60 protein-coding genes and 2 pseudogenes (1 of these 62 running past the window's edge) are annotated in these 55,277 nt (G+C 75.4%); 27 read left to right on the forward strand and 35 right to left on the reverse strand.

Going from position 1 to position 55,277, the window contains the following annotated elements; all coding sequences use genetic code 11:
- From ACI8AA_RS06270 to ACI8AA_RS06310, 9 genes are all read right to left on the reverse strand, one after another.
- Positions 1-815, reverse strand: an 815-nt coding sequence (locus ACI8AA_RS06270) for a PIG-L deacetylase family protein (protein ID WP_457043639.1), incomplete at its 3' end; no start/stop codon positions are given.
- 11 nt (positions 816-826) lie between these two features.
- Complete coding sequence (locus ACI8AA_RS06275) at positions 827-2,035, reverse strand: glycosyltransferase family 4 protein (protein ID WP_457043640.1); 1,209 nt, start codon at positions 2,033-2,035, stop codon at positions 827-829.
- Positions 2,032-2,865, reverse strand: coding sequence for a sugar phosphate isomerase/epimerase family protein (locus ACI8AA_RS06280; protein WP_457043641.1), 834 nt, complete (start codon positions 2,863-2,865; stop codon positions 2,032-2,034). Before ACI8AA_RS06280 ends, ACI8AA_RS06275 begins: the two co-directional genes overlap by 4 nt.
- Positions 2,862-4,325 carry a YcaO-like family protein gene (locus ACI8AA_RS06285; RefSeq protein WP_457043642.1) on the reverse strand — a complete coding sequence of 488 codons (1,464 nt, stop codon included), beginning with the start codon at positions 4,323-4,325 and terminating at the stop codon, positions 2,862-2,864. The genes ACI8AA_RS06280 and ACI8AA_RS06285 overlap by 4 nt, the downstream gene beginning before the upstream one ends.
- Positions 4,322-5,281 (reverse strand): MBL fold metallo-hydrolase, encoded by a 960-nt coding sequence (locus ACI8AA_RS06290; protein WP_457043643.1) that lies wholly within the window; start codon positions 5,279-5,281, stop codon positions 4,322-4,324. The genes ACI8AA_RS06285 and ACI8AA_RS06290 overlap by 4 nt, the downstream gene beginning before the upstream one ends.
- The gene (locus tag ACI8AA_RS06295) at positions 5,278-6,279 is read right to left on the reverse strand and encodes a Gfo/Idh/MocA family protein (RefSeq protein ID WP_457043644.1); all 1,002 of its coding nucleotides are present in this window, start codon (positions 6,277-6,279) and stop codon (positions 5,278-5,280) included. Before ACI8AA_RS06295 ends, ACI8AA_RS06290 begins: the two co-directional genes overlap by 4 nt.
- 91 nt (positions 6,280-6,370) lie before the next feature.
- Entirely contained in the window at positions 6,371-7,393 is a 1,023-nt protein-coding gene (locus ACI8AA_RS06300) for a methyltransferase domain-containing protein (protein WP_457043645.1), read from the reverse strand.
- On the reverse strand, positions 7,390-8,304 hold the full coding sequence (locus tag ACI8AA_RS06305) for a hypothetical protein (RefSeq protein ID WP_457043646.1): 915 nt from the start codon (positions 8,302-8,304) through the stop codon (positions 7,390-7,392). Before ACI8AA_RS06305 ends, ACI8AA_RS06300 begins: the two co-directional genes overlap by 4 nt.
- On the reverse strand, positions 8,301-9,491 hold the full coding sequence (locus tag ACI8AA_RS06310; protein ID WP_457043647.1) for an inositol-3-phosphate synthase: 1,191 nt from the start codon (positions 9,489-9,491) through the stop codon (positions 8,301-8,303). Before ACI8AA_RS06310 ends, ACI8AA_RS06305 begins: the two co-directional genes overlap by 4 nt.
- A gap of 206 nt (positions 9,492-9,697) precedes the next feature.
- On the opposite strand from ACI8AA_RS06310, the gene ACI8AA_RS06315 reads away from it, so the two are divergent.
- Both ACI8AA_RS06315 and ACI8AA_RS06320 read left to right on the forward strand, forming a co-directional pair.
- Positions 9,698-10,318: a hypothetical protein gene (locus ACI8AA_RS06315; RefSeq protein WP_457043648.1), complete on the forward strand. Its 621-nt coding sequence runs from the start codon at positions 9,698-9,700 to the stop codon at positions 10,316-10,318.
- On the forward strand, positions 10,315-11,085 hold the full coding sequence (locus tag ACI8AA_RS06320; protein ID WP_457043649.1) for a glycoside hydrolase family 16 protein: 771 nt from the start codon (positions 10,315-10,317) through the stop codon (positions 11,083-11,085). Before ACI8AA_RS06315 ends, ACI8AA_RS06320 begins: the two co-directional genes overlap by 4 nt.
- Before the next feature lie 95 nt (positions 11,086-11,180).
- Here ACI8AA_RS06320 and ACI8AA_RS06325 read toward each other — a convergent pair whose 3' ends face one another.
- The 5 genes from ACI8AA_RS06325 to ACI8AA_RS06345 form a co-directional block, all read right to left on the reverse strand.
- Positions 11,181-11,720, reverse strand: coding sequence for a PaaI family thioesterase (locus ACI8AA_RS06325; protein WP_457043650.1), 540 nt, complete (start codon positions 11,718-11,720; stop codon positions 11,181-11,183).
- Positions 11,710-12,216, reverse strand: coding sequence for a winged helix-turn-helix transcriptional regulator (locus ACI8AA_RS06330; RefSeq protein WP_457043651.1), 507 nt, complete (start codon positions 12,214-12,216; stop codon positions 11,710-11,712). Before ACI8AA_RS06330 ends, ACI8AA_RS06325 begins: the two co-directional genes overlap by 11 nt.
- 168 nt (positions 12,217-12,384) lie before the next feature.
- A complete protein-coding gene (locus tag ACI8AA_RS06335; RefSeq protein WP_457043652.1) occupies positions 12,385-13,158 on the reverse strand; it encodes a succinate dehydrogenase/fumarate reductase iron-sulfur subunit in 774 nt (257 codons plus the stop codon).
- Positions 13,158-15,104, reverse strand: coding sequence for a fumarate reductase/succinate dehydrogenase flavoprotein subunit (locus ACI8AA_RS06340; protein WP_457043653.1), 1,947 nt, complete (start codon positions 15,102-15,104; stop codon positions 13,158-13,160). Before ACI8AA_RS06340 ends, ACI8AA_RS06335 begins: the two co-directional genes overlap by 1 nt.
- Positions 15,105-15,115: 11 nt before the next feature.
- Entirely contained in the window at positions 15,116-15,820 is a 705-nt protein-coding gene (locus tag ACI8AA_RS06345; protein ID WP_457043654.1) for a succinate dehydrogenase cytochrome b subunit, read from the reverse strand.
- Between the two features lie 157 nt (positions 15,821-15,977).
- On the opposite strand from ACI8AA_RS06345, the gene ACI8AA_RS06350 reads away from it, so the two are divergent.
- Positions 15,978-16,589, forward strand: a complete 612-nt coding sequence (locus tag ACI8AA_RS06350; protein ID WP_456926303.1) for a sulfite oxidase-like oxidoreductase — start codon at positions 15,978-15,980, stop codon at positions 16,587-16,589.
- Positions 16,582-17,457: an FAD-binding oxidoreductase gene (locus tag ACI8AA_RS06355; protein ID WP_457043655.1), complete on the forward strand. Its 876-nt coding sequence runs from the start codon at positions 16,582-16,584 to the stop codon at positions 17,455-17,457. Before ACI8AA_RS06350 ends, ACI8AA_RS06355 begins: the two co-directional genes overlap by 8 nt.
- Before the next feature lie 16 nt (positions 17,458-17,473).
- Here the strand turns inward: ACI8AA_RS06355 and ACI8AA_RS06360 are convergent, their stop codons facing one another.
- Positions 17,474-17,626, reverse strand: a complete 153-nt coding sequence (locus ACI8AA_RS06360) for a hypothetical protein (protein WP_456926302.1) — start codon at positions 17,624-17,626, stop codon at positions 17,474-17,476.
- Between the two features lie 82 nt (positions 17,627-17,708).
- Between ACI8AA_RS06360 and ACI8AA_RS06365 the strand changes: the two genes are divergently transcribed.
- A complete protein-coding gene (locus ACI8AA_RS06365; protein ID WP_457043656.1) occupies positions 17,709-18,239 on the forward strand; it encodes an N-acetyltransferase family protein in 531 nt (176 codons plus the stop codon).
- On the opposite strand, the gene ACI8AA_RS06370 is transcribed toward ACI8AA_RS06365, so the two are convergent.
- On the reverse strand, positions 18,236-18,958 hold the full coding sequence (locus tag ACI8AA_RS06370) for a monooxygenase (RefSeq protein ID WP_457043657.1): 723 nt from the start codon (positions 18,956-18,958) through the stop codon (positions 18,236-18,238). The genes ACI8AA_RS06365 and ACI8AA_RS06370 overlap by 4 nt on opposite strands.
- A gap of 23 nt (positions 18,959-18,981) precedes the next feature.
- On the opposite strand from ACI8AA_RS06370, the gene ACI8AA_RS06375 reads away from it, so the two are divergent.
- From ACI8AA_RS06375 to ACI8AA_RS06390, 4 genes are all read left to right on the forward strand, one after another.
- Positions 18,982-19,800 (forward strand): formate/nitrite transporter family protein, encoded by an 819-nt coding sequence (locus tag ACI8AA_RS06375; RefSeq protein WP_457043658.1) that lies wholly within the window; start codon positions 18,982-18,984, stop codon positions 19,798-19,800.
- Between the two features lie 126 nt (positions 19,801-19,926).
- Positions 19,927-20,829 carry an ATP-binding cassette domain-containing protein gene (locus tag ACI8AA_RS06380; protein WP_457043659.1) on the forward strand — a complete coding sequence of 301 codons (903 nt, stop codon included), beginning with the start codon at positions 19,927-19,929 and terminating at the stop codon, positions 20,827-20,829.
- The gene (locus ACI8AA_RS06385) at positions 20,826-21,569 is read left to right on the forward strand and encodes an ABC transporter permease (RefSeq protein ID WP_457043660.1); all 744 of its coding nucleotides are present in this window, start codon (positions 20,826-20,828) and stop codon (positions 21,567-21,569) included. The genes ACI8AA_RS06380 and ACI8AA_RS06385 overlap by 4 nt, the downstream gene beginning before the upstream one ends.
- Positions 21,570-21,642: 73 nt before the next feature.
- Positions 21,643-21,990 carry an iron chaperone gene (locus ACI8AA_RS06390; RefSeq protein ID WP_456937407.1) on the forward strand — a complete coding sequence of 116 codons (348 nt, stop codon included), beginning with the start codon at positions 21,643-21,645 and terminating at the stop codon, positions 21,988-21,990.
- On the opposite strand, the gene ACI8AA_RS06395 is transcribed toward ACI8AA_RS06390, so the two are convergent.
- From ACI8AA_RS06395 to ACI8AA_RS06405, 3 genes are all read right to left on the reverse strand, one after another.
- Positions 21,987-23,126 (reverse strand): serine hydrolase domain-containing protein, encoded by a 1,140-nt coding sequence (locus tag ACI8AA_RS06395; protein ID WP_457043661.1) that lies wholly within the window; start codon positions 23,124-23,126, stop codon positions 21,987-21,989. The two genes, ACI8AA_RS06390 and ACI8AA_RS06395, sit on opposite strands and share 4 nt — an antisense overlap.
- 29 nt (positions 23,127-23,155) lie before the next feature.
- Positions 23,156-23,704 carry a DUF1990 family protein gene (locus ACI8AA_RS06400; protein ID WP_457043662.1) on the reverse strand — a complete coding sequence of 183 codons (549 nt, stop codon included), beginning with the start codon at positions 23,702-23,704 and terminating at the stop codon, positions 23,156-23,158.
- Between the two features lie 61 nt (positions 23,705-23,765).
- Positions 23,766-25,958: an MMPL family transporter gene (locus ACI8AA_RS06405; protein WP_457043663.1), complete on the reverse strand. Its 2,193-nt coding sequence runs from the start codon at positions 25,956-25,958 to the stop codon at positions 23,766-23,768.
- Positions 25,959-26,411: 453 nt separating this feature from the next.
- Between ACI8AA_RS06405 and ACI8AA_RS06410 the strand changes: the two genes are divergently transcribed.
- Entirely contained in the window at positions 26,412-27,281 is an 870-nt protein-coding gene (locus ACI8AA_RS06410; RefSeq protein WP_457043664.1) for a HipA family kinase, read from the forward strand.
- Positions 27,278-27,670, forward strand: a complete 393-nt coding sequence (locus ACI8AA_RS06415; protein ID WP_456926291.1) for a DUF3037 domain-containing protein — start codon at positions 27,278-27,280, stop codon at positions 27,668-27,670. The genes ACI8AA_RS06410 and ACI8AA_RS06415 overlap by 4 nt, the downstream gene beginning before the upstream one ends.
- Before the next feature lie 74 nt (positions 27,671-27,744).
- Here the strand turns inward: ACI8AA_RS06415 and ACI8AA_RS06420 are convergent, their stop codons facing one another.
- The 6 genes from ACI8AA_RS06420 to ACI8AA_RS06445 form a co-directional block, all read right to left on the reverse strand.
- Entirely contained in the window at positions 27,745-28,212 is a 468-nt protein-coding gene (locus ACI8AA_RS06420; RefSeq protein WP_457043665.1) for an SRPBCC family protein, read from the reverse strand.
- 55 nt (positions 28,213-28,267) lie between these two features.
- Positions 28,268-28,561, reverse strand: a complete 294-nt coding sequence (locus ACI8AA_RS06425) for a 4a-hydroxytetrahydrobiopterin dehydratase (RefSeq protein ID WP_457043666.1) — start codon at positions 28,559-28,561, stop codon at positions 28,268-28,270.
- Positions 28,562-28,573: 12 nt separating this feature from the next.
- Positions 28,574-29,284, reverse strand: a complete 711-nt coding sequence (locus ACI8AA_RS06430) for a phosphoadenylyl-sulfate reductase (RefSeq protein WP_457043667.1) — start codon at positions 29,282-29,284, stop codon at positions 28,574-28,576.
- Positions 29,281-29,463 (reverse strand): hypothetical protein, encoded by a 183-nt coding sequence (locus ACI8AA_RS06435; RefSeq protein ID WP_456937400.1) that lies wholly within the window; start codon positions 29,461-29,463, stop codon positions 29,281-29,283. The genes ACI8AA_RS06430 and ACI8AA_RS06435 overlap by 4 nt, the downstream gene beginning before the upstream one ends.
- Positions 29,460-31,151 carry a nitrite/sulfite reductase gene (locus ACI8AA_RS06440; protein WP_457043668.1) on the reverse strand — a complete coding sequence of 564 codons (1,692 nt, stop codon included), beginning with the start codon at positions 31,149-31,151 and terminating at the stop codon, positions 29,460-29,462. Before ACI8AA_RS06440 ends, ACI8AA_RS06435 begins: the two co-directional genes overlap by 4 nt.
- Before the next feature lie 256 nt (positions 31,152-31,407).
- On the reverse strand, positions 31,408-31,878 hold the full coding sequence (locus ACI8AA_RS06445; RefSeq protein ID WP_457043669.1) for an RrF2 family transcriptional regulator: 471 nt from the start codon (positions 31,876-31,878) through the stop codon (positions 31,408-31,410).
- Between the two features lie 71 nt (positions 31,879-31,949).
- On the opposite strand from ACI8AA_RS06445, the gene ACI8AA_RS06450 reads away from it, so the two are divergent.
- Positions 31,950-32,711 (forward strand): (deoxy)nucleoside triphosphate pyrophosphohydrolase, encoded by a 762-nt coding sequence (locus ACI8AA_RS06450; RefSeq protein ID WP_457043670.1) that lies wholly within the window; start codon positions 31,950-31,952, stop codon positions 32,709-32,711.
- Between the two features lie 59 nt (positions 32,712-32,770).
- Here ACI8AA_RS06450 and ACI8AA_RS06455 read toward each other — a convergent pair whose 3' ends face one another.
- Complete coding sequence (locus tag ACI8AA_RS06455; RefSeq protein WP_457043671.1) at positions 32,771-32,941, reverse strand: CsbD family protein; 171 nt, start codon at positions 32,939-32,941, stop codon at positions 32,771-32,773.
- Between the two features lie 352 nt (positions 32,942-33,293).
- Between ACI8AA_RS06455 and ACI8AA_RS06460 the strand changes: the two genes are divergently transcribed.
- The 5 genes from ACI8AA_RS06460 (at position 33,294) to ACI8AA_RS06480 (ending at position 39,172) form a co-directional block, all read left to right on the forward strand.
- Positions 33,294-34,961 (forward strand): peptide ABC transporter substrate-binding protein, encoded by a 1,668-nt coding sequence (locus ACI8AA_RS06460; RefSeq protein WP_457043672.1) that lies wholly within the window; start codon positions 33,294-33,296, stop codon positions 34,959-34,961.
- 145 nt (positions 34,962-35,106) lie between these two features.
- Complete coding sequence (locus tag ACI8AA_RS06465; protein WP_457043673.1) at positions 35,107-36,030, forward strand: ABC transporter permease; 924 nt, start codon at positions 35,107-35,109, stop codon at positions 36,028-36,030.
- The gene (locus ACI8AA_RS06470; protein WP_457043674.1) at positions 36,023-36,994 is read left to right on the forward strand and encodes an ABC transporter permease; all 972 of its coding nucleotides are present in this window, start codon (positions 36,023-36,025) and stop codon (positions 36,992-36,994) included. The genes ACI8AA_RS06465 and ACI8AA_RS06470 overlap by 8 nt, the downstream gene beginning before the upstream one ends.
- On the forward strand, positions 36,991-38,052 hold the full coding sequence (locus ACI8AA_RS06475) for an ABC transporter ATP-binding protein (protein WP_457043675.1): 1,062 nt from the start codon (positions 36,991-36,993) through the stop codon (positions 38,050-38,052). The genes ACI8AA_RS06470 and ACI8AA_RS06475 overlap by 4 nt, the downstream gene beginning before the upstream one ends.
- A complete protein-coding gene (locus ACI8AA_RS06480; protein ID WP_457043676.1) occupies positions 38,036-39,172 on the forward strand; it encodes an ABC transporter ATP-binding protein in 1,137 nt (378 codons plus the stop codon). Before ACI8AA_RS06475 ends, ACI8AA_RS06480 begins: the two co-directional genes overlap by 17 nt.
- Positions 39,173-39,236: 64 nt before the next feature.
- On the opposite strand, the gene ACI8AA_RS06485 is transcribed toward ACI8AA_RS06480, so the two are convergent.
- Positions 39,237-39,389 (reverse strand): hypothetical protein, encoded by a 153-nt coding sequence (locus ACI8AA_RS06485; protein ID WP_457043677.1) that lies wholly within the window; start codon positions 39,387-39,389, stop codon positions 39,237-39,239.
- Positions 39,390-39,464: 75 nt separating this feature from the next.
- Between ACI8AA_RS06485 and mshB the strand changes: the two genes are divergently transcribed.
- Complete coding sequence (gene mshB / locus ACI8AA_RS06490) at positions 39,465-40,361, forward strand: N-acetyl-1-D-myo-inositol-2-amino-2-deoxy-alpha-D-glucopyranoside deacetylase (RefSeq protein ID WP_457043678.1); 897 nt, start codon at positions 39,465-39,467, stop codon at positions 40,359-40,361.
- Positions 40,358-40,753: a hypothetical protein gene (locus ACI8AA_RS06495; protein WP_457043679.1), complete on the forward strand. Its 396-nt coding sequence runs from the start codon at positions 40,358-40,360 to the stop codon at positions 40,751-40,753. The genes mshB and ACI8AA_RS06495 overlap by 4 nt, the downstream gene beginning before the upstream one ends.
- Before the next feature lie 3 nt (positions 40,754-40,756).
- Here ACI8AA_RS06495 and ACI8AA_RS06500 read toward each other — a convergent pair whose 3' ends face one another.
- Together ACI8AA_RS06500 and ACI8AA_RS06505 are read right to left on the reverse strand one after the other, a co-directional pair.
- Positions 40,757-43,612: an EAL domain-containing protein gene (locus ACI8AA_RS06500; RefSeq protein WP_457043680.1), complete on the reverse strand. Its 2,856-nt coding sequence runs from the start codon at positions 43,610-43,612 to the stop codon at positions 40,757-40,759.
- 74 nt (positions 43,613-43,686) lie between these two features.
- Positions 43,687-44,436, reverse strand: a complete 750-nt coding sequence (locus ACI8AA_RS06505) for a GNAT family N-acetyltransferase (RefSeq protein ID WP_457043681.1) — start codon at positions 44,434-44,436, stop codon at positions 43,687-43,689.
- Between the two features lie 162 nt (positions 44,437-44,598).
- Here ACI8AA_RS06505 and fdxA point away from each other — a divergent pair, with 162 nt between their 5' ends.
- A complete protein-coding gene (fdxA, locus tag ACI8AA_RS06510; RefSeq protein ID WP_012947287.1) occupies positions 44,599-44,925 on the forward strand; it encodes a ferredoxin in 327 nt (108 codons plus the stop codon).
- 32 nt (positions 44,926-44,957) lie between these two features.
- Positions 44,958-46,058 carry a succinyldiaminopimelate transaminase gene (gene dapC, locus ACI8AA_RS06515; protein WP_457043855.1) on the forward strand — a complete coding sequence of 367 codons (1,101 nt, stop codon included), beginning with the start codon at positions 44,958-44,960 and terminating at the stop codon, positions 46,056-46,058.
- A gap of 67 nt (positions 46,059-46,125) precedes the next feature.
- On the opposite strand, the gene ACI8AA_RS06520 is transcribed toward dapC, so the two are convergent.
- From ACI8AA_RS06520 to ACI8AA_RS06530, 3 genes and pseudogenes are all read right to left on the reverse strand, one after another.
- Complete coding sequence (locus ACI8AA_RS06520; protein WP_457043856.1) at positions 46,126-47,499, reverse strand: zinc-ribbon domain-containing protein; 1,374 nt, start codon at positions 47,497-47,499, stop codon at positions 46,126-46,128.
- A 69-nt stretch (positions 47,500-47,568) separates the two neighbouring features.
- A pseudogene (locus tag ACI8AA_RS06525) lies at positions 47,569-47,946 on the reverse strand (zinc-ribbon domain-containing protein); the annotation flags it as partial.
- Positions 47,947-48,026: 80 nt separating this feature from the next.
- Complete coding sequence (locus tag ACI8AA_RS06530) at positions 48,027-48,710, reverse strand: hypothetical protein (protein ID WP_457043682.1); 684 nt, start codon at positions 48,708-48,710, stop codon at positions 48,027-48,029.
- Between the two features lie 137 nt (positions 48,711-48,847).
- Here ACI8AA_RS06530 and ACI8AA_RS06535 point away from each other — a divergent pair, with 137 nt between their 5' ends.
- Positions 48,848-49,954 carry an alpha/beta fold hydrolase gene (locus tag ACI8AA_RS06535; RefSeq protein ID WP_457043683.1) on the forward strand — a complete coding sequence of 369 codons (1,107 nt, stop codon included), beginning with the start codon at positions 48,848-48,850 and terminating at the stop codon, positions 49,952-49,954.
- Between the two features lie 66 nt (positions 49,955-50,020).
- Here ACI8AA_RS06535 and dapD read toward each other — a convergent pair whose 3' ends face one another.
- The gene (gene dapD / locus ACI8AA_RS06540) at positions 50,021-50,998 is read right to left on the reverse strand and encodes a 2,3,4,5-tetrahydropyridine-2,6-dicarboxylate N-succinyltransferase (protein WP_457043684.1); all 978 of its coding nucleotides are present in this window, start codon (positions 50,996-50,998) and stop codon (positions 50,021-50,023) included.
- 53 nt (positions 50,999-51,051) lie between these two features.
- Here dapD and dapE point away from each other — a divergent pair, with 53 nt between their 5' ends.
- Genes dapE through ACI8AA_RS06560 form a run of 4 tightly spaced genes read left to right on the forward strand, consistent with a single transcriptional unit; the run spans position 51,052 to position 53,884 of the window.
- Positions 51,052-52,158, forward strand: a complete 1,107-nt coding sequence (gene dapE, locus ACI8AA_RS06545; RefSeq protein WP_457043685.1) for a succinyl-diaminopimelate desuccinylase — start codon at positions 51,052-51,054, stop codon at positions 52,156-52,158.
- Positions 52,155-53,024, forward strand: a complete 870-nt coding sequence (locus ACI8AA_RS06550; RefSeq protein ID WP_457043686.1) for an LOG family protein — start codon at positions 52,155-52,157, stop codon at positions 53,022-53,024. The genes dapE and ACI8AA_RS06550 overlap by 4 nt, the downstream gene beginning before the upstream one ends.
- Before the next feature lie 7 nt (positions 53,025-53,031).
- Entirely contained in the window at positions 53,032-53,427 is a 396-nt protein-coding gene (locus tag ACI8AA_RS06555; protein WP_457043687.1) for a DivIVA domain-containing protein, read from the forward strand.
- Entirely contained in the window at positions 53,420-53,884 is a 465-nt protein-coding gene (locus tag ACI8AA_RS06560; protein WP_457043688.1) for an SRPBCC family protein, read from the forward strand. Before ACI8AA_RS06555 ends, ACI8AA_RS06560 begins: the two co-directional genes overlap by 8 nt.
- Here ACI8AA_RS06560 and ACI8AA_RS06565 read toward each other — a convergent pair.
- On the reverse strand, positions 53,872-54,597 hold the full coding sequence (locus ACI8AA_RS06565; RefSeq protein WP_457043689.1) for a cytochrome c oxidase assembly protein: 726 nt from the start codon (positions 54,595-54,597) through the stop codon (positions 53,872-53,874). The genes ACI8AA_RS06560 and ACI8AA_RS06565 overlap by 13 nt on opposite strands.
- Positions 54,594-55,061: a DUF2243 domain-containing protein gene (locus ACI8AA_RS06570; protein WP_457043690.1), complete on the reverse strand. Its 468-nt coding sequence runs from the start codon at positions 55,059-55,061 to the stop codon at positions 54,594-54,596. The genes ACI8AA_RS06565 and ACI8AA_RS06570 overlap by 4 nt, the downstream gene beginning before the upstream one ends.
- 129 nt (positions 55,062-55,190) lie before the next feature.
- Here ACI8AA_RS06570 and ACI8AA_RS06575 point away from each other — a divergent pair.
- Positions 55,191-55,277: pseudogene (locus ACI8AA_RS06575) on the forward strand (MerR family transcriptional regulator) (its annotated part continues 96 nt past the right edge of the window); the annotation flags it as partial.

The raw sequence follows: 55,277 nt of genomic DNA on the forward strand, positions 1-55,277 counted from the left end.
GTCGGGGGGATTGGGAAGGTACGCGGCGGGCGTGGTGGTGTGGGTGCACCTGGAGGTGGGGTTGACGTTAGGGGGGGCGTGCACGGCCCAGTGGGGGGCCCAGAGCACGAGCGGGCGCCGGACAGCACCCGGCGGCTGAGCTCCCGGGCCCCGGCGTCGGCGAGCAGCACCTCGGGCAGGCCGGCCAGCGCGGTGCGCATCGCGTCCGCGCCGCCGAACTGGAAGCCGAGCTGGGTGGCGTAGCAGGCGCAGGCGCCGGCCCGCCGGCCGAGGTCCCGGGGCAGCTCCAGCGGGGTCAGCCCGCCGGGCAGGTCGGGGCCGGGGACGGCGTCGGGCGCGCGCAGCACGTAGGGCGAGTCGCGCCACCACAGCACCGGCCGGCCCGTCCCGGCGACGGCGCGCTGCACCTGCAGGTGGTCGACGTGCCCGCCCAGCGCCTGCGGGGCCAGCCACAGGTCGCCGGGCAGGCCGGCCAGCGCGGCGCGCACGTCCAGCCACGCGTCGTCGTCCTCGTGCACGCCGGCGAACAGGTCCGCCGCGCTGTCGTACCCGCGGTGCGGCGCCTCGGCGAGGTCCAGGTGCAGCGGTGCCGCGCCGAGCACGGCCATCGCGGCGGCGTCCTCGTCGCGGCGCAGGGCCATGTAGTCGACGTCGGCCGGCAGGCCCTTGTCCAGCTGGCAGGCCAGGGCGAAGCCCACGGGGTCGGGCACGCTGCGGGTGAAGCAGGTGACCACGGTGACCTCGTGCCCGGCGTCGGCCAGCGCGGCGAGCGTGCCGCCCACGGAGAACGCGGCGTCGTCGAGGTGCGGGCTCACCGCGGTCACCCTCACAGCAGGTGCGCCGCGCCGCGGAACCGGCAGGAGAGGTCGACCGTCGGCGGCATCGTCCAGGCGGGGTCGGGCGTGGACCCGGCCACGGACCGGTAGACGTCGTCGATCGAGCGGGCGAGCACCGGCCACGAGTACAGCCGGCGCACCTCCTCCAGGGCCGTCGCCGCCAGCTGCTGCCGGAGCGCGCCGTCGGACAGCAGCCGGTCCAGCGCGGCCCGCAGCCCGGCGACGTCGCCCGGCTCGTGCAGCAGCCCGTTCTCGCCGTCGCGCAGGCAGTCGACGACGCCGACCGAGTCGGTGCTCACGATCGGCAGCCCGCCGGCCATCGCCTCGAGCAGCGTGTTGGAGAACCCCTCGCTGTAGGTCGGGCTGACGAAGACGTCGGCCGAGCGGTACACCGCGGGCGCCTCGTCGGGCGGGACGTAGCCGAGGAACGTGGTCCGCCCGTCGGCGCGGGCCCTCGCCTCGTCGAGGTCGGGGCCGATGCCGGAGACGACCAGCCGGACGCCGTCGGGCAGCGCCTCCAGCAGGTCGAGCACGCCCTTGCGGCGGTCGACGCGGCCGTGGAACAGCAGCACCGGCGGGTCCTGCAGCGCGCCCGGCGGCCGCTCGGCGGGGGAGAACCGGCGGGTGTCGGTGGCGCCCGGGACGATCGTGAACCGCGCCGGGTCGCTGCCGAGGTTGCCGACCACCTCGTCGCGGAAGCTGGCGCTGCCGATGAGCACCGCGCTCGAGGAGTCGACGACGGCGCGCATCGCGTGCGCATGGGTGGCGCAGCAGGTGCCCACCCAGTGCCCGTCGCCGCCCTGGATGCTCACCACGGCCGGCAGCCCGGTCTCCCGCGCGGCCGCCAGCACCGCCAGCCCCGGCGGGTAGCCGTACTGGGCGTGCAGCACGTCGAACGGACGCTGCGCGTGCAGGTCGAGGACGGTGCGGACGATCTCGTCGACGTCCCCCTCCCAGTCGGCCGGGACGACGGTCTCGCCGCGGCTGGGCAGCGCGTGCACCTCGACGCCGGCGGGCACCCGGTCGGCCGGGGGCGGGCCACCGCCGTAGACGCGGGTGCCGGCCTCGTCGTCGCGGTACTGGCTGACCAGCACCACCTCGTGGCCGAGCGCGACCAGCTCCCGCAGCAGGTTCTCCGCGTAGACGCTCATCCCGCTGACCGCGGGCCAGTAGCGGCGGCTGACGAAGCAGATCCTCATGCCCCTTCGGCCTCCCGGAGCGTGGCGATCGAGCGCGGCACCATCTCGTGGGCGCGGTGCCCGTCGCGGGACAGCTCCAGCGTGACCAGCCGGTCGAACGACGCCTCCCGCAGCGCCCGCAGCACCGCCGGCAGGTCGACGTCGCCCTCGTCGAGCGGCAGGTGGTCGTGCACGCCGCGGCGCATCCCCTCGACAGCGACCGTGCCCAGGTGCGGCGCGAACCGGGTCACCGCCTCCTCCGGCGCGTACGCGCCGGCGACGACGCAGTGCCCGGTGTCCAGCGCCAGCGTGATCCCGGACGCCTCGGCGGCCAGCCGCGCCCAGCCGTCGCAGTCCTCGACGAGCATCCCGGGCTCGGGCTCGACGGCGAGGGCGTAGGAGCGGCCGCCGTGGCTGTCCACCAGCGCCCGCACGCCGTCGGTGAACCAGCCCCAGGCCTCGTCGCGGTCGACGCCCGGCTTCGGCACGCCGGCCCAGAAGCTCACCGCCTCGGCGCCCAGCACCTCGGCCAGGTCGCAGGCCAGCCGCAGGTAGGCCAGCCGCCGCGCGCGCCCCTCGGCGGAGGCGGTGACCAGCGTCGGCTCGTGCTTGGCCCGCGGGTCGAGCAGGAACCGGGCGCCGGTCTCCACCACCACGCCCAGCCCGAGCTCGTCGCAGCGCGCCCGCGCCTTCTCCGCCTGGGCGAACGCGTCCGGGGCGAACGGGTCGAGGTGGACGACGTCGAGGGTGAGCGCCACCCCGGCGTAGCCGCAGTCGGCGAGGAAGGACAGCGCGTCCGACAGCCGGTGCGAGGTCAGCCCGTTGGTGTTGTACGCGTACCGCAGGCTCACTGCGCCAGCACCTCGGCCACCACGTGCCGGCCCGGCTCCCGGTACAGCGCGTAGAGGGCGCCCACCCGCCGGTCGGCGCCGGCGCGGTCGAACCAGGCCGGCCCGCCCAGGCGCTCCTCGGCGTCGGCGGTCAGGTGCACCCGCGCCCAGCCGCCCGGGTCGGTCCCGACGGCCACCAGGGGGTCGCCCCGGTCCAGCAGCCGGCGCACGCCGCGCTCGCCGATCCGCCCGTAGGACATCGTCTCGACCTCCAGGCCGGTCACCAGCACCTTCGCCGCGACCGCGTCCCCGGCCGAGGGCTGCAGCTCCACCAGCACGTCGTGCCCGGCGGCCTGCACCGCGCCGGTGACGTGCGCGTGCAGGTCGTCGCCACGCCAGGTGGGCAGGTCGGCCAGCGCCACGGTGGACCGGCGGGACAGCACGGTGTCCTGCAGCAGGTCGACCAGCGCGGCCGTGCCCATCCGGGTCCAGGCCAGCATCGCCTGCAGCGCGCGGTCCTCCTCGACCAGCCGCTCCGGCGGGTGCCCGGTGCGCCAGTGCTCCAGGTAGCCCGGCGGCGTCGCCGGCAGGACGACGTCGAACGGCCCGTGCATGAACGCCTTCCGCGCGCGGGCCGAGGCGAACTCGTGCAGCGCCTTGCGGATCGCGGTGTCGCGGTCGGGGTGCGCGGCCTCCCCGCACGCCGTCGCCATCACCGGCACCGGCTCCGACCCGTCCCGCGAGCCGCCGACGGCGTACACGTCGACGACGCCGAAGTCGGTCGAGGCGAGCTTGACCGACACGTCGATGCCCGCGGCGTCGAGCCGGTCGAGCAGCGCCCGCGCGTCGGGGTCGGCGATCCCGTCGAGGTCGACGACGACGCCGCGGTCCATCGCGCGGAACGCCGTCGCGTTGCCGTCGCGCTGCAGCACCTCCAGCAGCGCGTGGGTGACCGCGCGGTCGGCGTCGAAGGCCGCGCCCTGCCCGTTGGTGATCACCGTGGTCAGCCAGCCGCCGGGCGGCGGGGCGCCGGGCAGGTCGTCGGGCGCCGACGCCACCAGCTCGGCCGGCACCAGCACCCGCTCGCCGTCGCGCAGCCGGGCCATCGGCAGCCACTGCAGCGGGCGGTCGTCGTCGTAGGGGCTGCCCGCCTCCAGGCAGAGGGTGCGCGGGTCGGCGACCCGGTCGCGGCCGTGCCGGCGGGTCATCTCCGCCCAGGAGCCCTCCTCGCGGGGGACGCCCCGGTGCGCGCGCAGCGACAGCGCCATCTCGGCCATCTCGCCCATCGCGCCGGTGCGGGCCTCCTCGCGGGTGGCGCCGTAGCCGAGCCCGCTGCCGCCCGGGTGCAGCTCCGAGGGCGGCAGCACCGCGGAGTGCAGCGGCACGTCGAGGACGTCGATGCCCTCGATCGCGAAGTCCTCGACCGGGACCGGGAAGCTGTCGCGGTACCGCTGCGACGGCGTCGTCCCCACCGCCGTCACAGCTCGTCCAGCGGGACGGGCGCGGCGTCCGGCGGCCCCGACAGCAGCCGCTGCACCAGGTGGACGACGTGGTCGGTCGTGACCCCGGGGACCATCTCGAACGGCGTCGCGACGACCCCGAAGTCCAGCTCCGCGACGACGGCGAGCATCTCCCGCAGCTCGCCGTGCGACAGCGGGATCTGCGCGTGGAACGCCTTGTGCGCCGACAGGGCCACCGGGTCGCCGTCGGGGGAGAGGTCGACCTTGAGCGAGTCGCCGCAGAAGAGGACCCCGCGGCGGGAGTCGTGCAGCACCGAGTGCCCGGGGAAGTGCCCGCCGGTGCGGTGCAGCGTCAGGTCGGGCGCGAGGACCGTGACGTCGTCGGCCGGCCAGGTGACGCGGAAGGCCTTGGTCCACACCAGGTCGTGCACGTTGACGCAGACCACCCGCGGCTCGAGCTCCTGCTGCAGCTGCCACAGCGCGCCGTAGCCGTGCACGTGCGAGGACGCCAGCACCGGGAACCCGCCCTTCTCGGCGGCCATCCGGCGCAGCTCGGCGAGCATGTCGGCGGTGTACCAGGGCGCGCACTCGAAGCCGACCAGCCCGATGTCGGTCTCGATCACCCAGCCGCGGCTGTCCAGCCCGAAGCGCGGCTCGGTGCCGAACTCGGTGACGCCGTCGACCGGCGCCGGCCGCCAGGAGCCGGTGACCAGCTCGTCGGCCTGCTTGGCGGTGACGAACTCGAAGCCGTGCTCGGGCAGCGCGTTGCGGACGTCGGCGCAGACCGGGCACACGAGCGGCCCGGGCGCCGGCCAGCGCTGCCAGTGCCCGCAGTTGGTGCAGGCGTAGGCGGGCAGGTCGGGCAGCAGGCCGCGGTAGGGGTTGGTGTCGACCTGGCTGGTGCCGTGCCGCGCGCCGTCGTCGGCGGCGGGGTCGGTGGCCCGGTCGATGGCGCCGGGGACGTCGGGCGAGCTCACGGTTTCCCTCCGGACAGGGCGGACTCGTACAGGGCGGCGAGGAGCAGGCGGTGCAGGGCGAGGTCGCGGGCGGGGGCGTACGGCCACCGAGCGCGGCCCGCGACGGCGGCGGTGAAGGCGGCGAACTGGGCCTGGAACGGCGGCGTGTCGGCGAACGGCACGTCCACCGGGTCGGGGCGGTACAGCGTGAGCGAGCCTCCCGCCGTCTGGCCCATCGTGTCGACGGCGACCGCCATGCCGCGGGTGCCGACCACCTCCAGGCGGCGGCGGGGGAGCGCGTCGGGGGTGTTGAACGCGACGTGCAGGCTGACCAGCACGCCGGCGCCGGTCGTGCCGGTGAGCAGCGCGCCGTCGTCGACGCCGTAGTCGTGCACGCGGGTCTGCAGCAGCGCCGACAGCGAGGTGACGTCCTCACCGAGCAGGGTGCCGGTGAGGTCGAGGCCGTGCGGGGCCAGGTCGATCGCGGCGCCGCCGCCGGCGCGGGCCGGGTCGACCCGCCAGTTGTCGTGCGGCCGGCCGTCGGGTGTCCAGTCCCCGGGCAGCCAGCAGCAGTAGACGATCCGCACCGCGGTGACCGTGCCGAGCTCGGGCACCAGCTCGCGCAGCCGCACGTGCGCGGGGTGCCACCGCTGGTCGTAGGCGGTGCCCAGCAGCACGCCGGCCCGGGCGCACGCGTCGACCAGCGCCCGCGCGTCGTCGGCGTCGGCGGCCAGCGGCTTCTCGCACAGCACGGCCTTCCCGGCCGCGGCCGCCGCCTCGACCAGCGGCCGGTGCCCGGCGTTCGGCACCGCGACGTAGACGGCGTCCAGGCCGGGCGTGGCGAGGAACCCCGCGAGGTCGGTCGTCCGGACGGCGCCCTCGACCGGCATCCGGTCCATCGCCGCCGGGTCGAGGTCGTGCAGGGCCACCACCCGGGCGCCGTCGACGGCGAGCAGCCCGGGCAGCGCGTGGTCGCGGGCCACCCAGCCGCACCCGGCGACGCCCCACCCGACGCTCACCCCGTGCCCCCGCCGCACGAGATCGGCGGTCTCGTGGCCATCAGCGCCCGATCGCCACGAGATCGCCGATCTCGCGGGGCGGGCCGGGCGCTCACCACGCCTCCGGCAGGTCCACCAGCAGCCGGCGGCGGGCGGCGTCGGCGGGCAGCGGGTCCGGCCAGCGCGGCGGCAGGTAGCCCGAGCGCGGCCCGTACTCGACGGCGTAGCGCTCGTTCGGCCAGGTCAGCCAGCCGTCGCGGTAGAGCGGGTTGGGCGCCAGCGGCGGCAGCGGCTCGCCGAGGTCGGCCGGCGCGGGGGACCGGGGGTCCCCGGCCACCAGCGCCACCGCCTCGCTGGCGCGCAGGTCCGCGGGCGGCGCCGGCCGTGGCGGGCGGCCCTCGAGCAGCGAGCGGGTCAGCTCGTCGTCGTCGTAGAGCAGGTCGGTGCCGAGCACCGCCGCGTAGCCCTCCGGCGGCAGCGGCTCCCCGTGCGGGTCGGCGACGTGCGCGTGCCCGACGACGACGGTGCCGCCGTCCCCGGCCAGCGCGCGCATCGCGTCCGCGGCGGCCGGCTTGTCGCGGAGGAAGTAGAAGGCGTCGTGGCACATGACGTACGCGGGGGAGCCGACGGCGAGCGACGGCGCGGCGGTGAGGTCGGCGCACAGGTAGCGCGCCGACGGGCAGACGAACCGCCGCGCCAGCCAGAGCTTCGCCCAGACGACGTCGACGCCGAGCAGGTGGCGCACCCCGCGGCGGGCCAGCTCGCGCAGGTGCGCGCCGATCCCGCAGGCGACGTCGACCACCGGCCGGTCCCCGGGCCAGTGCGCCTGCAGCAGCGCCAGGCCGGCCAGGTGGGTCGGGTCCGACCAGCGGTGCGCGAAGTAGTCGGCGACCCGGCCCATGCCGAGCAGGGCCATCGCCTCGCGCAGCGTGCGCGCGAAGGGGACCAGCGCCAGCTGCTCCGGCGGGGGCGGCGGCGCGGTCCACCAGTCGTCGGCGTCGGCGAGCAGCAGCACCCGCGCCCGGTCGGTCTCCCCGGCGGCCACCAGCCCGGCGACCTCGGCGCGCAGGTCGTCCCGGCCGGCGCGGGCGAACGGGATCCCGTCGACGACGGGCACCTCGAGGGCGAGGCTCACAGCCCGGCCGCCGCCAGGACGTCGAGGTGGTAGGCCTGCACCGGCCCGGCGTGCACCAGCTCGAGGTCGTCGAGCGCCTGCGCCGCGGTGAACGCCGCGGCCCGCGCGTGGTGGTGCACCTGCAGCACCCGGTCCAGGACGTCGGCGGCGTGGAAGGCCCGCGCCTCGGGCACCTCGGCGTCCGGCCGCAGCGCGAGCACCCCGCGCACCCGGCCGGCCAGCGCGTCCGGCAGCGCTGCCAGCTCCCGCTCCTCCAGCGTGGCCACCACCCGGTCCAGCGCGTCGCCGAGCAGCACCTCGCCGGCGAACCCGGCGTCGGGCAGGACGACGTTGTGCAGGTGGTGGGCCATGCCCAGCAGGAACGGCGCGACCGGGTCGGCGCCGACCACCGGCGCCACCAGCGCCCCGTAGACGGCGACGGTGAGGCAGTGGTCGCCGTGGCTCTCCGGCGGCTCCACCAGGATCCGCGGCTTCCCGGGCGCGGTCGCGCCCGCGCGCGGCTGGGCGTTGAGCGCCGGGGCCAGGCCCGGCGGGGAGCCGGGGGAGGGCAGCGGGCCGAGCGCGGCCCGCAGCCGGTCCCGCAGCCCGGCGTCGAGCGGGCCGGCCACCTCGTCGAAACCGCGGCGCAGCACCGCGAGCGCCTCGTCGGCGGAGAGCCCGGCGGCGGTCAGCACGCCGGCGTCGATGCCGGCCAGCCGGGCGCGGGCGACCGCGGCCGCCGTCTCCGACAACGCGACGTCGGCGACGTCCTCACCCGCCGCCAGCCGCGCCCAGGCCCGGGCGAAGGCCTGCTCGGCGAGCGAGCCGGGCGTGCCGGCGACGCGCACCCGCTTGGCGTCGCCGATCTCGGCCAGCAGCGGCCGCAGGCCGGCCAGCGCGGTGAGCGTCCCCCGGGAGTCGAGGGCGGTCACCGCGCGGGGGCGCCGGCGGCCAGCCAGTCCAGCAGCGTCGCCTCCTGCGTGTGGAACGCGTGCTCGGGGACGCTGCCGTCGGCGGTCATCGGGGCCTTGAAGAACCAGCCCAGCTGCCGCTGGATCCCGCCCTCGCCACGCTGCTGCGCCAGGTCGGTGAGCCGGGCGAGCTCCAGCGCCAGCGGGGCGGCGAGGATCGAGTCTCGGCACTGGAAGTCGACCTTGACCTGCATGCGCCGGCCGAGGAAGCCGACCAGGTCGATGGCGTCCCAGGCCTCCTTCTGGTCCCCGCGCGGCCGGTAGTAGTCGATCCGGACGACGTGGTCCTCGACCGGGTAGCCGAGGATCGAGTCCAGCACGCTGCCCTTGGTCTGCAGCTTGCTGTTGAGCGAGTCGGGGTCGTCGAGGGCCAGCCCGTCGCGGTTGCCGAGGATGTTGGTGGAGTACCAGCCCTCGACGGTGAGCGAGCGGGCGCGGAACGCTGGCGCGAGGACGGTCTTCATCATCGTCTGGCCGGTCTTGCCGTCCTTGCCGGCGACCGGGACGCCGCGGGCCTCGGCGAGGGCGACCAGCGCCGGGACGTCGGCGGCCAGCGACGGCGTGAAGTTGACGTAGCCGACGCCCTCGGCGATCGCGGCGTAGGCGTAGACCATCGCCGGGGTGATCGCGCGGTCGTCGGCGTCCAGCCCGGCCTCGAACGCCTCGACCGTCTGCAGCGCGGGCGCCGACGGGTCGGGCCAGCGCTCGGTCGAGGCGAGGTTGACCAGCACCAGGCCGTCGAGGGACTCCTCCTCGCGGAACCGCCGCAGGTCGGCGCGGACGGCGTCGACCTGGTCGCGGCGGGTCTCGGCGAGCACCACGTTGCCGCCGGTGACGTTGCGGCAGAAGTCGGCGTCACCGGCCGCGGGCCACGGGGTCAGCGCGGACAGCGCCGGCCCGACCTGCTCCAGCTGCCGGGAGTCGAGGACCGCGTGCTGCTCGGCGGCCTTGCGCAGGTCCGAGCCGTCGAGGTCCCAGCCGCGGACGACGAGGGCGTCGTAGCCGGCCAGACCCGTCGTCTCCTCGACCGGCCCGCCGGCCACCTCCAGCCCGGCGAGCGGCAGCCCGTCGGTGCCCGCGGCCCCGATCCGGAGCAGCTCCAGCCCGGCGACGGCGGTCGTGGCGACCGCGCCCCCGAGTCCGACCACAGCGACGCCGACGCGACGGGATCCTTGCGACACCACGACCTCCGCACATGTGTGAGGGGACACACTCCCCCTGGGCCGACCCTGGCACAGCGGTTGTGCACTCGCTTGGTGAGGACGAGATTCTCGCGTTCTACCTGGTTGCGCACGGCGTGTCTCTGGACGCGGGGGCCACGATGGGGCCAGGACCCGAGCCCGGAGGTGCCGCCGTGACCGTGCCGTACGCCGACGAGCCCCGCGCCGCGATGGTCGTCCCGCGCTTCGCCGTCCACCAGCGGATCACCGTGATGGTCAACCGCTACGAGGTCCGCGCCGTCGGGCCGGACGGCACCGAGGGCGAGCTGCTGGCCATGGCGCAGCAGAAGCGCCTCAAGCTCAAGGAGGAGGTGCTGTTCACCGCCGACGAGGAGCGGACCCGGCCGGTCTTCTCCTTCCGCGCCCGCCAGCGCCTCGACGTGCACGCCGAGCACGACGTCCTCGACGAGCAGGGCCGCCCGCTCGGCACGTTCAGCAAGCGGTTCGGCGCCAGCCTGCTGCGCTCGACCTGGGACCTGTCGGTGCCGGGGCTGACCGCCGTCGGCCGGGAGCGGCGGCCGTTCATCGCGATCCTGCGGCGGGTGTGGGAGCTGATCCCGTACCTCGGCGACGTCTGGGTGCCGTTCGTCTTCCACTTCGACTTCGTCGACACCGCGACCGGGCAGCCGGTGCTCGTCGTCGAGCGGCGGAAGTCGGTCCGCGACCGCTACGACGTCACCGTCCCCGACCCCCGGCTGGACTTCCGCGTCGCCGCGTCCATGGCCGTGGCGCTGGACGCACTGCAGTCGCGATGAGCGACCCCGGCGCCTTCGTCGACGACTTCGACGGCGACGACCTCGACCGCGACGTCTGGGTCCCGCACTACCTGCCGCAGTGGAGTTCCCGCGCGGCGACGGCGGCCTGCTACGAGGTCCGCGACTCCTGCCTGCGGCTGTACCTGCCCGACGACACGCCCCTGTGGTGCCCCGACGACCACCCGCCGCTGCGGGTCTCGGGCATCCAGTCCGGCGTGTTCTCCGGGCCGGTCGGCAGCACGGTCGGGCAGCAGCCGGTACGGCCCGGGGCGGTGGTCCGCGAGGAGCAGCCGGCGCACTGGGGCTGGACGCCGCGGTACGGGCGGCTGGAGATGCGCGCCCGGGCCACCGTGACGCCGCGGTCGATGGTCGCCTGGTGGCTGGTCGGGCTGGAGGACGCGCCCGAGCGCTCCGGCGAGCTGTGCGTGATGGAGGTGTTCGGCGACGCCGTCGACCCGGTCGAGGGCGCCGCCGTCGGGATGGGCACCCACCCGTTCCGCGACCCGCGGCTGGCCGAGGACTTCGCCGCGCCCCGGCCCGGCATCGACGTGGCCGAGTGGCACACCTACGCCGTCGACTGGCGGCCCGACGGTGCGGCGGTCTCCGTGGACGGGCGGGTGGTCCGCGAGGTCGCGGTCACCCCGGACTACCCGCTGCAGTCGATGGTCGCCGTCTTCGACTTCCCGGAGAGGGCGGTGCCGGGGGAGCCCTACGTCGTCCCCGAGCTCGTCGTGGACCGGTTCCGGGGGAGCCGGGAAACCGGGTGACCCGAGGCGGTGGCTCGCGGGCGCGGGCCCGGGCTGGCGGCGGCTGCGCTCGACGGCCACCTGCACCGACGACGTGCGGATCCGCCGCCGCTGACTCAGACCGGCAGCGGGAAGACCAGCAGCGAGCTCGACGCCGTCGCGACCACCTTGCCGGCGGCGTCGGTGACCTGCCCCTCGGCGAAGGCGACCCGGCGGCCGGGCTTGACCACGGTGCCGACGGCGGTCAGCGGCCCGCTGGTCTGGGTGACCGCCCGCAGGTAGGTCACCTTGAGCTCGATCGAGGTGTAGCCGACGCCGTGCGGCAGCGTGGTGTGCACCGCGCAGCCGGCGACGGAGTCCAGCAGCGTGCAGACCAGCCCGCCGTGGACGACGCCGATCGGGTTGTAGACCGACTCGTCGACGGCGCAGGCGAACTCGACCCGGCCCTCCTCGACGGCGACCAGGTCCATCTGCAGCAGCTGGGCGATCGGGGGCGGCGGCAGCACGCCGTCGCGCACCGCCTCCAGCGTCTCCAGCCCCGAGCGCTCCCGGCCGCCGGCCGCGGTGACCATCGGGTCGAACCAGGTGACCGTCCGGGAGCGCGGCTCGCCCCACCCGGCCGGCGCACCGGTCACCGGGTCGATCTCAGTGCTCACGGGTCTCGTCCGCCGGCAGCCCGGACAGCGCGCGGCCGGCGGGGGTCAGCACCCGCTCGACCCGCGAGGAGTTGACCGGCTCGCCGCAGGTGCGGCACACCCACTCGGCGTCGACGGTGTGCTCCTCGTGCCCGGCCGGCGCGTGCTGCAGGCGGACCGGCGGCTCCTCGGCGGCCCAGCGGTCCCCCCACTGCAGCAGCGCCTGCAGCACCGGCAGCAGGTCGCGGCCGGACGCGGTGAGGTGGTAGCCCGAGCGGGGCGGCGAGTCGCTGTACTGCCGGCGCTCGAGCACCCCCGCGGCGACCAGCGCGTTGAGCCGGGCGGTCAGCCGGTCGCGGGGCGCCCCGGTGCCGCGGGCGATGTCGCTGAAGCGGTGGTTGCCCAGGGAGACCTCCCGGACCACCAGCAGCGACCACCGCTCGCCGACCAGTTCCAGGGCGGCGGCGATGGTGCACGGGCGGCCGGGCAGGTCCGCGAGGTCGTAGAGCGTGGTCACGCCGTCAGTTTGCACCTCGAACCGACCCGGCGCCACCGTCTGCCCCGGAGACGCCGACGGGCGGGGACCCCGTCAGGAGTCCCCGCCCGCCGGCGGACCGTGCTGGAACGGCCCCGCTGCAGGGTCCCGCGCCGAGCCTGCGAGGCGTGGGGGCAGTGGGGTCCTTCGTCAGCTCTTGGGACGCGCGCCGGCGCGCAGGGCGCCGAGCAGGTCGTGGTTGAGCCGGGAGATGTTCTCCATCGAGATGCCCTTGGGGCAGCTCGCCGAGCACTCGCCGATGTTGGTGCAGCCGCCGAAGCCCTCGAGGTCCTGCTGGTGGATCATGTTGACCACCCGGTCGTTGCGCTCGGGCTGGCCCTGCGGCATGAGCCCCAGGTGCGTGACCTTCGCGGCCGTGAACAGCATCGACGAGGCGTTCGGGCAGGCCGCCACGCAGGCGCCGCAGCCGATGCAGGTGGCGGCGTCGAAGGCGGCGTCGGAGTCCTTCTTGGCGACCAGGATCGAGTGCGCCTCGGGGGCGGTGCCGGTCGGGGCGCTGATGTAGCCGCCCGACTGGATGATCCGGTCGAACGCCGACCGGTCGACGGCGAGGTCCTTGATGACCGGGAACGCCGTCGCCCGCCACGGCTCGACGTCGATCGTGTCGCCGTCCTTGAACGACCGCATGTGCAGCTGGCAGGTGGTGGTCTGCGGGTGGTTCTCGAACAGGCCGTTGCCGTGCGCGCGGCCGTTGATCATGACGCCGCACGACCCGCAGATGCCCTCGCGGCAGTCGTGGTCGAAGGAGACCGGGTCCTCACCGTCGAGGATGAGCTGCTCGTTGAGCACGTCGAGCATCTCGAGGAACGACATGTCCGGGGAGACGTCGGTGACCTCGTAGGTCACCATCTGCCCCTTCTCCGCCGCACTCCGCTGACGCCAGACACGCAGCTTGAGGTTCATTACTTGTAGCTCCGCTGGGCGAGGTGGACGTACTCGAACTCGAGGTCCTCCTTGTGGAGGACCGGCGGGACGCCCTCGGGCGTCCACTCCCAGGCCGCGACGTAGGCGAAGTTCTCGTCGTCGCGCAGGGCCTCCCCGTCGGGGGTCTGGCTCTCGGCCCGGAAGTGACCACCGCAGCTCTCGTTGCGGTGCAGTGCGTCGACGCACATGAGCTCGGCGAGCTCGATGAAGTCGGCGACGCGGCCGGCGTGCTCCAGGCTCTGGTTGAAGCGCCCGGCCTCGCCGGGGACCTTCACGTTGGTCCAGAACTCCTGCCGGATCTCGGGGATCCGGTCGAGCGCCTTGCGCAGGCTCTCCTCCGACCGCTCCATGCCGCACAGGTCGAACATCAGCCGGCCGAGCTCGCGGTGGAAGGAGGCGGTGGTCCGGGTGCCGTTGATCGACAGCAGCTTCTCGGTCTGCGCGCGGACGCCCTCGAGCGCCTCCACCGCGGCCGGGTGCTGCGGGTCGACCTTGTCGAACGGGCCGGAGGCCAGGTAGTCGTTGATCGTGTTCGGCAGCACGAAGTAGCCGTCGGCCAGGCCCTGCATCAGGGCGCTGGCGCCGAGCCGGTTCGCGCCGTGGTCGGAGAAGTTGGCCTCGCCGATCACGAACAGGCCGGGGATGTTGGACTGCAGGTCGTAGTCGACCCACAGACCGCCCATCGTGTAGTGCACGGCCGGGTAGATCCGCATGGGGACCTCGTAGGGGTCCTCACCCGTGATCTGGGCGTACATGTCGAAGAGGTTGCCGTACTTGGCCTCGATGGCCGGCCGGCCCAGCCGCTGCATGGCCTCGGCGAAGTCGAGGTACACGCCCAGGCCGTTGGGGCCGACGCCGCGGCCCTCGTCGCAGACGTTCTTGGCCTGCCGCGACGCGATGTCGCGGGGGACCAGGTTGCCGAACGAGGGGTAGATCCGCTCGAGGTAGTAGTCGCGCTCGTCCTCGGGGATCTGCCGCGGGTCGCGGGTGTCGCCGCGCTCCTTGGGCACCCAGACGCGGCCGTCGTTGCGCAGCGACTCGCTCATCAGCGTGAGCTTCGACTGGTACTCGCCGTGCACCGGGATGCAGGTCGGGTGGATCTGCGTGTAGCAGGGGTTGGCGAACAGCGCGCCCCGCTTGTGCGCCCGCCAGATCGCCGTGGCGTTGGAGCCCTTGGCGTTCGTGGACAGGTAGAAGACGTTGCTGTAGCCGCCGGTGGCGAGCACGACGGCGTCGGCGAAGTGCGTGCTGATCTCGCCGGTGATCAGGTTCCGCGCCACGATGCCGCGGGCCCGGCCGTCGACGACGATCAGGTCGAGCATCTCGGTGCGCGCGAACTGCTCGACGGTGCCGGCCGCCATCTGCCGCTCGAGGGCCTGGTAGGCACCGTAGAGCAGCTGCTGGCCCGTCTGGCCGCGGGCGTAGAACGTCCGCGACACCTGGGTGCCGCCGAAGGAGCGGTTGTCGAGCAGGCCGCCGTACTCGCGGGCGAAGGGCACGCCCTGGGCGACGCACTGGTCGATGATGTTGACGCTGACCTCGGCCAGCCGGTGCACGTTGTCCTCGCGGGCGCGGAAGTCGCCGCCCTTGACCGTGTCGTAGAACAGCCGGTGCACCGAGTCGCCGTCGTTGCGGTAGTTCTTGGCGGCGTTGATGCCGCCCTGCGCGGCGACGCTGTGCGCCCGGCGCGGGCTGTCCTGGTACCAGAACGACTTGACCCTGTAGCCGGCCTCGCCGAGCGTGGCGGCGGCCGAGCCGCCGGCCAGGCCGGTGCCGACGACGATGACGGTCAGCTTGCGGCGGTTGGCCGGGTTGACCAGCTTCGCCCGGAAGCGGCGCTCGCTCCAGCGCTCGCCGATCGGGACGTCCCGGGGGGCCTTGGTGTCGGCGATCGGGTCGCCGACGGTGAACAGGTCGAGGGCCATGAGGAGTGCTCCTACTCGATGATGCCGACGAGGACGCTGAGCGGCGGGATCAGGAACCCGGCGGTCAGGACGACGGCGAAGACGGTGGCGAACGCGTTGACCGTCCGCTCGCGCGTCCTGTTGCTCTGCCCCAGCGTCTGGGTGGCACTCCAGATGCCGTGCCGCAGGTGGAAGCCCAGCGCCAGCAGCGCGACGACGTAGACGAGGGTGACGATCGGGTTGGAGAACCCGGCGATCGCGCGGTCGTAGGGCGTGGAGTCGGGGCCCTCGGGGTTCGCGACCCCCAGCGTGAGGTCGAGGATGTGGTAGACGATGAACAGCGCGAGGATCACGCCGCCCCAGCGCATGGTGCGCGAGGCGTAGCTCTGGGCAACCGCCTTGCGGGCCACGTACTGGGTGGGCCGGGCGCGCTTGGCCTGCCGCCACAGCGAGATCGCGGCCCACGCGTGGGCGACCACCGCCACCAGCAGGACGACGCGGATGATCCACAGCAGCGTCTGGCCCGGGACGGCCGGCTCGCCGATCCGGCGGATCCACTCCGAGTAGCCGTTGAAGGTCTCCGCGCCGGCGAAGAGCTTGAGGTTCCCGACCATGTGCGCGACCAGGTACAGGACCAGGATGATCCCGCTGACCGCCATCACGGCCTTCTTCGCGACCGAGCTGGTCTTCGCGACCTTCGGGGTCCGCCGCTGGCCCGAGTTCGTCACCGTCACCACGGCACAAAGTTAGGCTCCATGCCCCGGTGTCGGCCATGTGAACACGACGTGACTCACCTCTCGTAAGGGAACCCTCAGCCCTGGTCAGGACGTTGGTGTCCGCCTGCCGGGGCGTGGGAGCGTGTCGGCACACCCACCCCCCATCGGAGGAGGACGCGTGGCAGGACCGACCAGGGGTTTCCTCGGCCGCAGCCGGCGCGAGCGCGACCCGCGACTGCCCCCCGGCCAGTACGACGTCGGACGCGACTGGCCCGTGCTGACCGCCGAACCCACCCCGCGCATCGCGCCGGAGACCTGGAGCATCACCGTCGACGGCCGGGTGGAGAACCCCACCACCTGGACCTGGGACGACGTCCACCGGCTCCCGGCGTCGGACTACCGCGGCGACATCCACTGCGTCACCACGTGGTCGAAGTTCGACACGCACTTCGCCGGCGTCAGCGTGGACACGCTGCTGGAGGCCGCCCGTCCCACCGCCGACGCGCACTTCGTGATCGCGACGTCGAAGACCGGCTACACCACCAACCTGCCGCTCGAGGACGTCACCGGCGGCAAGGCGTGGATCGTCTGGGAGTTCGACGGGAAGCCGCTGCCGATCGAGCACGGCGGCCCGGTGCGGCTGCTCGTGCCGCACCTGTACTTCTGGAAGAGCGCCAAGTGGGTCACCCGGCTGACCCTCCTGCAGCGCGACCAGCAGGGGTTCTGGGAGCAGAACGGCTACCACGACCGCGGCGACCCGTGGCGCGAGCAGCGGTACCAGGGTGACTGAGGAAGGACCTCCGGAAGGACCTCGCCGCCCCCCACCGCTCGCAAGCTCGCGGCGGGACCCTGCGCCGAGGCCGCCGGACCCCTCGCAGGCTCGGGGCGAGCCTCGGGACGAGGCCGACGGGGGGCCTGCAGCGGGGCCGACGGATCCCCCACCTCGCCTCCGGCGCCGCGCGCCCGCCGGCGGCTGGCGCACGGCGACCGTCCGCGAGGTCGAGCGCCCCACCCCACGCACCGTCCGGCTGCGGCTGGAGGTTCCCGACCGCGTCGACCACCTGGCCGGGCAGCACTACGTCGTCCGGCTCACCGCCGAGGACGGCTACCGGGCCCAGCGGTCCTACTCGCTGGCGTCGGCGCCGGGGGACCCGCTGGTCGAGCTGCTGGTCGAGCGGCTCGACGACGGCGAGGTGTCCACCTACCTCGCCGACGTCGTCGAGCCCGGCGACGAGCTGGAGGTCCGCGGGCCGATCGGCGGCTGGTTCGTCTGGGAGGGCGACGAGCCGGCGCTGCTCGTGGGCGGGGGCACCGGTGTGGTGCCGTTCGTGTCGATGCTGCGCACCGCGCGCGAGCTGGGCCGTGAGGACCTGCTACGGGTCGCCGTCTCCACCCGCACGCTGGCCGAGCTGCCCTACGCCGACGAGCTGCGGGCGTCCGGGGCGCTGGTGGTCACCACCCGCGAGCCGTCGGGCATCCGCCCCGCCGGGCGGCTGACCGCCGCGGACCTCGTGCCGCTGTGGGAGCCGGGCCAGACCGCCTACGTCTGCGGGTCGACGCCGTTCGCGGAGTCGGCCAGCCAGCTGCTGGTCGGCCTCGGCGTGCCGGAGCCGGACGTCCGGGTGGAGCGCTTCGGCCCCAGCGGCTCCTCGGGCTGACGCCACCCCCGGCGGCTCAGCGGCGGGAGCGCAGCCAGGAGCCGAGGGCCACGCCGGCCAGGGCCCAGAACGCGCCGGCGCCCACGCCGGCGAGCACGATCCAGAACGGGACGCGCAGTTCGTCGTCCGCGGGGCGGGGGACCGGGACGGGGCCGGGAGCGTCGGTCATGACGGCGAGCCTGGCCCGCGGGCGGAGCGAGGTCCAGGGGCCGGGCGGTCGGTGACGCGCGTCGCGGACGATGATCGGGGGCATGCCGAGCGCCGTGCCGTCTGCCGTGGCCACCGCCGTCGAGGACGTCGACCCGGAGCTGCGCGAGGCCCTGCTGGCCTGCTGGACCGACGTCTCCAACGCCGGCGGCGCGGTCGGCTTCGTCCCCCCGGTCACCCGTGACGACGTCGCTCCGGTGCTCGACGCCCTGCTCGACCGGGTGGCGCAGGGCCGCGAGCGGGTCGTGGTGCTGCGCGCGGACGGCGAGCTCGCCGGCTGGGCGGTGCTGTCGCTGTCGGTCAGCCCGCTGCGCCGGCACTGGGCCACCGTGCTGCGGGTGCAGGTCCACCCGGCCCGGCAGGGGCAGGGGCTGGGCCGGGCGCTGATGACCGGGGTCCACGACGCCGCCCGCGACCTGGGGCTGGAGATGCTGCACCTCACCGTGCGCGGCGGCTACGGCATCGAGGGCTTCTACCAGGGGCTGGGCTACCGCGAGTTCGGCCGGATGCCCGGCGCCATCCGGCTCGCCCCCGAGGACGACCGCGAGGAGATCCACCTCTACGTGGAGCTCTAGTACGTGGGGCTCCAGCCCGCCGCGGGGTCGGTGCCGGCGACGGTGCCGCGGGTGGACAGCACCGCCAGGCGGGCGAACAGCTCCTCGGCGTACCAGCCCTCCTGCGCCGTCCGCCGGACCACCGCGGCGTGCTCGGGGCGGTCGTAGGCGAAGGCGTTCAGTGCCGCCGCGGAGTCCCAGACGCTGAAGGTGCCCTGCAGGCCCAGCGGCGCCTCGCCGATGCCGACGGCCATGCGCAGGCCCGGCGCCCGGTGCAGGTCCGCCGACACCGGCGGCACCGCCGACCAGAACCGCGCCGCCCGGCGCGGCGCCAGCCGCGCCCGGGTCACGGCGGCCACCGGCCCGTCCCAGCGCTGCGGCCGCGGCCGGCCGAACGGCTCGCGGCCCGACCACAGCCCGCGCGCGGCGAGCGGGCGCAGCCGCGCCGACCACTCCTCGTCGGCGATCCGCCGCCAGCTCGCGGCGACGGGGGAGTCGTCGAGGGCGTCCGCGGCGGCGTCGTCGTCCCAGACCGCCAGCAGCCCCCAGCGGCGCGGGTCGGCGTCGCGGACGGTGAAGGTCCGCCCGTCGCCGGTGCCCAGCAGCTTGGCGAACCGCAGCCCCGGCAGGCGGGCGAGCGCCGGGCGGACCGAGGCCATCCGCAGCACCGCCCGCGGCACGGCGCGCCCGGGGACGCCCCACAGGTGCAGGGTCACCGGCCCGGGCTCGGATGGACACACGCCGCCGAGGGTAGGTGCGCGCGGTGACCGACCAGCGGCGGATCCAGCTCGGCGACACCGACGCGCCCGCGGAGGACGAGGTCGTCGAGGCCTTCGACCGGGTGGTCAGCCAGGGCGCGCAGCGGCTGCACCGCACCTGGCGGGAGGTGCTCACCACCGGGCTCGCCGGCGGCCTGGAGGTGGCGATCGGCGTGCTCGCGCTGCTCGCCGTGTACGCCGAGACCCGCAGCCACCTGCTGGCCGGGCTGGCGTTCGGCGTCGGCTTCGTCGCGCTGCTGCTGGCCCGCAGCGAGCTGTTCACCGAGGGCTTCCTGCTGCCGGTGACCGCCGTCGTCGCCGGCCGGGCGAGCTGGTCGCAGCTGGCCCGGCTGTGGGCCGGGACGCTGGCGGGCAATCTCGTCGGCGGCTGGCTGGCGATGTGGGTGGTCGTGCACGGCTTCCCGCAGCTCCGGCCGACCGTGGTGGAGTCGGCGCGGCACTTCGTCGAGTCGCCGCTGGACCTGCGCGCGGTGTGCCTGGCCTTCCTCGGCGGCGTCGTCATCACGCTGATGACCCGCATGCAGAACGGCACCTCCGCCGACGGCGCCAAGATCGTCGCCGCGTTCGCGGGCGCGTTCGTCCTGGCCGGGCTGCAGCTGTTCCACTCGGTGCTGGACTCGCTGCTGGTCTTCGGCGCCCTCCACACCGGCGCCGCGCCGTTCGGCTACGCCGACTGGCTCGCCTGGTTCTGGTACGTCACGTTGCTCAACATGGCCGGCGGGCTGATCGTGGTCACCCTGCTGCGGCTGGTGCGCAGCAAGGAGCTGCTCCAGCGGGAACGCGCCGCGGCCGCCGGCGACTGAGAAAGGACCCCTCTGCCCCCCCACCGCTCGCGAGCTCGCGGCGGGCCCCTGCAGAGGGGCCGTCCGGACCGGAAGACACCCCGCCACCTCCAGGGATCTGCGGGCACCGGTCGCCACACTGTCGGCGTGATCGAGGTCGACGGGCTCACCAAGCACTTCCGGGCGCGGGTCGCCGTCGACGACGTCGGCTTCACCGTGCACCCGGGCCGGGTGACCGGCTTCCTCGGCCCGAACGGCTCGGGCAAGACGACGACGATGCGCTGCGTCCTCGGCCTGACCCGGCCCACCGCCGGGACGGCGACGGTGCTCGGCGTGCCCTACCGCGACCTCGACGTGCCGATGCGCCGCGTCGGCGCGCTGGTGGACCCGCGGGCGCGGCACCCCGGGCGGACCGCGTACGCGCACCTGCTGGCGCTGGCGCAGGGCACCGGCCTGCCCGCCTCGCGGGTGGACGACGTCGTCGAGCTGGTCGGCCTCGGCGCGGTGGCGCACGAGCGGGTGCGCGGCTTCTCGCTGGGCATGGGGCAGCGGCTCGGCATCGCCGCGGCGCTGCTCGGCGACCCCGAGGTGCTGCTGCTCGACGAGCCGGTCAACGGACTGGACCCGGAGGGCATCCGCTGGGTGCGCGGGCTGCTGCGCGACCTGGCCGACGAGGGCCGCACGGTGCTGGTGTCCAGCCACCTGATGAGCGAGATGGAGGACACCGCCGACCACCTGGTCGTGCTCGGCCGCGGCCGGCTGCTCGCCGACGTCCCGATGGCCGACCTCCTCGGCCGGCACGCCGCGGTGCGGGTGCGCAGCCCGCAGGCGCCGCTGCTGGCCGCCGCGCTGCGCCGCGCCGGGGTGGGGGTGGCGCTGGAGACCGACGGCGCGCTGCGGGTGGAGGGCCTGGCCCCGGCCGCGGTGGGCGACGTCGCCTTCGCCGCGCGGGTGCCGGTGCACGAGCTGAGCCCGGTGGTCGCCTCACTGGAGGCGGCCTACCTCGAGCTGACCGGTGAGGACGTCGAGTACCGGGCGGGTGCGGCGTGAGGGTCGGCCCGGGCGCGGTGCTGCGCGCCGAGTGGACCAAGCTGCGGACGCTGCGCTCGACCTGGTGGTGCAGCGCCGTCTACCTGCTCGTCGTCGGCGCGTTCGGGTGGCTGGCCGCGGCCACCACGCCGACGGCGCCGGACGCGGACGCCGCGGTCGGCGTCGCGCTGATCGGGTTCGCGTTCGGCCAGGTGGTGCTCGTCGTGCTGGGGGTGCTCGCGGTCACCGCCGACCTGGGCGGCGGGATGGCGCTGTCCTCGCTGGTCGCCGTGCCGCGGCGCACCCGGCTGCTGGTGGCCAAGACCGCCGTCGTCGCGGGGTGGGCGGCGCTGCTCACCGCGCTGCTGGTCGCCGCGTGCGCGCTGGCCGCGCGGACGCTGGTCGCGGTGCCGGGCGGCGTCCCCCTGGGCGACCCGGACGTGCTGCGGTCGGCCGGCCTGCAGGTGGCCGGCGCGGTGCTGGTGACCGTGCTCGCCGCCGGGCTCGGGGCGGTGCTGCGCTCGACCGCCGGCGCGCTCGGGCTGGGCGTCGCGCTGGTGTTCGTCGCCCCGCCCGCGCTGGCGCTGGCCGGCGGGCGGACCGCCGAGCTGCTGTCGCAGGCGCTGCCGGCGCTGCGGGTGGGGGAGGAGTCCTTCCTCGCCGTCCCCACGAGCTGGCAGGTGGGCCTGGCGGTGTCGGCGGCGTGGGCGGTCGCGGCCTGGGCGCTGGGCGCGGGCCTGGTCGAGCGCCGCGACGTCTAGTGCCGCGACGCCTGGTGCCGGAACCGGTTCCCGGGCAGCATCCCCGCAGCCACCCGAGCCCGAGGAGCCCGCGATGCCCGTCCCCGCCACCGTCGAGGAGTACCTGGCGGCCCTGCCGGAGGAGGCGCGGACGGCGCTCGGGCAGGTGCGCGCCGCCGTCCTCCGCGGCATGCCCGGGGCCACCGAGACGATCCGCTACGGCATGCCGGCCGCCATGCTCGGCAGCCGCTACGGCCTGCACTACGCCGCGTGGAAGCGGCACGCGGCGCTCTACCCGGTGCCCGTGTTCGACGGTGACCTGGAGGCCGAGGTCGCGCCGCACCGCTCGGGCAAGGACGCGGTGCACCTGCCCTACCGCCGCCCGGTGCCGGAGGACCTCGTCGAGCGGGTGGCCGCGGCGGTGGCGGCCCGGCGCGCCTAGCGGGGACCGAAGGCGACGGCCCGGAAGGCCTCGAAGACCGCCGGCGGCGCCGGCGAGGACCACATCTGGTTGGCCAGCAGGACCGCGGTGGTGCCGGTGACCGGGTCGGTCCACCACGTGCTGCCCAGCCCGCCGTCCCAGCCGAAGGAGCCGGCGTGCCGGCCGCCCGGCTCGTCGGTGCGGCGGACGCCGAGGCCCAGGCCCCAGCCGCCGCCCTCGTCGTCGACCGGGCCCGCCTGCTCGGTGAGCATCGCGCGCACGGTCGGCTCGCGCAGCACCGGCTCCCCGCCGGCGAGCAGCACCCGCGCGAGGACGGCGAGGTCGTCGACGGTGGAGACCAGGCCGTCCCCGCCGTCGGGGAAGGGCGGCGGGGACGCCCACTGGCCGTCGGCGGGGTCGTGGACCTGCCGCTCGCCGTGCTCGTCCGGCGGCGTCCAGTGCGGGCCGAACCGGCCGCGGGCCGGCGCCGGCACGCCGAAGCCGGTGTCGGTCATCCCGAGCGGGACCAGCACCCGCTCGGCGAGCACCTCGGGCAGCGGCCGGCCGGCGGCGCGGGCCACGAGGACGCCGAGCACGCTCGCGCCGGTGTGGTACAGCCAACGCTCGCCGGGCTGGTGGGCCAGCGGGACGCCGGCCACCCGGCGCAGCCACTCGTCCGGAGGGGGAGCGGCCTGCGGCGCCGGCGGCCCGGCGGGCAGACCCGCCTCGCCGAGCGCGGCGACGGTCGGGGTGGGCCACGGCGCGGTGAAGTCGATGCCCAGGCCGAGCCGGAAGGTGAGGAGGTCGCGCACCGTCACCGCCCGCCGCGCCTCGACCGTGCCGGCGGCCGCGTCGGCGGGGTCGGCGAGCACCCGCCGGCCGGCCAGCTCGGGCAGCAGCGCGTCCACCGGCTCGTCGAGGGCCAGCGTGCCGTCGTCGACCAGGGTGAGCGCGGCCGTGGCCGCCACCGGCTTGGTCACCGAGGAGATGCGGAAGACGGTGTCCGGCGCGACCGGGTCGTCCCCGCCCGGGGTGTGCGTGCCCGCCGCGCCGCGGGCCACCTCGTCCCCGCGCCGCACCAGCCATGCCGCGCCCGGCACCGCCCCGTCCGCCACGGCGCCGGACACCACCTGCTCGATCTCCTCGGCCAGACTCATGCGGGGATGACCGCCCGGGGAGCCCGGGCTCATCGGTCGCGGGCGGCCCGGCGCAGCGTCGCGCGGTAGCGGGCGGTGGCCAGCCGCTGCAGGGCCCAGCTCACCGGCGGCACGAGGCGGGCGGCGGGGGAGGCCAGCCGGGAGAACACCCGGATCGAGGCGACGACGTCGCCGCCGGGGTCGAGCCGGACGGTGAAGCACTCCTCGCCGCTCTCGGGGTGGCCGGGCAGCGAGCCGTAGGCGAAGCCGCGCTCGTCGCCCGTCGTCGACGCCCAGACGACCCGGCAGGGGACGTCGTAGCCCAGCCGCGGCAGCCCCGCGGTGAGGACGACGACCGTGCCCACCTCGCCGGGCGAGCCGGTGGCGCGCACCCGCAGGCCGGTGCTGCGCTGCGGCGCCCAGGCGAACACCGCCGCGGCGACCCGCTCGAACGCCGCGCGGCCGGAGCCGACGACCTCGGTCCACGTGCCGGTGCGGTAGCCGGCGGGGAGTTCGGCGGCGCGCGTGGCGCCGACCTCGGCATAGGTGAGCGGTGCGTCGCGCAGGTCGGCGGGGGAGACGGCGCGGAGGAGACCCATGGGCCGAGTCTGTCCGCCGTGCCACGGCGACGGGTGCTGGCCGGCGCGGCCGCCGGCAGGCTCAGCGCACGCCGGCCAGGTGCCGGCCGGTCGCGTACACGGGCGCGGCGCCGGACTCGCGGATGCCGTAGCGGGCGTAGAGCCGGCCGAGTGGCCCCGGCGCCCACCAGTTGGCCCGCCCCAGCAGCCGCATGGAGGCCGGGACCAGCAGGGTCCGCACCACCGTCGCGTCGACCACGATGGCGATGAGCATCGCCACGCCGATCATCTTGATCAGCACGACGCCGGAGACGGAGAACGCGCCGATCACCACGATCAGCAGCAGTGCCGCGCTGGTGATGATCCCGCCGGTGCGCTGCAGCCCGGTGGCGACCGCGGTGGTGTTGTCGCCGGTGAGGTCGTACTGCTCGCGGATGCGGGACATCAGGAAGACCTCGTAGTCCATCGACAGCCCGAAGACGATGGCCAGCACGAGGATCGGTGAGGTGGCCTCGATGAACCCGGTCGGGGTGAACTCCAGGACGCCGGAGAGGTTGCCGTCCTGGAAGATCCACACCAGCGCGCCGAAGGAGGCGCCCAGCGACAGGACGTTCATCAGCATCGCCTTGAGCGGCAGCACGACCGACCCGAAGGCCAGGAAGAGCAGGACGAACGACGTCACCGCCACCAGCAGCGCCATCCAGGGCAGCAGCGAGCCGAGGCTGTCCAGCAGGTCGGCGTACACCGCGCCGGTGCCGCCGACGAGGACCTCGGCGTCGTCCGGTGCGGGCACCTGCCGGACCGCGGCCACCAGGTCCCGGCCCTCGGCCCCCATCGCGTTCACGTCCGCGGCGACCACCACCCGTGCCGTGCTGCCGGCGACCTCGGCGACCGTGGCGCCGTCCACCCGTGGGACGGCCTCGACGGCGGCGACGTAGGACTGCAGCGCAGCGCTGCCCTCCGCCGTGTCGGCAGGAGCGGGGAGGGTGAGGACCGCCTCGACAGGACCGGACGGGCTCGGCGGGAAGTCCCGCTCGATCGTCTCGGCGACCACCCGGCTCTCCGCACCCTCGGGCATGGCGCGCACGTCGATGCCGCCGAACTCCGCGCGCGTGAACGGCAGGGCCAGCGCGACGAGCAGCGCCCCCACGACCAGCGTGTACAGGACCGGACGGCGCATGACGCTGTGCGCGATGCGGTACCAGACCCCGTTCCGTTCGACGTCCGCGTGCGCCGGACGCCGCCGTCGGCGCACCGGGCGCCGCACCGACAGGGCGTCGACGCGGGGGCCGAGCACGGCCAGCAACGCCGGCAGCAGGGTGAGCGCGGCGAGCATCGCGATGAACACGGCGCTCATCCCGCCGAAACCCATCGACCGCAGGAACACCTGCGGGAAGACCAGCAGCCCGGCCAGCGAGATCGCCACGGTGACACCGGAGACGGCGACCGTGCGCCCGGCGGTCGCCATGGTCCGGGCGAGGGCGTCCTCCACCGTCGCCTGCCGGCGCACCTCCTCGCGGAACCGGCTGACCACGAACAGCCCGTAGTCGATGGCCAGCCCGAGGCCGAGCACGGTGACCACGTTGACCGCGAAGATCGACACGTCGGTGATCGATCCGAAGGCGCGCAGGGCCGCGAACGAGCCGAGGATCGCCGTCACCCCGATCGCCAGGGGCAGGGCGGCCGCGGCGAGGCCACCGAAGACGACGACGAGCAGGATCGCCAGGACCGGCAGCGAGATGGTCTCGGCCGTCGCGATGTCCTCGCTCACCAGCAGGTTCATGTCCCGGTTGAGGGTCACCTCGCCGCCGATCCGGGTGGTCAGCCCCGGGGCGGCCAGGTCGCCCTCGATGGCGTCGAGGACGTCCTCGCGCTCGTCCTCGTCGCCCCGCAGGCTGAGGACGGCGTAGGTGCTGCGCCGGTCCTCGCTCACCAGGAACGCCGCGCCCGTGTCGAAGAAGGACACCGTGCGCAGCACGTCGTCCTCGGGCAGGGTGCCGAGCGTGGAGGTGACCGCCTCGGCGTAGGCCGGGTCGTCGACCGTCGTCGCGTCGCTGGAGTACAGGACGACGACGTCGGCCGCGCTGCGGCCCAGCTCGTGCTCGGCCACCTCGGCGGCCCGGGAGCTCTCGCTGTCGGGGTCGAAGAACCCGCCGCCGGTCATCTGGCCGAAGACGCCGGTACCCCAGACGCCGGCGAAGGCGACGAACGCCACCGACAGCGCCAGGACCCACCGGCGCCTCCGGTACACGGCGCGACCCAGTGCCTCGAACACGGTCTCTCCCTCGTCCCGGTGGCCGGGCCGGTCACCCCTCGGCCGGCGGCGGCAGCCCTGCGTCCGCCGATGGTCGGGGGACGCGGGGGCGGGGGCGGTCGTCCCGGCGACACGGGCGCGGCTCGGGGTCCGGCGTGACACCGGACAGCCGGCACCGGGGGAGCACCCGCACCCGTCCCCGTCCGTCCACAGCGCGCTCCGCCCGTCGCCCCCCGTGGTGCCCCGGGAGCGTGTGACAGCCGTGCACGTCCCGGTGCGGCCGCAGCATGACGGTCGGGTCCGCGTCGGGGAAGGCGGAGCGACGCGGGATCGTCGCCTCGCCGCCCCGGCCGGGGTCGACGGCGGGGTCGCGGGGGCGCGTGGCCCGCCTGCACGGGTGAGCGGTGTGTCGCGCCGGCCCCCGGGCGACACGGCCCGGAACGGGCCCGTGGCCGGGATCCGGACCGGCGTAGGTTGACCGGCACTGTGCTGCCCGCCGTCACCGCCACCCGCTACGTCACCCCGCTGCGCGAGGGTGGCTCGCTGCCCGGGCTCATGGAGGCCGACGACCTCGGCACCTACGTGGTCAAGTGGCGGGCGGCCGGCCAGGGCGTGCGGGTGCTGGTGGCCGAGGTGGTCTGCGGCGAGCTGGCCCGGGCGCTGGCGCTGCCGGTGCCGGCGCTGGTCACCGTCGACGTCGTCCCGGAGCTGGCCGTCGGCGAGCCCGACCCCGAGGTGCAGGAGCTGCTGCAGCGCTCGGCCGGGCGCAACCTGGGGCTGGACTACCTGCCCGGCGCGCTGGACTTCGAGGCCGGGGTGGGCGAGGTGGAGCCCGAGCTGGCCGGGCGGGTGCTGTGGTTCGACGCGCTGGTGGGCAACGTCGACCGGTCCTGGCGCAACCCCAACATGCTGTTCTGGCACGGCCGGCTGCAGCTGATCGACCACGGCGCGGCGCTCACCTTCCACCACTCCTGGGCGGGCGCGCCGGCCGCCGTCGCCCGCCCCTACGACGCCGCCCAGCACGCGCTGGTCGAGTGCTCGCCGGACCTGCGCGCCGCCGACGCCGACCTCGCGCCGCGGGTCACCCGGCCGCTGCTGCAGCGGGTGCTGGCGCAGGTGCCCGACGACTGGCTGGAGGGACCGGAGCCAGGCGAGCCACCGGCCGCCGTCCGGGAGCGCTACGTGTCCCAGCTGCTGGCCCGGCTGGCCGCCCGCGACGCGTGGCTGCCCGGCGTGGTGGCCGCCGCGGCCGCGGGCGCGGGGGGCCGCCGCCGGTCGCCGCGCGGGGAGAACCGGCCGGCGTGGCTGGGCCCGCCCCCGCCGCCGGGGGTGACCCAGCGGTGAGCCGGGAGACCTTCGAGTACGCCGTGCTGCGGGTGGTGCCGCGGGTGGAGCGGGGGGAGGCGCTCAACGCCGGCGTGCTCGTCTACTGCCGGCAGCGCGACTACCTGGGCAGCCGGGTGCACCTCGACGTCGACCGGCTGCGCGCGCTGGACCCGACCGCCGACCCCGCCGCCATCGGACGCGCGCTGCAGGCCGCCGCCGACGTCTGCGCCGCCGACCCCGCCGCCGGCGCCGCGGGCCGGGAGGCGCTGGGCTCGCGGTTCCGGTGGCTCACCGCGCCGCGCAGCACCGTCGTCCAGCCCGGCCCGGTGCACACCGGCCTCACCGAGGACCCCGACGCCGAGGCCGACCGCCTGCTGCGCCTGCTCGTGCTGCCCGTCGAGGGCTGAGCCCTGGTCCGGTCGCCCCGGCCCCGTCCGGAGGCTCGCCCCGAGCTCGCGCGGGGGGAGGGGGACGGGGTCCTTCATCCAGGGCTGAGCGCCGGCCCGGTCGCCTCGGCGCGCTGCTTGAGGGCGGCGCCCATGGCGTGGAAGGCCGCGAGCCGGTGGCGGTTCAGGGACCGGACGAGCAGCGGGGCCAGCAGACCCCCGAACCGGTCCTGCTGCCACAGCCGCACGCCCCCGCCGTGGTCGGTGAGGGTCACGGTGTGCTCGACGTCGAACAGGCCCGGGACGCCCAGCCGGTCCAGCCGGCTCCACACCCGCAGTCGCCGGAGGGGGACCACCTCCCGGACCGTGGGCCGCAGGTCCGAGCGGAGGAGGGCGTTCACCGGCGGCACGCGGACCGACAGCCGGTTCCCCTCGACGACGGCCCCACCCGCCTCGGTGACGAACGGGTTCCAGTCGGCGTAGGCGGGCAGGTCGGTGAGCACCTCCCACACGCGCTCGGGCGGGGCGTCGATGTCGACGGACGTCCTCAGTTCGGCGGTCATCGGGACCATCTCCTGATCGGGAGGCCGCCCCGGCCCGTGCTCCGCGGGACCGGCGCTACCCCGGGAGCAGCCCGTCGATGCGGCGGGCGAGCTCGAGGTCGAGCGCGCTCACCCCCTCCGCGGAGTGGCTGACGAGGGTGAGGTGCAGCGTGCGCCACCGCAGGTCGACGTCGGGGTGGTGGTCCATCTCCTCGGCGACGTCGGCGATGGCGACGATCGCCTCCACGGCAGCGCGGAACGAGGGCAGCTGCACCGTCCGGTGCAGGCCGGTGACGTCACCGGACCACAGCGGCAGCGCGCGCAGGCCGGCCGCGACCTCGTCGGGGGACAGTCGCGGCGGCCGGGGCACGTCGGGATGCTCCTACAGGTGCAGGCCGCACTCGGTCTTGCCCCGGCCGGCCCAGCGCCCGGCGCGCGGGTCCTCGCCCGGAGCGACCGGGCGGGTGCACGGCGCGCAGCCGATCGAGGCGTACCCGATCTCCTGCAGCGGGTTGACCGGCACCCGGTGCTCGGCGATGTAGGCGTCGACGTCGTCCTGCGTCCAGGCGGCCAGCGGGTTGACCTTCACCATGCCCCGCTTGGCGTCCCAGTCGACGACCCGCGTGCCCGCGCGGGTGGCGGCCTCGTCGCGGCGGACGCCCGAGCCCCACGCGGCGTAGCCGGCCAGCGCGGTGGCCAGCGGCTGCACCTTGCGCAGCGAGCAGCACAGGTCCGGGTCGCGGTCGTGCAGCGCCGGGCCGTGCTCGGCGTCCTGCTCGGCCACCGTCCGCGGCGGCGTCACGTTGACGAGCGTGATCGGCAGGACGCTGCTGATCCAGTCGCGCGTGCCGATCGTCTCGGCGAAGTGGTAGCCGGTGTCGAGGAAGACCACGTTGACGCCCGGCACCGCCCGGGAGGCCAGGTGCGCCAGCAGCCCGTCGGCCATCGACGAGGTGATCGCGAAGTCGTCGCCGAAGGTCTCCCCGGCCCAGCGCAGCACGGCGACGGCCTGCTCGACGGGGTCGGCGATGCCCTCGAAGCGGGCGTCGGCCTCGGCGGCGAGCTCCGGCGTGGGCCGGACGGCGGTCGTCATGCCTGCACTCCTGTCCCGGTGAGCCGGACGGTGAAGGTCCGCAGGCACGCGGCGCAGTGCCACTCGCCCCCGTCCCCGTGCGGGGTCAGCTCCTCGTCCCCGCAGTACGGGCAGTGGAACACGGGCAGCTGGCGCTGCCTTCCCGCGCGGCCGCCCGTGTCCTCCGCCTCCTCGCTCACAGCAGCCAGCTCTCCTCGGCGCGGGCCACGTAGGCGGCGAACCGCTCGCCGGGCTCGCGCCGCTCCAGGTAGCCGCGCAGCACCCGCTCGCAGTAGTCCGCCGTCTCGGCCTTGGTCACCTTGTGGCCGCGGAACTTCCGGCCGAAGGCGGCGTCGACGCCGAGGTGGCCACCCAGGTGCACCTGGAAGCCCTCGACCATCTCGCCGCTCTCGTCGCGGACCATCGAGCCCTTGAAGCCGATGTCGGCGGTCTGGAAGCGGGCGCAGCTGTTCGGGCAGCCGTTGACGTTGATGCCGATCGGCTCGTCGAAGCCGGGCAGCCGCTTCTCCAGCTCGGCGTACAGGTCCTGGGCGTGCTGCTTGGTCTCGACGATGGCGAGCTTGCAGAACTCCAGGCCGGTGCAGGCCATGGTGCCGCGGCGGAAGGCGCTCGGGCGCACCAGCAGGTCGTGCTCGGCGAGCGCGGCGACCAGGTCCTCCACGTGCTCGTCCGGCACGTCGAGGACGACCATCTTCTGCTGGGTCGTCGTCCGGATGCGGCCCGCGCCGTACTGGTCCGCGAGGTCGGCGATCCGGGTGAGCACCGTCCCGCTGATCCGGCCGGTGCGCAGCGCGAAGCCGACGGCGTTGCGGCCGTCCTTCTGCCGCGCGACGCCGACGTGGTCGCGGGACTCGTTCTTCGGCGGCGCGGCCGCGGGGCCGTCGGGCAGTGCGCGGTGCAGGTACTCGTCCTGCAGCACCTGGCGGAACCGCTCCGGGCCCCAGTCGGCCATGAGGAACTTGATCCGGGCCCGGTTGCGCTGCCGGCGGTAGCCGTAGTCGCGGAAGACCGAGGTGCAGGCCGCCCACACCTCGGTGACCTCCTCCGGCTTGACGAAGACGCCGACGCGCTGGGCGAACATCGGGTTGGTCGACAGGCCGCCGCCGACCCACAGGTCGTAACCGGGCTCGCCGTCGGGGCCGACGACGCCGACGAAGGAGACGTCGTCGATCTCGGGCTCGGTGCAGTGGTCGACGCAGCCGGACATCGACGTCTTCCACTTGCGCGGCAGGTTGCTGAACGCGGGGTCGCCGACGTACCGGGCGACGGTCTGCGCCATGACGTCGGTGGCGTCGAGGACCTCGTCCTCCAGGACGCCGGCCAGCGGGCAGTTGAGCATGCCGCGCGGGGTGTCGCCGCAGGCCTCGGTCGTGGTCATGCCGACGGCCTCGAGGCGGTCCCAGATCTCGGGGACGTCCTCGATGCGGATCCAGTGGTACTGGATGTTCTGCCGGTCGGTGACGTCGGCGACGTCGCGGCCGAACTCGGTGCTGATGCCGCCGAGGGTGCGCAGCTGCTCGCTGGTCAGCGCCCCGCCGTCGGTGCGCACCCGCATCATGAAGTAGGAGTCCTCGAGCTCCTCGGGCTCCAGCACGGCGGTCTTGCCGCCGGGGATGCCCGGGGCGCGCTGGGTGTAGAGGCCCATCCAGCGCATCCGGCCGCGGAGGTCGCCGGGGTCGATGCCGTCGAAGCCGGTCCGCGAGTAGATGTCGAGGATCCGCTGACGGACCTCGAGCCCGTCGGAGTCCTTCTTCATCCGCTCGTTGGGGTTCAGCGGCTCCCGGTAGCCCAGCGCCCACTGGCCCTGGCCGCGCTGAGGGGCGTCACGGCGCGCGGGCCGGTTGCTCGGACGGGGAGGTGCGGACACGGTGCACTTCTTCCTGCGCCGTCCGCGCCGGTCTGCACCCGCGCGGGAGGGCGCTGCCAGGTCGGGGTCGCGGCTCCGGGCCGCGGGGGAGGACTGGTGGTCAGCGCGAGGCGCGACAGGCGGCGCTGCTGACGAGAGCGAGGTCGACGTGCAGACGCGCGACGAGGAGGCTGCCGCGGTCCGTCACGCCCCCATGGTCGCACACGTCCGGCCCCGGCCGGTGTGACCCGAGGGGCGGCGTCCGCCGCGGTCGTCCTCAGGGGGCGTCGTCGCCGAACGAACGCCAGGCGCTCTCGACGGCGGCGAGCTCGGCCGCGTACCCGGGCAGCTTCCCCGCGACGACGTCGGCGAGGGTGACCTCCTCCAGCACCCGCCGGTAGGCGGCGCGGGCGGCGACCCACACGCTGGCCAGCTCCTCGGCGGCGCCGGGGTAGCTGACGTCCTCGGGCCGCTGCCCGTGCACCTCGGCGAGGAAGCCCTGCTCCACCCGCATGACCCGGGCGATGGAGATCTCCGACGGCGGCAGCGCCAGCCGGTACCCGCCCTCGCGGCCCCGCTGGCTGGTGACCAGCCGGGCGTGCTGGAGGTCGCCGAGGATCCCCTGCAGGAAGCGCGAGGGGAGGCCCTGGTTGGTGGCGATCCGGTCGCAGGTCAGCGCGCCCGGCGCCGCGGCGGCCAGCTCGAGGGCCGCGCGGACGGCGTAGTCGACCCGGGCGGTGATGCGCACGGTGCTCCTCCCTGCGGCCCCTGCTGCCGGGTCCCGCGGGCCCATCCTGCCCGGTCTGCCAGGGTGACGGCGTGTACCGGCTGCGCTTCACCACGGTCGTGGCGGCGCCGCTGACCGTCGCCTTCGACGTCGCCCGGGCCCTCGGCCGCCCCTGGCGGTTCCCGCTGGAGGAGGTCGAGTCGGTCCGCCCGGTGCGCGACCTGTACGCCGCCGGGCCGGGGCGGGGGTGGCGCAGCCTCACCCACGAGCGCCGGTTCACCGCGACCGGCGCCGGCACCGTCGTCGACGAGCAGGTCGACTGGGACACCGGCCTGCCCGGGGCGCTCGGCGGCCTGGTCGACCAGACCGTGCTGCGCCGGCGGGTGCTGCGGTCGATGCGCCGGCACCTGGACGGCTACGCCGCCGCGGCCGCGGTGCGCGCCCTCGACGTCGTCCAGGTGGTCGGCGCGGCGGTCGTCCGGGGGGACCGGGTGCTGGTCGCCCAGCGCGGGTCGGGACCGCTCGCAGGACTGTGGGAGTTCCCCGGGGGCAAGGTGGAGCCGGGGGAGGACGACGTCGCGGCGCTGGTCCGCGAGTGCGCCGAGGAGATGGGGGTCGTCGTCGCCCCTCAGGCGTTCCTCGGCGAGGTGCCGCTGGACGGCCGGGTGGCGGGCGGGGCGCCCGGCGCCTCGACGCTGCGGGTCTGGTGGGCCCGGCTGGCCTCCGGCGAGCCGGTCGCGCACGAGCACCGCGAGCTGCGCTGGGTGGGCGCCGCCGACCTCGACGGCCTGGACTGGATCGCCGCCGACCGCCCCCTGCTGCCCGCGGTCCGCGACCTGCTCACCCGGCTCTAGACGCACCAGGGGCGCCGTCCGTGCCGGACGGCACCCCTGGTTCGAGGCGGGTCAGCGCGTCACTTGAAGGCGTCCTTGACCTTCTCGCCGGCCTGCTTGAGGTTGCCGGCGGCCTTGTCCTTGGCGCCCTCGGCCTGCAGGTCGCGGTCGCCCGTGGCCTCGCCGACGCGCTCCTTGCCCTCGCCCGCCACTTCCTGGGCCTTGTTCTGCAGCTTGTCGATGCCGCTCACGGTGGGCTCCTCCCTCTCGGATGGCGGTGCAGTACCCGGGAGTAGGCTGACCACACCGAGTTCGCCTGTACGGCGGAAGTCCTCCGGGGTGAGCGACTGCGGACCGTAAGCCCTGCGGTCCGCGGGCCTGTCGACCGCTGCCGTTGCAGCGGTGTGACAGGAGTCGTGAGCCTCGGTCACAAATCGGTTGCGGACGTGGACGGTCCTCGTCAGGGGTGCCTAGGGTCGCCACGGCGTACCGGGTCCGTTCCGTGGTGTCCACCCGGAGGACTCCGGCGCCCGGGTGCGCAGTGTCCCCGTTCGCATACCAGTCCGTTCCCCCCGCGCACGCGGGACGAGGGAGGCATCACACGTGAAGTTGAGCAAGCGCCGGTCGGCGCTCGTCGCCGTCGGCCTGTCCGGCGCTCTCCTGCTGTCCGCCTGTGGCGGCGGCAGCGACGACAGCGGCTCCGGCGACAGCGGCAGTGGCGGCGGCGCGAGCGGCGGCACCTTCAGCGTCTACATCGGTGAGCCGGAGAACCCGCTCGTCCCGGGCAACACCACGGAGTCCGAGGGTGACCAGGTCGTCAACGCGCTGTGGACCGGCCTGGTGAAGTACGCCGAGGACGGCTCCGTCGACTACTCGGGTGTCGCCGAGTCGATCGAGTCCGAGGACAACACCACCTGGACCGTCACGCTCAAGGACGGCTGGACCTTCCACGACGGGAGCCCGGTCAACGCCGAGTCCTTCGTCAACGCCTGGAACTACACCGCCTACAGCCCGAACGCCCAGGGCGCCGCGTCCTACCTGTCGCGGATCGCGGGCTACGCCGACCTGCAGGCGCCGACCGACGACGCCGGCAACGTGACCGGCGAGCCGGCCGCCCAGCAGATGAGCGGCCTGCAGGTCGTCGACGACCTCACCTTCACGGTGACGCTGTCCTCGCCGTTCTCGAACTTCCCGGCGGTCGTGGGCTACAACTCGTTCTACCCGCTGCCGCAGGCGTTCTTCGACGACCCCGAGGGCTTCGGCACCCGCCCGATCGGCAACGGCCCGTTCCAGGCGGAGGAGGACTTCGTCCCCGGTCAGGGTGTCTCGCTGACCCGCTACGAGGACTACGCCGGCGACGACGCCGCGAAGGCCGACGGCGTCGACTTCGTCGTCTACGCCGACGTCAACACCGCCTACACCGACGTGCAGGCCGGCAACCTCGACATCGTCGACGTCATCCCGCCGGACGTCATCGAGTCGGCCCGGTCCGAGTTCGGCGACCGGTTCATCGAGACCGAGTCCTCGCAGATCACCTACATCGGGTTCCCGACCTACGACGAGCGCTTCGCCGACCCGCGGGTCCGCCAGGCGTTCTCCATGGCCGTCGACCGGGAGGCGATCTCCGAGGCGATCTTCCAGGGCACCCGCGCCCCGGCCGACTCGTTCATCCCGCCGGTCGTCGACGGCTACCGCGAGGGCAGCTGCACCTACTGCACCCTCGACGCCGACCGGGCCAACCAGCTGCTCGACGAGGCCGGCTTCGACCGCAGCCAGCCCGTCGACCTGTGGTTCAACGCCGGCGCCGGTCACGACGCGTGGATGGAGGCCGTGGGCAACCAGCTGCGCGAGAACCTCGGCGTCGAGTACGTCCTCCAGGGCAACCTCGACTTCGCCGAGTACCTGCCGCTGGGCGAGTCGCAGGGCTGGACCGGTCCGTTCCGCTACGGCTGGAGCTTCGACTACCCGGCCCCGGACAGCTACCTGACGCCGCTGTTCACGACCTCGTCGCTCGCCCCGGCCGGCTCGAACTACTCCTTCTGGACCAACCCCGAGGTCGAGAGCCTGATCACCCAGGGTGACCAGGCCGAGAGCCCGGAGGCCGGCGTGGAGGACTACCAGGCGGCGGAGGACATCATCGCCGAGGAGATGCCGATGGCGCCGATGTTCTTCACGGAGATCCAGTCCGTGACCTCCGAGAACGTCTCCGACGTCCGCCTGGACCTGTTCCAGCGGATCGTCCTCTCCGAGGTCACCGTCAACAACGCCTGACCCGACCCCGCAGGACCCGCACCACCCGCCGGGGGCGCCCGTCCGACCAGGACGGTCGCCCCCGGCGGCGCGTGTGCGGCCCTGCGGGCACGATGGACACCGGCGCCGCCGTGAACCCGGCGGCGCACACACCCCGAGGGGGACCATGGGCCGCTACGTCGCGCGCCGCCTGCTGCTCACCATCCCGGTTCTGCTGGGCGCCTCGTTCCTGATCTTCGCGATGGTCTACGCCCTGCCGGGCGACCCCATCCGCGCACTGGGTGGTGACCGTCCGCTCTCGCCCGCCGTGATCGCCGAGCTGCGTGAGCGGTTCAACCTCAACGACCCCCTGTACGTCCAGTACTGGGAGTACCTGAAGAGCCTGTTCCAGGGCGACCTGGGCACCGACTTCCGCGGCCGGCCGGTGCTCGACACCATCGAGCGCGCACTGCCGGTGACGATCAAGCTCGCCCTCACCGCGGTCGTCTTCGAGATCCTCATCGGCCTGGTCGCCGGTGTGCTCGCCGGCATCCGGCGCAACAGCTTCTTCGACAACCTGGTGCTGGTCTCGACGACGCTGATCGTCTCGATCCCGATCCTGGTGCTGGCCTTCTTCGCCCAGCTCCTCTTCGGCCTCAAGCTCGGCTGGTTCCCCATCGCCGGGACCAACGAGGGGCTCTACAGCTACCTGCTGCCCGGCCTGGTCCTCGCGTCCGGGTCGCTGGCCTACGTGGCCCGGCTGACCCGCACCAGCCTCGCGGAGAACCTGCGCGCCGACTACGTGCGCACGGCGCGGGCCAAGGGCCTGCCCAAGCGGACGGTCATCGTCCGGCACACGCTGCGCAACAGCCTGATCCCGGTCGTCACGTTCATCGGCGCCGACATCGGCACGCTGCTGGGCGGGGCGATCGTCACCGAGACGGTGTTCAACCTGCCCGGCATCGGCCGGGAGGTGTTCAACGCGATCCGCTCCCAGGAGGGCGCGGTCGTCGTCGGCATCGTCACCCTGATGGTGTTCTTCTTCATCTTCTTCAACCTGGTCGTGGACGTGCTCTACGCCGTCCTCGACCCGAGGATCCGCTATGACTGACCAGCAGCAGCTCGACCTGCGCAAGGACGAGGTGGAGGCCGGCACCACGACCGGCCTCGCCAGCCCGTCGGTCGACGTCACCAAGGAGCGGCAGAACAGCCTCTGGAGCGACGCCTGGGGCGAGCTGCGGCGCAACCCGCTGTTCTGGATCGGTGCCGTCCTCGGTGTGTTCTTCCTCCTGATGGCGCTGTTCCCGCAGGTGTTCGCGCGCGGGGCCGACCCGCGCTCCTGCGACCTGTCCAACTCCCGGGGCAGGCCCTCGGCGCAGCACTGGTTCGGCTTCGACACCCAGGGCTGCGACTACCTGGCCAACGTGGTCTACGGCGCCCGCAACTCGCTGATCATCGGCGTCATCGCCGTGCTGGTCATCCTGCTGCTCGGCGTCATCGTCGGGGCGATCGCCGGCTACTACGGCGGCCTGACCGACGGGATCCTCGCGCGGATCGCGGACATCTTCTACGCGCTGCCGCTCATCCTCGGCGCGCTGGTGCTGCTGCGGGTGGGCCCCTCGACCGACATCCCGGTCATCAACAGCCGCGGGCCCGGCGCGGTGGCCATCGCCCTGGCGCTGTTCGGCTGGATGACGGCGATGCGGCTGGTCCGCTCCCAGGTCATCGCGGTCAAGAGCTCCGACTACGTGGCCGCCGCCCGTGCCATGGGGGCGGGCAGCCGGCGCATCCTGCTGCGGCACATCCTGCCCAACGCGGTCGCCCCGGTGCTGGTCTACGCGACGATCACCATCGGCGTGATCATCGCCGCGGAGGCGACGCTGACCTACCTCGGCGTCGGCCTGCAGCGGCCGGCGATCTCCTGGGGCCTGCAGATCGAGGCGGGGCAGGACTCCATCCGCACCGCACCGCACCTGGTGCTGTTCCCCAGCCTGATCCTGACCCTGACCGTGATGGCGTTCGTGATGATGGGTGACGCCCTGCGCGACGCCCTCGACCCGAGGCAGCGCGCATGACCAACCTCGACCTGACCAAGCCGACCGCGGAGCTCGCCGGGCAGGGCACGCCCCTGCTCGAGGTCGACGACCTGCACGTGGAGTTCCGCACCCGCGCGGGCACGGTGCACGCCGTCAACGGCGTGAGCTACAGCCTGGCGGCAGGGGAGACCCTGGCCATCCTCGGCGAGTCCGGCTCCGGCAAGTCCGTGTCGGCCCAGGCGATCATGGGGATCCTCGAGACCCCGCCCGCGGTCATCACCGGCGGCGGCATCTGGTTCCAGGGCAAGAACATGCTGGAGATGTCCGCCGAGGACCAGCGGAAGATCCGCGGCCCCGGCATCTCGATGATCTTCCAGGACGCCCTGTCGTCGCTGAACCCCGTGTACAGCGTGGGCTTCCAGATCGGCGAGATGTTCCGGGCGCACCGGGGGATGGGCAAGAAGGAAGCCCGCAAGCGGGCCATCGAGCTCATGGACCGGGTGCGCATCCCGGCCGCGGCCCGCCGCGTCGACGACTACCCGCACCAGTTCTCCGGCGGCATGCGCCAGCGCGTGATGATCGCCATGGCCATCGCCCTGGACCCGCGGATCCTCATCGCCGACGAGCCGACCACCGCCCTCGACGTCACCGTGCAGGCGCAGGTCATGGACCTGCTCAAGGACCTGCAGGACGAGACGGGGATGGGGCTGATCCTCATCACCCACGACCTCGGCGTCGTCAACGAGGTCGCGGACAACGTCGCGGTCATGTACGCCGGCGAGATCGTCGAGCGGGGTACCGTCGACGACGTCTTCACCCGCCCCTCGCACCCCTACACCGAGGGGCTCATGGGCTCGGTGCCGCAGGTCGAGGCGAAGGGCGGGCGGCTGCAGCCGATCGCCGGCCAGCCCCCGAACCTCGCGCACATCCCCAGCGGCTGCCCGTTCCACCCGCGGTGCCCGCACCGCCGGCTCGGCCAGGCGGCCGCGCCGGGGCGGGAGTGCGCCACCGACGTCCCGCCGCTGCGGCTGGTCGTGCCGGGACGCGAGGCGGCCTGCCACTACAGCGAGGAGGTCCTCGGTGTCGCAGCCGAGTGAGTCCGGCGCCACCGCGGCGTCGTCCCTGTCGGAGTCGTCGCCGTCCACCGGGGTGGCGCCGGGCGGTGCGTCCCTGACGAAGCCCGCGCCGTCGGGTGCCCGGGGCGCGATGGGGGAGCCGCTGCTCGAGATCCGCGGGTTGCAGAAGCACTTCCCGCTGACGCAGGGCGTCGTCTTCAAGCGCACGATCGGCCACGTCCGCGCGGTCGACGGCGTGGACCTGACCCTGCGCCGCGGCGAGACCGTGGGCCTGGTGGGCGAGTCGGGTTGCGGCAAGTCGACGGTGTCGAAGCTGATCGTGGCGCTGGAGCGGCCGACCGCCGGGTCGATCCTCTACAAGGGCAAGGACGTCGCCCGCATGGGCGGCCGCGCGCTCAAGGACTACCGGCGCGAGGTCCAGATCATCTTCCAGGACCCGTACGCGTCGCTGAACCCGCGGATGACCGTCGGCGACATCGTCGCCGAGGGCTGGGCCGTGCACGACGACGTCGCCCCGCGGAAGGGCCGGCTCAAGCGCACGCAGGAGCTGCTCGACCGCGTCGGCCTCAACCCCGACTACGTCAACCGCTACCCGCACCAGTTCTCCGGCGGCCAGCGGCAGCGCATCGGCATCGCCCGGGCGCTGGCGCTGCAGCCGGAGGTCATCGTCTGCGACGAGCCGGTGTCCGCGCTCGACGTCTCGGTGCAGGCGCAGGTGGTCAACCTGCTCGAGGACCTGCAGGACGAGTTCGGCCTGTCCTACCTGTTCATCGCGCACGACCTGTCGGTGGTGCGGCACATCTCCGACAGGGTCGCGGTGATGTACCTGGGCAGCATCGTGGAGGAGGGCACCGACGAGGAGGTCTACGCCTCGCCGTCGCACCCCTACACCCAGGCGCTGCTGTCCTCGGTGCCGCTGCACGAGCCGCACCTGCGCGGGCAGAAGGACCGGATCCTGCTGCAGGGGGACGTCCCCAGCCCCGCCGACCCGCCGTCGGGCTGCCGGTTCCGCACCCGCTGCTGGAAGGCGCAGGACATCTGTGCTCAGGAGGCCCCGGCGCTGGTCGACCGCGGTCAGGGCCACCCCTCGGCCTGCCACTTCGCCGAGGCCCGGGTGGTCGTCCCGGTCGACGCCGAGTAGCACCTCCCGCATCGCGACGACGGCGCGGTGGCTCCCTCCCGGGGGAGCCGCCGCGCCGTCGTCGTCACGGGGTCCCGACCAGCGGCAGCACCCGCTCCCGGAGCAGCTCGAGCCGGCGCACCGGGTCGGTCAGCGGCCAGAGCAGCACCCGCTGCACGCCGGCCGCCGCGAACCCGGTCGGCGAGGGGGAGGTGGGCGCCGTACTCCACGCCCGCACCGTCCGTCCCGGCGGCGGCCCGCGCCAGGGGCGCAGGTCCGTGCGGCGGGACGCCCGGTGGGAGACTGTGCGCCCGTGACCGCCGACCGCCGCATCCTCCTGGTCCACGCCCACCCCGACGACGAGACGATCAACAACGGCGCCACGATGGCGCGCTACGCCGCCGAGGGGGCGCAGGTCACGCTGCTCACCTGCACGCTGGGGGAGGAGGGCGAGGTCCTCGTGCCCGAGCTGGCGCAGCTGGCCCCCGACCAGGCCGACCAGCTCGGCGGCTACCGGATCGGCGAGCTGGCCGCCGCCATGGCCGCCCTCGGCGTCACCGACAGCCGCTTCCTCGGCGGGGCCGGCCGCTACCGCGACTCCGGGATGATGGGGACGCCGGCCAACGACCACCCCCGCGCCTTCTGGAACGCCGACCTCGACGAGGCGGTGGGCCACGCGGTCGCCGTCGTGCGGGCGGTCCGGCCGCAGGTCGTGGTCACCTACGACGAGAACGGCGGCTACGGCCACCCGGACCACATCCAGGCCCACCGGGTCGCGATGGCCGCCGTCGAGCGCGCCGCCGACGCCGCCTGGCGCCCGGAGCTGGGCGGGGCGTGGGACGTCGCGAAGGTCTACTGGGCCTGCGTGCCGCGGTCGGTGCTGCGCGAGGGCGCCGAGGCCATGGCCGCGCTGGGGGAGGCCTCGCCGTTCCAGCAGCTCGGCGAGATCGACGACATCCCCTTCGCCGTCCCCGACGAGGTGGTGACCGCCGCCGTCGACGGCCGCGGGTACGCCGCCCGCAAGGACGCCGCCATGCGGGCGCACGCCACCCAGATCACCGTCGACGGGCCGTTCTTCGCGCTGTCCAACAACTTCGGCCAGGAGGTGCTCGGCGTCGAGCACTACCGGCTGGTGCGCGGCGGGCGCGGCCCCGCGGGGGACGGGCCGCACGGGTGGGAGGACGACCTGTTCGCCGGTCTGGACGCGTGAGCCGGGTCCCCGGGCTGGTCCTCGCCGGGCTCGCGGCGGTGCTGGCCGCCGGGTGGCTGGCGCTGGTCGAGGTCTTCTGGCTGCCGCTGCGGGTGGCCGGCGTGCTGCTGCCCCTGTCGGTGCTGGCCGCCGTCGCGGGCAACTACCTGCTGGTCACCGGCGCGCACCGGCTCACCGGCTCGCGCGTGGTCGCGCTGCTGCCGGCGGCCACCTGGCTGGTGGTCGCGGTCGGCGCCACGATGCCGCGGCCCGAGGGCGACCTGGTCGCCGTCGGCACCGGCGGGCTCGGCGCGGTCACCCTCGCGTTCCTCGGCCTCGGGGTGGTCGCCGCGGCGGTCGCCGTGGGCCGGGTGCTGGCGACGCCGCGCCGTCCGGCCGGCCCGCCGGCCTGAGGGTCAGCGCGTCCCCCGCGGGCGGGGGACCGCGCCGCGCACCGCGTGCCGCGCCAGCCAGGCGGGGAACCGCGCGGCCGGCATCGGGCGGGCGACGTGCCAGCCCTGGACGACGTCGCAGCCCATCCGGTGCAGCGCCTCCTGCGTCTCGGCGTCCTCCACGCCCTCGACGACGAAGGTCATGCCCAGGTCGCGGGCCAGCTGCTGCGTGCTGCGGACGATCGCCGCGGCGCGCGGGTCCCGGGTCAGCGACGTGACGAAGCTGCGGTCGAGCTTGAGCTCGTCCACCGGCAGCGCCCGCAGGTAGGTGAGCGAGGAGTAGCCGGTGCCGTAGTCGTCGACCGACAGCCGCACGCCCAGGCGGCGGAGGTCGGCGAGCACCTGCTGGCTGCGGGCGGCGTCGGCCATGAGCACGTCCTCGGTGATCTCCAGGACCAGCGCCCCGGCCGGCACCCCGCGCGTCTCCAGCAGCAGCGCCACCTGGTCGGGCAGCGCGAGGTCCTGCAGGTTCGACACCGACAGGTTCACCGCCAGCGACAGGTCGTGCCCGGCGTCGCGCCAGACCCGGACGTCGAGCAGCGAGCGCTCGAGCACCCGCAGCGTGAGGCGGCGCATGAGCCCCGCCTGCTCGGCCAGCGGCAGGAAGATGTCCGGGGCGAGCAGCCCGCGCTCGGGGTGCTCCCACCGGACCAGCGCCTCGACGCCGACGACGCGGCCCGAGCGCAGGTCGAGCTCGGGCTGGTAGTGCGGCACCAGTTCCTCGGTGTCCAGCGCGGTGCGCAACTGCTCGAGGGTGCGCAGCCGGTCGCGGGAGTCGGTGGTGCCCTCCGGCGTCCACACCCGGTGCCCCTCGCGGCCGCGCTTGGCGCCGTACATGGCGGTGTCGGCGCGGGCCAGCAGCAGGGACCGGTCGCGGCCGTGCTCCGGGCACAGGGCGACGCCGATGCTGGCGTCCACGTGCAGCGGCTGGCCGTCGAGGACGAACGCCTCGCGCAGCGCGCCGCCCAGCCGCTCGGCGACGTCGCGGGCGCGGGCCTCGCCGGCGTCGGGCAGCAGGACGGCGAACTCGTCCCCGCCCATCCGGGCCAGCAGGTCCCCGGGCCCCAGGACGGCCTCCAGCCGCGGGCCGACCAGGCAGAGCAGGTCGTCGCCGACGCTGTGGCCGAAGCTGTCGTTGATCTCCTTGAACCGGTCGAGGTCGATCATCAGGACGGCGCAGGAGCGGTGCGGCTCGGCGTAGATGGTCCGCTCGACCAGCTCGGTGAACCGGCGCCGGTTGGCCAGCCCGGTGAGCGGGTCGTGGTGCGCCTCGCTGGCCAGCTGCGCCAGCCGCACCTGCTCCACCGCCCGGAGCGCGGCGTTCTCCACCACGAGCGCGCCCTCGAGGGTGAGGTGGGCGACCGCCGCGCGGACCGCCGGCGACCAGGTGTGCGCCCGGCCGACCGAGCCGGAGACGACCATCCCCAGCAGCCGCCCACCGGCCAGCAGCGGCACGGTGACGTAGGAGGTCAGGCCGAGCGCGGCGACGAGGTCGGCCGGCAGCAGGTCGCTGGCCGCGGCGTCCTCGACGAAGACCGGACGGCGCTCCTCGGCGACCCGGCGCCACAGCGGCACCGAGTCCGCCGGCCGGCCGGCGGCGCGCGCGGTGACCACCTGCCGCGCCCCGGGCGACCAGCCGACCAGGCGGATGTCCTCGACCCGGCCGTCGTCCCCGATGAGGTAGGCCGCGCCCCGGTCGGTGCCGGCCAGCCGCTGGACGGCGGCCGCGAGCACCTCGGCGGCGGCGGCCACGCCGGTGACGCCGGCGCCGTCGACCAGCAGCTGCCGGACCGCGCCGGCCACCTCGAGCTCGTCGGTGCGCGCCTGCGCCGCCCGGGCCTGCTCGACGACCCCGCCGAGGTGGGCGCCGACCGCGGCGGCCAGCCGGCGCACCTCGGCCGAGAAGGGGCGCAGCGCGACGCTGTCCAGGGTGAGGACGCCGGCGACGTGCGGGGGCCGGCCCAGCGGCACGGCCAGCAGCGAGCCGACGCCGAAGGCCTCCACCCACCAGTCGGTGAGCAGGGCGCTGCCGCGGTCGGCGGGGGCCGGGACGCCGGTGCGCAGCACCTGCTCGACCAGAGCCGGCGGCGTCGGCGCGCTGCGGAACCGCTCCCACCCGGCCCGGTCGCGGCGGCCGTCGGCGTAGCGGGCCATGTAGGGCACCGGGCGGCCGTCCTCGAGCAGGAAGACGCAGGCCCGGTCGACCCCGCCGAGGACGGCCAGCCGCTCGCAGGCGGCGGCCAGCAGGTGCTCCACCGACCGCGCCTGGGTGGCGGCCTCGACGATGTCGAGCAGCGTCTCGGCCGACGCGAGCCGGCGGCGCTCCGCGCGGCGGGCCCAGGCGTGGACCAGGGGCTGCGCCAGCCGGGCCGCGGTGTGCTGCACGCGCGGGTCGGCCGCCCGGTGCGCGGGCTCGACGACCAGCACGCCGAGGACGTCGTCGCCGTCGACCACGGGCGTGCCGGCGGCGTCGTGCACGCCCAGCGCGGCCAGCTCGCGCGCCTCCGGGCCGGTGTCGCCCGGCTGCACGGTCAGCGGCCGGCGGTCGCGCACGAGGGTGGTGAGGAACGGGGAGCGGCTGACGGCGAGCGGCACCCGGACGGTGGCGTTGCGCGGGCCGCCGGCGGACTCGTCGACCGACTGCACGAACGGGACGCCCATGTCGGTGGCCGCCTCGTGCGCCCACACCGACACCCGGTCGGCACCCAGCGCCAGGCGCACGGAGCCCAGCCGGTGCTCCAGCGCGGCCTCGGCGTCGTAGGGCGAGGCGTCCCGCGCCGCCACCGGCCCGGGGGGCGGGGGGCACGGCTGCTCGGTCACGTCGATGGGGATCGGCTCCGTTCCGCATCCCTCGAGACGTGCGGCACGTCTCCCCCTGCGGGGTGAGCCGGGACTCAGCCCGGCGCCCACCGGTAGTGGTAGCGGTGGTGCTCGACGTAGCCGGCCCGGCGGTACAGGGCCCGGGCCGGCGCGTTGGACGCGGTGACCTGCAGGTACACCCGGCGCGCGCCGCGCTCCGCGCCCCACCGGGTGACCGCCGCCATCACCGCCGTCGCGAGGCCGCGGCGGCGGGCGTCCTCGACGACGGTGACCGCGCTGACGCCCAGCCAGCCGTCGGTGACCACGCCGCGGGCCACCGCGACCGGCGCCGCGCCCGGCTCCGGCCGCACGGCCGCGAACACGACGACGGGGGCGTTGCCCAGCACGGCGGGCGCGGTCGGCGGCAGCAGGTTCCCGAGGTGCCGGTAGGCGCCCAGCCAGCCGTCGTCGGGAGTGGGGGAGAGCTCCACCGGCACGCCGCCGGCGGCGCCGGGGACCAGCGGGGCGGTGAGCACCAGGACGTCCTCGTCGCGCTCCCACCCCGCGGCGGCGAACGCGGCGTCGGCGGGGCGGGCCTGCACGCCGGGCAGCGCCGCGCCGGGCCGCAGCCCGCGCCGGCGGTACCAGGCGGCCACCGCGCCGACCGCTTCCGGCAGCGGCCGGCCGGGGCCACCGGTGACCAGCACGGTGTTGGCCCGGCCGGTGAACCCGCCCCCGGCGCGCAGCAGCCAGTCGCCGAGCGGCTCCTCCTCGGTGCCGCGCCAGCCGCGCGCGGCCACCCGCTCCAGGTCGGCCACGCCGAGGGGCGAGCGGCTCTGTCCCACGGCCCGATCCCGCGGGGCACGCCTCCGCGTCCCTCCACCGGGGCGGGCGCGGTCCACCCGTCGCGCCCGGCCCCGGGCGCCGGGGCCATACTGACGGGCGACACGCGCGGGCCCGGCGGGAGCCGGGACCGCTGCCCGCACGTCCCCCAGGGAGGACCCACCGTGACCTACGTGATCACCCAGGCCTGCGTCGACGTCCTCGACAAGGCGTGCATCGACGAGTGTCCGGTGGACTGCATCTACGAGGGCGACCGGATGCTCTACATCCACCCCGACGAGTGCGTCGACTGCGGCGCCTGCGAGCCGGTCTGCCCCGTCGAGGCCATCTACTACGAGGACGACGTCCCGGACAAGTGGAAGGACTTCTACAACGCCAACGTGGAGTTCTTCTCCGACCTGGGCAGCCCCGGCGGCGCGGCCAAGACCGGGAAGATCGGCAAGGACCACCCGCTGGTGGCGGCCCTCCCGCCGCAGGGCGAGGGGCACTGACGACCACCGCCCCGGGGACGGCGGCCGGCCGGCTGCCCGACTTCCCCTGGGACAGCCTCGAGGCCGCCCGGGCGCGCGCCGCGCAGCACCCGGGCGGCCTCGTCGACCTGTCCATCGGGACGCCGGTCGACGAGACCCCCGAGGTCCTGCGCACGGCGCTCGCCGCCGCGGGGGACTCCCCGGGCTACCCGACGGCGCTCGGCACCCGTGAGCTGCGGGCCGCGGCGGCCGGCTGGCTGCGGCGCCGGCTCGGCGTGACCGTGGCCGACCCGTTCGCCGCGGACCCCTCGGTCATCCCGACCGTGGGCTCCAAGGAGCTCGTGGCGCTGCTGCCCACGCTGCTGGGTCTGCGCGAGGGCACGGTGCTGATCCCCGAGGTGGCCTACCCGACCTACGAGGTCGGCGCGGTCCTGTCCGGGCTCGCCGTGCGCCGCACCGACACCCCGCCCGACGACCCCGCGGGCGTCGTCCTCGTGTGGCTGAACTCCCCGGGCAACCCGCACGGCCGCGTCCTGTCCGACGACGAGCTGCGCACGTGGGTGGCCTGGGGCCGGGCGCACGGCGTGCCGGTCGTCGCCGACGAGTGCTACGCGACGCTCGGCTGGGACGTGCAGCCGCGCTCGCTGCTGCACCCCGCCGTCGCGGGGGAGGACCACACCGGCCTGCTGGCGGTGCACTCGCTGTCCAAGCAGTCGACGGCGGCCGGCTACCGCGCCGGGCTGCTGTCGGGCGACCCGGCGCTGGTCCGCCAGGTGTGGGAGGTGCGCCGCCACCTCGGGCTGCTGGTGCCCGGGCCCGTGCAGGCCGCCATGACCGCGGCGCTGGCCGACGACGCGCACGTCGACGCGCAGCGCGAGCGCTACCGCGCCCGCCGGGAGCGGCTGGCGGCGGCGGTGCGCGCGACCGGCGCGCGGATCGACCACTCCGAGGCGGGCCTGTACCTGTGGGTCACCCGCGACGAGGACTGCTGGGTGACCGTCGACTGGCTGGCGCAGCTCGGCATCGTCCCCGCGCCCGGGTCGTTCTACGGCCCCGCCGGCGCGCGGCACGTGCGCATGGCGCTGACCGCCGCCGACGAGCGCATCGACGCCGCGGTGGAGCGCCTCACCGGCGAGGACCGCGGCCGGCACTAGCCGCCCGCAAGCAGGCGTCAGTCCTCCGCCAGAGCCCCGCAAGGGCGCACCGACACGGTGGTCCCCGTCAGCCGGGCAGCCCGCCCGGCCCCGTCGCGGAGGCCCTGCCGTGTTCCTCGTGCTGTTCCTGCTGTTCCCCGTCGCCGTCCTCGTCGCGCTGGTCGCCCTCGAGGCGCACCTGCACCGCAACCGCAGCCTCGCCGGCTCCGCCGGGATGCCCGTGGCCCTTGACCGGCCCGAGCTCCACGGCAAGAGCCGCGCCCGGCTGAGCTGACCGTCGGTCGGTGCCGCGTTCGTCGCCTCCCCGACCGCCGGACGTCCGCCGGGCACGGAGGGCTCGACCGTGTCCGCAGATCCGACACCCTCCGCCGGGCCTCCGGTGCAGCGACTGCGGGGTGGCCATCCAGGGACGACCGCAGTGGGGACAGGACCACCGACACCGGTCGATGCTGTTGGGCTTGAGGTCGAACGGGGTCTTCCCCGGGGACGTCAGGTCCTCGACGAAGTACGCCACGAGCTCCGGGTGGTGGTCCGCGAAGCTCGCGCCCGGCCGGGGAGTGGCCGCTCGCGCGGCGCCCCTCCGGTAGGAACAGGGCGGGCACCCGGTGTCGCCCACCGTGCGGTTCGCCACCCGTGCCTCCCACGTGTGCCCGCAGTCGGGGCACCGCCAGACGGCCCGGTCGTCACCTGACGGCGCGAGGTCGGCCGCGGTCAGCCCGGGGCCGCCGACCACCTCGACGAGTTGGCCGGCGACGACCGGGAAGTCCGTCGCGAGGCTCCGTCGCCGCGTCCCCGCTCGCAGCGATCGCCAGCGTCGGTCCGCACGTACCAGGGCTGCTGCCCGGTCCTCGGCGGTCGGCGGCCCGGCGTCCCGGGCGAGTCCGAAGGTCCTCAGTGCACGGACCACGGTCGCTGCCCACTCCCAGGCGTCGCCCTCCTCGGTGCTGCCCAGCAGGACCTGCTGCTCGGGGCGCGCCCGGTCGGACGGCAGGAGCCCGAGACCCTGCGGACGGACCCGAACGTACCTCCGGCCCGCGAGTCGGTCGAGCTTCCGCAGGTCACGGGCGACCGCCGCCTCGTCGCCGTGCCACCTGCTCGGGTCGAGGTCGACGAGGACGTCGAGTTCCACCACCAGCAGGTCGACGGCTTCGTCCGCGGCTCGGTCGGTGCGCGGCGTGCGTGCACCGACCTGGACCTCGAGTCCTGTCGTGAGCTCGACGAGGGCAGCGACCTGGTGCTCCAGTCGGCTGGTCCACAGGCCGGCGAGGCAGGTCGGGCACTGGGTCCCGTACTTGACGCGCTGCCGCGCGACGGCCTCCCACTCGTGGGCCTGCCTGCAACGCCAGAGGATCCGGTCCTGCGCTCCGCTCGGGGTGCTGTCGACGTCCCGGTCCGGGCGGGACAGGTTCCTGACGAACTCCGCGACGAGGTCCTCGGACACCGCCGAGAGCGGGGGGGTCCTGGCGGGACGTGCCCGAGCCCTGTCGACCGTGCCGCGATCGGCGCAGGCAGGGCACCCCGACCGCCGCCTGGTGCGGTTGGCCACGGACGTGACCCACTCGTGGGCACAGTCCGTGCAGCGCCACCGGCAGCGGGCGCCACTCCCGGCACTGAGGTCCTCGGCTCGGTAGTGCGGCGGCGCGCCGTCGACCACGGTCAGGAACTGAGCGGCGACCGCGGGATGCCGGGCGGCGAGGCCGAGGGCGCGCGCCCGCAGGGCCCGGCAGTCCAGTCCCCACTTCCGGGCGCGTTGGCGGACCGCGTCACCGGTCCTCCCGAATAGTGCACCGACCTGGTCCGGCGTCAGGCCGGTCGACAGGAGTCGGACGAGTCCGTCGCAATCGAGTGCCCGCCAGCTGTGGGCGGGCTCGTCGGGGTGCTCACCCATGACGGCATGGTGCGGTGCTCATCCGACAGCCCCGGCGACGGTTCCGAGGTCCCGGATCAGCGGCCGGGTGCGCTCACCGGTCAGCCGCAGTCGCGCGTGCGGTCGTCCGTGCGCAGCGCCACGGTCAGGGACTGCGCGAGGTCGGTCCAGCGTCCGTAGGCGAGCGGATACGCGCTGCGCTGCACGGCGTCGGCGACGAGGGTGAGCTCGCCGGTCTCCCAGTTGGGCACCCGCACCAGCCGGTCGTAGAACTGGCCGGCCGCGTAGACCGGGTCCTGCACCTGCGCCGGGGTGCCCCAGCCCTGCGAGGGCCGCTGCTGGAACAGGCCGAGGGAGTCCCGGTCGCCGTGGTCGAGGTTGCGCAGCGTCGACTCCTGCATCGCCGTGGCCAGCGCGATGACCACGGCCCGCTCGGGCAGCCCGCGCTGCCGGGCGACGGCCGCGATCGTCTGGGCGTTGGTCCACTGCTCGGCGGACAGCGTCACCGACGTCGAGGGGACGGTGCAGATCCCGGTCGCCGCCGGGGCGGGCGGCTCGGACCGGTCGGCCTTCCACGCCAGGGCGAACACCACGACGATCCCGATCACGTAGGCGGGCCACCACGTGCGCAGGGCGGCCGGGCCGCCCTTCTGCCGGGTCCGGCCGGCGGGACGCCGGGCGGCGGTGCGCTTCGGGGCCGGCCGGCCGCCGGAGGGGCGCTTCGCGGCCGCGCGCCGGGTACCTGTCGCCGGCCGGCGGGGCGGAGCCGTCCGTGCGCTGGTCATCGCCCCCGACTGTAGGTGCGCACCCCGGCCGGTCCCCGGACGTCGCGGTGCGGACGGGTGTCGTGGGACGGGCGTGATCGCTACCGTGACGGCCGCCTCACGCCGTCCTCCCGCCCCGCGCGATCCCTGGAGCCCGCATGCCCGACGTCCTGCTGCCCGGCGTCTCCGCCACCCGCGTGCCCACCGCACGGCTCACCCAGAACGTGCTGCACCCCGACGGCACCGACCCGGCCGGTCCCGGCGAGGCGGTGCTCCTCGTGCACGGCAACGTCAGCTCCGCGCTGTTCTGGCAGCAGACGCTGCTGGCCGTGCACGAGACCGGCCGGCACCGGGTGCTCGCGGTCGACCTGCGCGGCTACGGCGACACCGACCCGCTGCCGATCGACGCGCGCCACGGGGTCCGTGACTGGTCCGACGACCTCGGCGCGCTGCTGGACGCGCTGGGCCTGGACCGGGTGCACCTGGTCGGCTGGAGCATGGGCGCGGCCGTCGTCCTGCAGCACCTGCTCGACGCGCCGCAGCGGGTGGCCTCGGTGACCCTGGTCGCGCCGGTCTCGCCGTACGGCTTCGGCGGCACCACGGGTCCCGAGGGACGGCGGCTGGCCGACGACGGCGCGGGCTCCGGCGGGGGACTGGCCAACCCGGAGTTCGTGGCGGCACTCGCGGCCGGCGACACCTCCGACGCGACGCCGTCCTCCCCGCGGTCGGTGCTGCGCGCCTTCTACGTGGCGCCGGGCTCGCTGCCCCTGGACCCCGAGCTGGAGGACGTCTTCGTCGCCGCGATGCTGTCCACCCGCACCGGCGAGGACCACTACCCGGGCGACGCCGTACCGAGCGACGCCTGGCCGGGGACCGCGCCGGGGACGCGCGGGGTGCTCAACACGATGGCGCCCACGGTGTTCGACCTGTCCGGCGTCGTCGACCTGGCCGGCAAGCCGCCGGTGCTGTGGATCCGCGGCGACGCCGACGCGATCGTCTCCGACACCTCGGTGTTCGACCTGGCGTACCTCGGGCAGCTCGGCGCGGTGCCGGGCTGGCCGGGCGCGGAGGTCTGCCCGCCGCAGCCGACGGTCACCCAGACCCGCGCGGTGCTCGACCGCTACGCCGCGGCCGGCGGCGCCTACCGCGAGGTGGTCCTGCCCGGGGTCGGGCACTCGCCGCACGTCGAGCGGCCGCAGGAGTTCGTCGTCGCGCTGCTCGAGCACCTCGACGTCCCCGCCGAGGAGCCCGCGAACCTCAGTTGACCGGAGCGGCCTCCCTGCAGGGGCCCGCCGCGAGCGTGCGAGTGGCGGGGGCAGGGAGGCCCTTGCTCAGTCGTTGGCGTGCAGGGCGGCGTTGAGGGCGCCCCACTGGCCCGACCGCGGCAGCGCCTCCAGCGCACCGGAGACGCTGTTGCGGCGGAACAGCAGCCCGTCGCGGCCGGACAGCTCGCGGCCCTTGACCACCGACCCGTCGGGCAGGGTGATCCGGGAGCCCGCGGTGACGTAGCAGCCGGCCTCGACGACGCAGTCGTCGCCGAGGGAGATGCCGATGCCGGAGTTGGCGCCGAGCAGGCAGCCGGTGCCGATCGAGACGACCTCCCTGCCGCCCCCGGACAGCGTGCCCATGATCGACGCGCTGCCGCCGATGTCGCTGTCGGCGCCGACGACGACGCCCGCGCTGATCCGGCCCTCGACCATCGAGGGGCCGAGCGTGCCGGCGTTGTAGTTGACGAAGCCCTCGTGCATGACCGTCGTGCCCTCGGCCAGGTGCGCGCCCAGCCGCACGCGGTCCGCGTCGGCGACCCGCACGCCGGAGGGGACCACGTAGTCGACCATCCGCGGGAACTTGTCCACCGACAGCACGGTCACGTGCCCGTTCGCCGCACGCAGGGTCGCGCGGCGGGCGGGGGTCAGCTCGGTGGCCAGCACCGGGCCGGCGCTGGTCCAGGCCACGTTGGCCAGCAGGCCGAAGACGCCGTCCAGGTTGACGCCGTGCGGGCGGACCAGGCGGTGCGAGAGCAGGTGCAGCCGCAGGTAGACGTCGTGGGCGTCGGCCGGCGGCGCGTCGAGGTCGGGGACGACCGTCCGGACGCCGACCACCTCCACGCCGCGGGCGTCGTCGGTGCGCACCAGCCCGGAGAACTCGTGCCCGAGCTCGCCCCCGAGCTCCAGGGTGCCGAGCTGGTGGGTCCCGGCCGGCCCGTCGCCGCCGCCGAGCGCGGGGGAGGGGTACCAGGTGTCCAGGACGGTGCCGGAGGCGGTGATGGTCGCGAGGCCGGCGGCGACGGCGGAGCGTGGAGCGGTCACGGTCCCGACGCTACCCAGCGACGCCGCACCGCCCGCCCGTAGGCTCGGGCACCGTGACCGGCGCGCTCGACCTGGACCTGTCCGCCGACGTCCTCACCCTCACCCGGGCGCTGGTCGACACCCCGTCGGTCTCCGGCGACGAGCGGGTGCTCGCCGACGCCGTCGAGGCCGCGCTGCGGGCGCTCGGCGGGCTGGAGGTCGAGCGGGTCGGCGACACCGTGCTGGCCCGCACCACCCTCGGCCGCGACACCCGGATCGTGCTGGCCGGGCACCTGGACACCGTGCCCATCGCGGGCAACGTGCCCAGCCGGGTCGAGGACGGGCGGCTGTACGGCTGCGGCACCAGCGACATGAAGTCCGGCGACGCCGTCATGCTGCGGCTGGCCGGCCGCTTCGGCGTCCCGGGCGCGGAGCCCGCGCACGACGTCACGTTCGTCTTCTACGACAACGAGGAGGTCGAGTCCGTGAAGAGCGGCCTCGGCCGGGTGGTCCGCGAGCGGCGCGGCTGGCTCTACGGCGACCTCGCCGTCCTCCTCGAGCCCACCGACGGCGAGATCGAGGCGGGCTGCCAGGGCACGCTGCGGGCGGTGCTGGAGGTGACCGGTCGCCGGGCGCACTCGGCGCGCAGCTGGCTCGGCGTGAACGCGATCCACGGCGCCGCCGGGATCCTCGGCACGCTGGCGGCGTACGAGGCGCGGCAGGTCGAGATCGACGGCTGCACCTACCGCGAGGGGCTGAACGCCGTCCGGGTGGAGGGCGGGGTCGCGGGCAACGTCGTCCCGGACGCGTGCCGGGTGACGGTCAACTTCCGCTACGCCCCCGACCGGGACGAGGACGCCGCGGAGGCGCACGTCCGCGGGGTGTTCGCCGACGCGCTGGCCGCCGGCGCCACGCTGACCGTCGTCGACAACGCCGGCGGCGCGCTGCCGGGGCTGACCGAGCCCGCGGCCGCGGCGTTCGTCGCGGCCGTCGGCCGCCCGGCGCGGGCCAAGCTGGGCTGGACCGACGTCGCCCGGTTCGCCGCCCTCGGGATCCCGGCGGTCAACTACGGACCCGGGGACCCCCAGCTCGCGCACACCCGCGAGGAGTCCGTGCTCGTGGACCGGCTGCAGCCGGCCGAGGACGCCCTGACCGCCTACCTGTCCGGAGGCAGCGCATGACGACCATCCCGCCGCCCGACGGCGCCCGGAGGCCGCGCCCGACCCGTCACCGGGGCCCGATCATGCTGCGCGGCGGCGAGCCGGACCCGCAGACGGTCGGGACGACGACCGACCAGCGGCTGCTCGACCGCCGCGGCCCGACCGACTGGGTCCACACGGACCCGTGGCGCGTGCTGCGCATCCAGAGCGAGTTCGTCGAGGGCTTCGGCCTGCTCGCCGAGCTGCCGCGGGCGGTCAGCGTGTTCGGCAGCGCCCGCACCAAGCCCGACCACCCGCACTACGCGGCGGGCGTGGAGATCGGCGCCGCGCTGGCGCGGGCCGGCTACGCGGTCATCACCGGCGGCGGGCCGGGCGCGATGGAGGCGGCCAACCGCGGCGCGTCGGAGGCCGGCGGGCTGTCGGTGGGCCTCGGCATCGAGCTGCCGTTCGAGCAGGAGCTCAACGAGTGGGTCGACCTCGGCATCAGCTTCCGCTACTTCTTCGTGCGGAAGACGATGTTCGTGAAGTACGCGCAGGCCTTCGTCATCCTGCCCGGCGGCTTCGGCACCCTCGACGAGCTGTTCGAGGCGCTGACGCTGGTGCAGACCCGCAAGGTCACCCGCTTCCCGGTGGTGCTGTTCGGCAGCGCGTACTGGTCGGGCCTGGTCGACTGGATCCGCGGCACGCTGGTCGAGGCGGGCACCATCAACGCCGGCGACCTGGACCTGTTCACCGTCACCGACGACGTCGACGAGGTGCTCGCGCTGATCCGCGAGGCGGAGACCGCCCGGCAGAACGGGGACGGCGGCGGGGGCATGCGGGCGCCGCTGGCCCCGCCGGTCGAGCTGGTCGAGCCGGTCGAGCCGGTCGAGCCGGTCGAGGGCTGAGGGCGCCGTGCTCTCCCTGCTGGTCGGTATCGCCGCGGTCGCCGTCGTGGGGGCGCTGCTGTTCCTCGGCGGCTCGCTGCTGCTCGGCCGCGGCGAGACGCAGCCACCGGCCGAGCTGGACCGCTCGCCGGTCGAGCTGCCCGACGACCGGCCGGTGACCGGCGAGGACGTGCGCGGGCTGCAGGTGTCGGTGGCCGTGCGCGGCTACCGGATGAGCGAGGTCGACTGGCTGCTCGAGCAGCTGGCCCTGGCGCTGGACGAGCGCGACGAGACGATCGCGGCGCTGCGCGCGGTGCCGGCCCCACGGGCCGCCGACGCCGACACCGACCCCGACCTGCCCCTGCCGGACGGCGACGGACCGGGCGGGGCGCCGACCGGGGACGGGGTGCGCCGGGATGTCTGAGCTGGTCCTGCCGGTGCACGTCGACGCGCCCGTGGAGCAGGTGTGGGCGGCGCTGACCGACTGGCGCGCGCAGGGGCGGTGGATGCCGGCGACCGACGTCGAGGTGGTCACCGACGCAGCGGAGGGCGTCGGCGTGCGGCTGGCCGCGCGCACCGGCGTCCCGCTGCCGGGGCGGCGCGGCCGGCACCTCGGCGTGCTCGACACGATGGTGGTCACCGAGTGGGACGCGCCGCGGCGGGTGGTCGTCCAGCACACCGGCCGGATCGTGCGCGGACCGGGGATCTTCGAGCTCGCACCCGCCGGGGGCGGCACCGACCTGGTCCTGACCGAGCGGTGGTACCCGCCGTTCGGGCTGCTCGGCCGGGCCGGCTGGCCGCTGGCGCGGCCGTTCGTCGTCGTGGGGTTCCGGGTCGCGCTGCGCCGGTTCGCCCGCTTCGCCCGCGCCTATGCCGGCTGAGCGGCCGCCCGGACCGCGTCGCGGCTGACGTACCAGCGCCACCACAGCAGCGCCGCCGTCAGCACGGTGACCACCGTGCCGCCGTCGTACATCAGCCGCGCGCCCTCCTCGGCGCCGACGGTGCCCGCGGGCGGGGACGCGTAGAGGACCTTGGCCAGCACGTCGTGTGCGGCCGCCCCACCGGCCAGCGCCAGCGCGCGCACGGCCACCGGCCGGCGGTGCGGCGCCGGGTCGACGGCGAGCACGGCGGCGGTGGCGAGGTGGCCGGTGACCAGCACGTGCAGCCAGACGAGCGCGCCCAGGCCCGGCCGGTGCGCGACGGCGGTGTGCAGCCCGGTGCCGTAGAGCAGCCACAGCCCGGCGGCGTTGAGCGGGACGGCGACCAGCGGGTCGGCGAGCCACCGGGCGGGGGCGGCGCGCAGCAGCCGGGACAGCCGGCGCGCGGCCGGCGGCGGCAGGGCGCGCAGCGCGAGGGTGACCGGGGCGGCGAGCACGAGCAGCAGCGGGGCGACCATGCCCACCAGCAGGTGCGCGGCCATGTGCGCGCGCAGGTCCGTGTGGGCGGTGCCCGGCCCGGCGACGCCCACCGCCGCGGCGGCCAGCCCGGCGAGCCACGCGGCGGTGCGGGCCAGCGGCCACGGACGGCGGCAGCGCCAGGTCGCGGCGACGTAGGCGGCGGCCGCGGCGAGCAGCAGCGCGAGGACGGCGGTCACCGGCGCGGGACCGGGCGTCCCCGCGCGCGCAGGAGCAGCAGGACGCCGGCGGCGAGCAGCGCCACGCCGGGCAGCACCCAGGCGACGTCGTAGCCGGTGAGGTCGACGCCGTAGCGCACCTGGTGCAGCCGCAGCAGCTTGTGGTGCACCAGGCCGTCCCACACCTGGAAGGCGCCGGCACCGGTGAGCACCGCGCCCCACCACAGGGCGGCGGCGATCGGGCCGCGGCGGCGGGCGTCGGCCAGCAGCGCGAGCCCCGCGACCGCGGCGGAGAACGTGCCGGCGTGCAGCAGCCCGTCGGAGACCAGGCCGGCCGCGCCGCTCGCCCGGTCGTAGAAGTGGTGCCAGTGCAGCAGCTGGTGGAAGACGATCTCGTCCACCGCGCCCGCGGTGCCGGCGCCGAGCAGCAGGCCGGAGACCAGCAGCCGGCGCCGGGGCGCGGGCCGGGGGAGTGCGTCGGGCACGGGCCCTCCCGTCGTCGGGGATCCCCGGGCGCTGCCCGCCCGGCGGGGCCGGGAAACGGGCCCGGCTGGACCGTGCCCCTGGGGCGTGCCGCACGCTCGTCGGCGTGAGCGGAGACCTGCTGCGGGCCGGTGAGTTCCTGCGGCGCACCCGGCTGTCGGCCAAGGCGCTGCGGCTTCTACGCCGAGCAGGGGCTGCTGGTGCCCGACGCGGTGGAC

This window comes from Geodermatophilus sp. SYSU D01180 (assembly GCF_054050415.1).

Excerpts from the sequence above, each read along its gene's own strand:
- ACI8AA_RS06275 (WP_457043640.1), bottom strand. The coding sequence starts at position 2,035 with ATGAGGATCTGCTTCGTCAGCCGCCGCTACTGGCCCGCGGTCAGCGGG.
- ACI8AA_RS06320 (WP_457043649.1), top strand. The coding sequence starts at position 10,315 with ATGAGCGACCCCGGCGCCTTCGTCGACGACTTCGACGGCGACGACCTC.
- ACI8AA_RS06335 (WP_457043652.1), bottom strand. The coding sequence starts at position 13,158 with ATGAACCTCAAGCTGCGTGTCTGGCGTCAGCGGAGTGCGGCGGAGAAG.
- ACI8AA_RS06340 (WP_457043653.1), bottom strand. The coding sequence starts at position 15,104 with ATGGCCCTCGACCTGTTCACCGTCGGCGACCCGATCGCCGACACCAAG.
- ACI8AA_RS06360 (WP_456926302.1), bottom strand. The coding sequence starts at position 17,626 with ATGACCGACGCTCCCGGCCCCGTCCCGGTCCCCCGCCCCGCGGACGAC.
- ACI8AA_RS06365 (WP_457043656.1), top strand. The coding sequence starts at position 17,709 with ATGCCGAGCGCCGTGCCGTCTGCCGTGGCCACCGCCGTCGAGGACGTC.
- ACI8AA_RS06390 (WP_456937407.1), top strand. The coding sequence starts at position 21,643 with ATGCCCGTCCCCGCCACCGTCGAGGAGTACCTGGCGGCCCTGCCGGAG.
- ACI8AA_RS06395 (WP_457043661.1), bottom strand. The coding sequence starts at position 23,126 with ATGAGTCTGGCCGAGGAGATCGAGCAGGTGGTGTCCGGCGCCGTGGCG.
- ACI8AA_RS06400 (WP_457043662.1), bottom strand. The coding sequence starts at position 23,704 with ATGGGTCTCCTCCGCGCCGTCTCCCCCGCCGACCTGCGCGACGCACCG.
- ACI8AA_RS06420 (WP_457043665.1), bottom strand. The coding sequence starts at position 28,212 with ATGACCGCCGAACTGAGGACGTCCGTCGACATCGACGCCCCGCCCGAG.
- ACI8AA_RS06430 (WP_457043667.1), bottom strand. The coding sequence starts at position 29,284 with ATGACGACCGCCGTCCGGCCCACGCCGGAGCTCGCCGCCGAGGCCGAC.
- ACI8AA_RS06465 (WP_457043673.1), top strand. The coding sequence starts at position 35,107 with ATGGGCCGCTACGTCGCGCGCCGCCTGCTGCTCACCATCCCGGTTCTG.
- ACI8AA_RS06470 (WP_457043674.1), top strand. The coding sequence starts at position 36,023 with ATGACTGACCAGCAGCAGCTCGACCTGCGCAAGGACGAGGTGGAGGCC.
- ACI8AA_RS06475 (WP_457043675.1), top strand. The coding sequence starts at position 36,991 with ATGACCAACCTCGACCTGACCAAGCCGACCGCGGAGCTCGCCGGGCAG.
- ACI8AA_RS06530 (WP_457043682.1), bottom strand. The coding sequence starts at position 48,710 with ATGACCAGCGCACGGACGGCTCCGCCCCGCCGGCCGGCGACAGGTACC.
- ACI8AA_RS06535 (WP_457043683.1), top strand. The coding sequence starts at position 48,848 with ATGCCCGACGTCCTGCTGCCCGGCGTCTCCGCCACCCGCGTGCCCACC.
- ACI8AA_RS06550 (WP_457043686.1), top strand. The coding sequence starts at position 52,155 with ATGACGACCATCCCGCCGCCCGACGGCGCCCGGAGGCCGCGCCCGACC.
- ACI8AA_RS06560 (WP_457043688.1), top strand. The coding sequence starts at position 53,420 with ATGTCTGAGCTGGTCCTGCCGGTGCACGTCGACGCGCCCGTGGAGCAG.